Annotated in this window: 54 protein-coding genes and 2 pseudogenes (2 of these 56 running past the window's edge); 28 read left to right on the top strand and 28 right to left on the bottom strand. The window is 63.5% G+C overall.

What is annotated here, in order from left to right; all coding sequences use genetic code 11:
* From D7006_RS02855 to D7006_RS02885, 7 genes and pseudogenes are all read right to left on the bottom strand, one after another.
* A pseudogene (locus tag D7006_RS02855) lies at positions 1 to 121 on the bottom strand (ring-opening amidohydrolase) (its annotated part extends 938 nt beyond the left edge of the window); the annotation flags it as partial.
* An 8-nt stretch (positions 122 to 129) separates the two neighbouring features.
* Positions 130 to 903 (bottom strand): ABC transporter permease, encoded by a 774-nt coding sequence (locus D7006_RS02860; protein WP_237355467.1) that lies wholly within the window; start codon positions 901 to 903, stop codon positions 130 to 132.
* Positions 900 to 1727 carry an ABC transporter ATP-binding protein gene (locus D7006_RS02865; protein WP_237355468.1) on the bottom strand — a complete coding sequence of 276 codons (828 nt, stop codon included), beginning with the start codon at positions 1725 to 1727 and terminating at the stop codon, positions 900 to 902. The genes D7006_RS02860 and D7006_RS02865 overlap by 4 nt, the downstream gene beginning before the upstream one ends.
* Entirely contained in the window at positions 1724 to 3160 is a 1437-nt protein-coding gene (gene allB, locus D7006_RS02870; RefSeq protein ID WP_237355469.1) for an allantoinase AllB, read from the bottom strand. The genes D7006_RS02865 and allB overlap by 4 nt, the downstream gene beginning before the upstream one ends.
* A gap of 10 nt (positions 3161 to 3170) precedes the next feature.
* Positions 3171 to 3962: an SDR family NAD(P)-dependent oxidoreductase gene (locus D7006_RS02875; RefSeq protein ID WP_237355470.1), complete on the bottom strand. Its 792-nt coding sequence runs from the start codon at positions 3960 to 3962 to the stop codon at positions 3171 to 3173.
* 120 nt (positions 3963 to 4082) lie between these two features.
* Complete coding sequence (locus tag D7006_RS02880) at positions 4083 to 5123, bottom strand: ABC transporter substrate-binding protein (protein ID WP_237355471.1); 1041 nt, start codon at positions 5121 to 5123, stop codon at positions 4083 to 4085.
* A gap of 24 nt (positions 5124 to 5147) precedes the next feature.
* Positions 5148 to 5891 (bottom strand): cysteine hydrolase family protein, encoded by a 744-nt coding sequence (locus D7006_RS02885; protein ID WP_237355472.1) that lies wholly within the window; start codon positions 5889 to 5891, stop codon positions 5148 to 5150.
* 127 nt (positions 5892 to 6018) lie between these two features.
* Here D7006_RS02885 and D7006_RS02890 point away from each other — a divergent pair, with 127 nt between their 5' ends.
* Positions 6019 to 6933: a LysR family transcriptional regulator gene (locus D7006_RS02890; RefSeq protein WP_237355473.1), complete on the top strand. Its 915-nt coding sequence runs from the start codon at positions 6019 to 6021 to the stop codon at positions 6931 to 6933.
* A 29-nt stretch (positions 6934 to 6962) separates the two neighbouring features.
* Here D7006_RS02890 and D7006_RS02895 read toward each other — a convergent pair whose 3' ends face one another.
* Entirely contained in the window at positions 6963 to 7361 is a 399-nt protein-coding gene (locus tag D7006_RS02895) for an ester cyclase (protein ID WP_237355474.1), read from the bottom strand.
* Between the two features lie 85 nt (positions 7362 to 7446).
* Between D7006_RS02895 and D7006_RS02900 the strand changes: the two genes are divergently transcribed.
* On the top strand, positions 7447 to 7890 hold the full coding sequence (locus D7006_RS02900; RefSeq protein WP_237355475.1) for a MarR family winged helix-turn-helix transcriptional regulator: 444 nt from the start codon (positions 7447 to 7449) through the stop codon (positions 7888 to 7890).
* A 55-nt stretch (positions 7891 to 7945) separates the two neighbouring features.
* Here D7006_RS02900 and D7006_RS02905 read toward each other — a convergent pair whose 3' ends face one another.
* The gene (locus tag D7006_RS02905; RefSeq protein WP_237355476.1) at positions 7946 to 8740 is read right to left on the bottom strand and encodes a DNA-binding transcriptional regulator; all 795 of its coding nucleotides are present in this window, start codon (positions 8738 to 8740) and stop codon (positions 7946 to 7948) included.
* 67 nt (positions 8741 to 8807) lie between these two features.
* Between D7006_RS02905 and D7006_RS02910 the strand changes: the two genes are divergently transcribed.
* A complete protein-coding gene (locus tag D7006_RS02910; RefSeq protein ID WP_237355477.1) occupies positions 8808 to 9056 on the top strand; it encodes a hypothetical protein in 249 nt (82 codons plus the stop codon).
* Between the two features lie 8 nt (positions 9057 to 9064).
* Complete coding sequence (locus D7006_RS02915; protein WP_237355478.1) at positions 9065 to 10003, top strand: hypothetical protein; 939 nt, start codon at positions 9065 to 9067, stop codon at positions 10001 to 10003.
* 102 nt (positions 10004 to 10105) lie between these two features.
* Here D7006_RS02915 and D7006_RS02920 read toward each other — a convergent pair.
* The 6 genes and pseudogenes from D7006_RS02920 to D7006_RS02945 all read right to left on the bottom strand — a co-directional run bounded on the left by D7006_RS02920 (position 10106) and on the right by D7006_RS02945 (position 19295).
* A protein-coding gene (locus tag D7006_RS02920) for an IS3 family transposase (RefSeq protein WP_237355479.1) occupies positions 10106 to 11205 on the bottom strand; the annotation gives its coding sequence in 2 pieces (ribosomal slippage) (positions 10106 to 10953 and positions 10953 to 11205; 1101 coding nt in all).
* A gap of 81 nt (positions 11206 to 11286) precedes the next feature.
* Positions 11287 to 11595 (bottom strand): annotated as a pseudogene (locus D7006_RS02925) (tyrosine-type recombinase/integrase); the annotation flags it as partial.
* Positions 11596 to 12160: 565 nt separating this feature from the next.
* Positions 12161 to 15238: a type I restriction endonuclease subunit R gene (locus D7006_RS02930; RefSeq protein WP_237355480.1), complete on the bottom strand. Its 3078-nt coding sequence runs from the start codon at positions 15236 to 15238 to the stop codon at positions 12161 to 12163.
* A 3-nt stretch (positions 15239 to 15241) separates the two neighbouring features.
* Positions 15242 to 15853, bottom strand: coding sequence for a hypothetical protein (locus D7006_RS02935; RefSeq protein WP_237355481.1), 612 nt, complete (start codon positions 15851 to 15853; stop codon positions 15242 to 15244).
* Positions 15850 to 17127 carry a hypothetical protein gene (locus D7006_RS02940; protein WP_237355482.1) on the bottom strand — a complete coding sequence of 426 codons (1278 nt, stop codon included), beginning with the start codon at positions 17125 to 17127 and terminating at the stop codon, positions 15850 to 15852. The genes D7006_RS02935 and D7006_RS02940 overlap by 4 nt, the downstream gene beginning before the upstream one ends.
* Complete coding sequence (locus D7006_RS02945; protein WP_237355483.1) at positions 17124 to 19295, bottom strand: class I SAM-dependent DNA methyltransferase; 2172 nt, start codon at positions 19293 to 19295, stop codon at positions 17124 to 17126. Before D7006_RS02945 ends, D7006_RS02940 begins: the two co-directional genes overlap by 4 nt.
* A 324-nt stretch (positions 19296 to 19619) precedes the next feature.
* On the opposite strand from D7006_RS02945, the gene D7006_RS02950 reads away from it, so the two are divergent.
* Together D7006_RS02950 and D7006_RS02955 are read left to right on the top strand one after the other, a co-directional pair.
* Entirely contained in the window at positions 19620 to 20408 is a 789-nt protein-coding gene (locus D7006_RS02950; protein ID WP_237355484.1) for a type IV toxin-antitoxin system AbiEi family antitoxin, read from the top strand.
* 5 nt (positions 20409 to 20413) lie between these two features.
* Entirely contained in the window at positions 20414 to 21331 is a 918-nt protein-coding gene (locus tag D7006_RS02955) for a nucleotidyl transferase AbiEii/AbiGii toxin family protein (protein WP_237355485.1), read from the top strand.
* Between the two features lie 42 nt (positions 21332 to 21373).
* Here D7006_RS02955 and D7006_RS02960 read toward each other — a convergent pair whose 3' ends face one another.
* Entirely contained in the window at positions 21374 to 21592 is a 219-nt protein-coding gene (locus D7006_RS02960) for a conjugal transfer protein TraD (protein WP_237355486.1), read from the bottom strand.
* Between the two features lies 1 nt (position 21593).
* The gene (locus D7006_RS02965; protein WP_237356838.1) at positions 21594 to 21920 is read right to left on the bottom strand and encodes a conjugal transfer protein TraD; all 327 of its coding nucleotides are present in this window, start codon (positions 21918 to 21920) and stop codon (positions 21594 to 21596) included.
* Between the two features lie 171 nt (positions 21921 to 22091).
* Between D7006_RS02965 and traA the strand changes: the two genes are divergently transcribed.
* Positions 22092 to 25058: a Ti-type conjugative transfer relaxase TraA gene (gene traA, locus D7006_RS02970; RefSeq protein ID WP_237355487.1), complete on the top strand. Its 2967-nt coding sequence runs from the start codon at positions 22092 to 22094 to the stop codon at positions 25056 to 25058.
* A 128-nt stretch (positions 25059 to 25186) separates the two neighbouring features.
* Positions 25187 to 25387, top strand: coding sequence for an AlpA family transcriptional regulator (locus tag D7006_RS02975; RefSeq protein ID WP_237355488.1), 201 nt, complete (start codon positions 25187 to 25189; stop codon positions 25385 to 25387).
* A 23-nt stretch (positions 25388 to 25410) separates the two neighbouring features.
* On the opposite strand, the gene D7006_RS02980 is transcribed toward D7006_RS02975, so the two are convergent.
* From D7006_RS02980 to D7006_RS03025, 10 genes are all read right to left on the bottom strand, one after another.
* Entirely contained in the window at positions 25411 to 26760 is a 1350-nt protein-coding gene (locus tag D7006_RS02980) for a site-specific integrase (protein WP_237355489.1), read from the bottom strand.
* Between the two features lie 443 nt (positions 26761 to 27203).
* Positions 27204 to 28988: a hypothetical protein gene (locus D7006_RS02985; protein WP_237355490.1), complete on the bottom strand. Its 1785-nt coding sequence runs from the start codon at positions 28986 to 28988 to the stop codon at positions 27204 to 27206.
* Positions 28989 to 29086: 98 nt separating this feature from the next.
* Positions 29087 to 30223, bottom strand: a complete 1137-nt coding sequence (locus tag D7006_RS02990) for a PIN-like domain-containing protein (RefSeq protein WP_237355491.1) — start codon at positions 30221 to 30223, stop codon at positions 29087 to 29089.
* 2 nt (positions 30224 to 30225) lie between these two features.
* On the bottom strand, positions 30226 to 30756 hold the full coding sequence (locus D7006_RS02995) for a hypothetical protein (RefSeq protein WP_237355492.1): 531 nt from the start codon (positions 30754 to 30756) through the stop codon (positions 30226 to 30228).
* A complete protein-coding gene (locus tag D7006_RS03000; protein WP_237355493.1) occupies positions 30753 to 32429 on the bottom strand; it encodes a DEAD/DEAH box helicase family protein in 1677 nt (558 codons plus the stop codon). Before D7006_RS03000 ends, D7006_RS02995 begins: the two co-directional genes overlap by 4 nt.
* Complete coding sequence (locus D7006_RS03005; protein ID WP_237355494.1) at positions 32426 to 34777, bottom strand: ATP-binding protein; 2352 nt, start codon at positions 34775 to 34777, stop codon at positions 32426 to 32428. The genes D7006_RS03000 and D7006_RS03005 overlap by 4 nt, the downstream gene beginning before the upstream one ends.
* The gene (locus tag D7006_RS03010) at positions 34774 to 35331 is read right to left on the bottom strand and encodes a very short patch repair endonuclease (protein ID WP_371745029.1); all 558 of its coding nucleotides are present in this window, start codon (positions 35329 to 35331) and stop codon (positions 34774 to 34776) included. The genes D7006_RS03005 and D7006_RS03010 overlap by 4 nt, the downstream gene beginning before the upstream one ends.
* Entirely contained in the window at positions 35240 to 36187 is a 948-nt protein-coding gene (locus tag D7006_RS03015) for an Eco29kI family restriction endonuclease (RefSeq protein WP_237355495.1), read from the bottom strand. The genes D7006_RS03010 and D7006_RS03015 overlap by 92 nt, the downstream gene beginning before the upstream one ends.
* 73 nt (positions 36188 to 36260) lie before the next feature.
* A complete protein-coding gene (locus D7006_RS03020) occupies positions 36261 to 37430 on the bottom strand; it encodes a DNA cytosine methyltransferase (RefSeq protein ID WP_237355496.1) in 1170 nt (389 codons plus the stop codon).
* Positions 37417 to 37620, bottom strand: coding sequence for a ribbon-helix-helix domain-containing protein (locus D7006_RS03025; RefSeq protein ID WP_237355497.1), 204 nt, complete (start codon positions 37618 to 37620; stop codon positions 37417 to 37419). Before D7006_RS03025 ends, D7006_RS03020 begins: the two co-directional genes overlap by 14 nt.
* Before the next feature lie 384 nt (positions 37621 to 38004).
* Between D7006_RS03025 and D7006_RS03030 the strand changes: the two genes are divergently transcribed.
* From D7006_RS03030 to D7006_RS03050, 5 genes are all read left to right on the top strand, one after another.
* Entirely contained in the window at positions 38005 to 39198 is a 1194-nt protein-coding gene (locus D7006_RS03030) for a DUF932 domain-containing protein (protein ID WP_237355498.1), read from the top strand.
* Positions 39199 to 39373: 175 nt separating this feature from the next.
* On the top strand, positions 39374 to 41503 hold the full coding sequence (locus tag D7006_RS03035) for a ParB/RepB/Spo0J family partition protein (RefSeq protein WP_237355499.1): 2130 nt from the start codon (positions 39374 to 39376) through the stop codon (positions 41501 to 41503).
* 143 nt (positions 41504 to 41646) lie between these two features.
* Complete coding sequence (locus D7006_RS03040) at positions 41647 to 45999, top strand: strawberry notch family protein (RefSeq protein WP_237355500.1); 4353 nt, start codon at positions 41647 to 41649, stop codon at positions 45997 to 45999.
* Complete coding sequence (locus tag D7006_RS03045) at positions 45999 to 47045, top strand: toprim domain-containing protein (RefSeq protein ID WP_237355501.1); 1047 nt, start codon at positions 45999 to 46001, stop codon at positions 47043 to 47045. Before D7006_RS03040 ends, D7006_RS03045 begins: the two co-directional genes overlap by 1 nt.
* 316 nt (positions 47046 to 47361) lie before the next feature.
* Complete coding sequence (locus D7006_RS03050) at positions 47362 to 48297, top strand: DUF2493 domain-containing protein (RefSeq protein WP_237355502.1); 936 nt, start codon at positions 47362 to 47364, stop codon at positions 48295 to 48297.
* 6 nt (positions 48298 to 48303) lie between these two features.
* Here the strand turns inward: D7006_RS03050 and D7006_RS03055 are convergent, their stop codons facing one another.
* Positions 48304 to 48996, bottom strand: coding sequence for a hypothetical protein (locus D7006_RS03055; protein ID WP_237355503.1), 693 nt, complete (start codon positions 48994 to 48996; stop codon positions 48304 to 48306).
* 365 nt (positions 48997 to 49361) lie between these two features.
* Between D7006_RS03055 and D7006_RS03060 the strand changes: the two genes are divergently transcribed.
* From D7006_RS03060 to D7006_RS03130, 15 genes are all read left to right on the top strand, one after another.
* Entirely contained in the window at positions 49362 to 49529 is a 168-nt protein-coding gene (locus D7006_RS03060; protein WP_237355504.1) for a hypothetical protein, read from the top strand.
* 142 nt (positions 49530 to 49671) lie between these two features.
* Positions 49672 to 50115, top strand: coding sequence for a hypothetical protein (locus D7006_RS03065; protein ID WP_237355505.1), 444 nt, complete (start codon positions 49672 to 49674; stop codon positions 50113 to 50115).
* Positions 50116 to 50681: 566 nt separating this feature from the next.
* On the top strand, positions 50682 to 51005 hold the full coding sequence (locus D7006_RS03070; RefSeq protein ID WP_091740156.1) for a DUF736 domain-containing protein: 324 nt from the start codon (positions 50682 to 50684) through the stop codon (positions 51003 to 51005).
* Positions 51006 to 51189: 184 nt separating this feature from the next.
* Positions 51190 to 51432, top strand: coding sequence for a helix-turn-helix transcriptional regulator (locus tag D7006_RS03075; protein WP_151040953.1), 243 nt, complete (start codon positions 51190 to 51192; stop codon positions 51430 to 51432).
* Positions 51433 to 51552: 120 nt separating this feature from the next.
* Entirely contained in the window at positions 51553 to 51816 is a 264-nt protein-coding gene (locus tag D7006_RS03080; RefSeq protein WP_237355506.1) for a DNA -binding domain-containing protein, read from the top strand.
* A gap of 119 nt (positions 51817 to 51935) precedes the next feature.
* Entirely contained in the window at positions 51936 to 52250 is a 315-nt protein-coding gene (locus D7006_RS03085; protein WP_237355507.1) for a transcriptional regulator domain-containing protein, read from the top strand.
* Between the two features lie 10 nt (positions 52251 to 52260).
* A complete protein-coding gene (locus D7006_RS03090) occupies positions 52261 to 52701 on the top strand; it encodes a DUF2285 domain-containing protein (protein ID WP_237356840.1) in 441 nt (146 codons plus the stop codon).
* 125 nt (positions 52702 to 52826) lie between these two features.
* Positions 52827 to 53108 carry an AlpA family transcriptional regulator gene (locus tag D7006_RS03095; protein ID WP_237355508.1) on the top strand — a complete coding sequence of 94 codons (282 nt, stop codon included), beginning with the start codon at positions 52827 to 52829 and terminating at the stop codon, positions 53106 to 53108.
* An 11-nt stretch (positions 53109 to 53119) separates the two neighbouring features.
* Positions 53120 to 54007 carry a replication initiator protein A gene (locus D7006_RS03100; RefSeq protein ID WP_237355509.1) on the top strand — a complete coding sequence of 296 codons (888 nt, stop codon included), beginning with the start codon at positions 53120 to 53122 and terminating at the stop codon, positions 54005 to 54007.
* A 208-nt stretch (positions 54008 to 54215) separates the two neighbouring features.
* Complete coding sequence (gene parA / locus D7006_RS03105) at positions 54216 to 54854, top strand: ParA family partition ATPase (protein WP_237355510.1); 639 nt, start codon at positions 54216 to 54218, stop codon at positions 54852 to 54854.
* Entirely contained in the window at positions 54851 to 55105 is a 255-nt protein-coding gene (locus D7006_RS03110) for a hypothetical protein (protein ID WP_237355511.1), read from the top strand. Before parA ends, D7006_RS03110 begins: the two co-directional genes overlap by 4 nt.
* Positions 55102 to 55620 (top strand): DUF2840 domain-containing protein, encoded by a 519-nt coding sequence (locus D7006_RS03115; protein WP_237355512.1) that lies wholly within the window; start codon positions 55102 to 55104, stop codon positions 55618 to 55620. Before D7006_RS03110 ends, D7006_RS03115 begins: the two co-directional genes overlap by 4 nt.
* Positions 55617 to 56162, top strand: coding sequence for a S26 family signal peptidase (locus D7006_RS03120; RefSeq protein ID WP_237355513.1), 546 nt, complete (start codon positions 55617 to 55619; stop codon positions 56160 to 56162). The genes D7006_RS03115 and D7006_RS03120 overlap by 4 nt, the downstream gene beginning before the upstream one ends.
* 45 nt (positions 56163 to 56207) lie before the next feature.
* Positions 56208 to 56555: a DUF736 domain-containing protein gene (locus D7006_RS03125; protein ID WP_237355514.1), complete on the top strand. Its 348-nt coding sequence runs from the start codon at positions 56208 to 56210 to the stop codon at positions 56553 to 56555.
* Between the two features lie 3 nt (positions 56556 to 56558).
* Positions 56559 to 56955, top strand: partial view of a lytic transglycosylase domain-containing protein gene (locus D7006_RS03130; RefSeq protein WP_237355515.1) — the 5' portion only. It continues 368 nt past the right edge of the window; only the first 397 of its 765 coding nucleotides appear in the window; the start codon lies at positions 56559 to 56561; its stop codon lies beyond the right edge, outside the window.

The raw sequence follows: 56955 nt of genomic DNA on the forward strand, positions 1-56955 counted from the left end.
TCTTGCCGAAGATGGCGAGGATGCCCTCGGGCGCGATGGCGCCGGAGGCGATTGCGGCGGCAAGACCCGACACGTCGTCGGGGCTTGCCGTGGGGATGCGATGGACCTTGGCTGTGGGCATGGCGTGTCTCAGGCGAAGCCCGCATCGTCCTTGCGCCGCGCCCAGCCGATCACCCGCCCTTCGATGAGGGAGAAGATGGCGTAGAGGCCGACGCCCAGCAGCGCCAGCACGAGCAGCCCGGCGAAGACGAGGGGCACATCGAAGGAGGAAGAGGCGATCATCATGAGGTTGCCGATGCCCTGGTTCGAGGCCACCGTCTCGGCGATCACGGTGCCCACGAAGGCGAGCGTCACGGACACCTTCAGGGAGGCGAAGAAATAGGGCATGGCGCGGGGCAGGCCGACATTGAACAGAATGTCGAGCTTGGTGGCCCTGAGCGCCTTCATCACGTCCTCCAGCTCCGGCTCCGTGGTGGCAAGGCCGGTGGCGACGTTCACGACGATTGGGAAGAGGCTCATGATCATGGCGGTGAGCACCGCCGGCACCGTGCCCGCCCCGAACCACAGGACGAAGATCGGCACGACCGCCACCTTCGGGATGGAGGAGAAGCCGATCAGCAGCGGATAGCCGGTGTCATAGGCGAGGCGCGAGGAGCCGATGAGCACGCCCAGCAGCACACCGGAGATGATGCCGAGGGCGAAGCCCACCAGCGTGGTGTAGAGCGTCTGCACCGTGTGCGGCCAAATGGCGGGAGCCTGCAGCCAGAGTGTTTCGAACACCTGGCTCGGCCGCGGCAGGACGATCTCTTTGATGTGGAAGATCACGCAGGCGAGTTCCCAGACGACGAAGAAGCCGATGATGACGGCAGCTGAATTCAGGCGGCGGCGCAGGGCGTAGGTCATGCGGCGCTCTCCACTGCGGCGTCGGGCGCGCGGGCTGAAACGATGAGTTCGCGCAAACGCTGGGTGAGGGAGACGAAGCCCGGTTCGTAGGTCATCTCGATGGTGCGGGGGCGGACGAAATCCACCGCGCAATCCTCGACGATCCGGCCCGGCCGGGCGCGCATGACGCAGACGCGATTGGCGAGGTAGCCGGCTTCCTTGAGATCATGGGTGACGAGCAGCACGGTCGGCCGGCGCGTCAGCCAAAGGTCCTGAAGGATCGCCCACAATTCCTCGCGGGTGAACTGGTCGAGGGCGCCGAACGGCTCGTCCAGCATCAGGAGCTGGGGGTCGTGGATCAGCGCGCGGCAGAGCGAGGCGCGCTGGAGCATGCCGCCGGAGAGCTGCCAGGGAAACTTGTCGCCGAAGCCTGCGAGGCCGACCTGTTCCAGCAGGGCGTCGGCGCGGTCGCGGAACTCGGTCTTCTTCTTGGCGCGATATTGCTGCCGGAAGGGCGGCACGATCTTCAGCGGCAGCATCACGTTCTGGCGGATGGTGAGCCAGGGCAGCAGGGTCGGGTTCTGGAAGGCCATGCCCACCCGCACCGGCTCGGCGCCGACCTCGCGCTGGGCCACGAACACCCAGCCGGCCGAGGCGGGGATCAGCCCTGTCACCAGCTTGAGGATCGTGGACTTGCCGCAGCCGGAGGGGCCGACGAGGGCGACGAAATCGCCCTTGCCGACCTTGAGATTGGTGGTGCCGAGCGCCTCCACTGTACGATCGCCGTGGCCATAGGTGAGGCGCACGTCCTGGAGATGGACGAAGGGAGGGGCATCCTCATTCATGCCGCCGCCTCCGGCCGGTGGGCGATGACGGCCGCCATGGTCTCGTCCGTGTGCAGCGGCTTCGCCTCTGGCATCTGCTGGATGGCGTGGACCGAGCGACCGTGGCCCTTCGTCTCCGCCACCAGCGCGCGATCCTTCATCACGAAGCGACCGCGCACCATGGTATGGCGCGGCAGGCCCACCACGCCCCGTCCGTCCCAGGGGGAGATCTTGGAGCGGGACTGGAGATCGGCATCGCGCAGCGTCCAGGCGTGGTTCAGGTCCACGAAGGCGAGGTCCGCGTCGGCGCCGGGCAGGATCGCGCCCTTCTTCGGGTAGAGCCCCCACACCTCGGCCGGGTTCACCGCGCTCCAGCGCACATAGTCGCGGATGTCGTAGCGGCCGGCCGCCACCTCGGTGAGCATGAGCGGCATCTGCGTCTCGACGCCGGGGAAGCCGCAATCCACGCTCCAGATGTCGGCGCGGGTCTTCTCCTCCGGCGTGTGTGGGGCGTGATCGGTGGCGATCATGTCGATGGTGCCGTCGAGGAGGCCGGCCCAGAGCGGTTCGTTGTTCACGCTTTCGCGCACCGGCGGGTTGACGCGGATGATGCCGCGGCAGCGGGCGTAATCGTCCTCGCCCAGCATCAGGTAATGCGGGCAGGTCTCGCCGGTGATGTCGACGCCGCGCGCCTTGGCATCGCGCAGCGGGCCGAGTTCTGCGGCGGAGGAAATGTGCAGGATGTGGATGCGCGCGCCGGTCCATTCGGCGAGGATGGCGGCGCGGGCCACGGCTTCCACCGCCACAACGGCGGGGCGGGAGGCGAGATGGGCGAGCGGATCGTTGCGGCCACTCTCGGTCAGGCGCTTCTGGCGCCGTTCCATCACCGAATTGGTCTCGGCATGCAGCGAGATGCGCTTGCCGGTGGGCGCCACCATCTCGAACGCCTCCAGCATGGCCCCCGTGGAGGGCGTCGGGATGCGGCCGAAGGTGTTCCCCATGTAGCACTTGAAGCCGATGATCCCGGCCTCGATCAGCTCAGGCACCTTGTCGATGGTGTCCTCGCCGAGCACCGCATAGAGGCCGTAGTCCACATGCGCCTTGGAGGCGGCGATGGCGTGCTTCTCCTTGAGCGTCTCCCCATCCGCCACGGTGGGGATGGTGTTGGGCATGTCGAACACGGTGGTCACGCCACCGAACGCCGCGGCGGCGGTGCCGCTCTCGAAGTCTTCCTTGTGGGTGTAGCCGGGATCGCGGAAGTGCACATGCACGTCGATGGCGCCGGGCAGGATGTGGAGGCCCGTGGCGTCGAAGGTCTCCTTCGCCTCCGGCATGGCATCGGGCGCGCCCACGGCGACGATCGTCTCGCCGCGGATGGCGATGGAGGCCTCGATGACCGTCTCGGGGGAGACGATGCGCCCGCCATGGATGACGAGATCGACCGGTTCGTTCATGTCATCCTCCTCAGAGCATCGCCCAGCCGCCGTCGACCGGCATGTCGATGCCGGTGAGCTGGCGGGATACGTCGCTGGCGAGGAACAGGCAGGCATTGGCCACGTCCTCGTCGGTGGTCACGCGGCGCAGCGCATAGTCCGCCGCGTGGCGGGCCATGGCTTCCTCCAGCGTGATGGAGAGCTTCTTCGCCATGTCGGCGCAGACCTTCTCGCGGAAGCGCGGGCCGTCCACCATGCCGGGCTCCACGCAGTTCACGTTGATGTTGTGCTGGCCCACCTCCAGCGCGAAGCTCTTGGTGACGCCACGCAGTCCCCATTTGGAGGCCGAATAGGCCATGCGCCCGGCCCGCCCGCGCATGCCGAAGGTGCCGCCCACATTGACGATCTTGCCATAGCGGCGCTCGATCATGGTGGGCAGCACGGCGCGCATGGTGTGGAAGCAGCCGTTCATGTTGAGGGTGACGATCTCGTCGAACTCCGCGGGCGTCGTCTCCACGCCGGTCTTGCCGATGGGGCCGGAGCCGCCGGCCACGTTGACGAGGATGTCCACCGTGCCGAAGGCTTCGACCGTCCGTGCGGCGGCGGCATCGCAGGCATCGGCGTCGGTCAGGTCGCAGGCGATGACGATGGCCTCGGCGCCGGCAGCGCGCAGCTCGTCGGCGATCGGCGCGATGGCCGCCGTGTCACGGCCGATGAGGGCGAGGCGGCAGCCTTCGGCCGCGAAGGCGCGGGTGATGGCGGCGCCCATGCCCTTGGCGGGGCCGGTGATCAGCGCGACGCGATCCTTGAGCTTGAGATCCATGGGAGGTCCGTTGGGTAGGGGGCGGGCGCCGCTCCGCTCGCGGGAGCGGCGCCGGGTCGGGACGTCGGAACGTCTGGTTCAGGACTGCTCGTTCAGAACAGCTCGTTCAGAACAGCTCGTTCAGAACAGCTTCTTGGGCAGGTCCGCCACCGGCGGCAGGAAGGCGGGATCGAAGATCTGTGAGGCCTTCGGCGTGGTGGGCAGCTTGTTGGCGTCCACCAGGATGTCGATGGAGTCCTGGAGGCGCTTCATGTCCACGTTGCCGAGGCCGATCTTGGCGATCTCCGGGTGGTTCATCTCCGCCTTCAGGGTGGCGTCGAGGCGCTCCTTCTCCACCGGGATCTTGATGAGCGGCTCACGCTTGGCGACGGCGGCCACGGCGGCGTCCGGGTCCTTCAGGGTGTCGATGACGCCCTTGTTGAGGGCGCGCAGGAAGCCCTTGATGGCCTCGGGATTGTTCTTGATGAGATCAGCGGAGACGATGATGCCGTTGGAATAAAGATCCATGCCGTAATCGCCGAAGTTGATGTAGCGCAGCTTGTCATCGCCGGCGCCGATCAGCTTGGCGGAGAAGCGGATGGTGTTCACATAGCCGAACACGCCGTCCACCTGGCCCTGCATCAGCATCTGCTCGCGCAGGTTGGGCTGCATGTTGGTGATCTTGATACCGGAGCAGTCGATCTTCGCCATCTTGCAGAAGGCCGGGAAGAGCTTCAGCGCGCCGTCATTGGCCGCGCCGCCGAGCGTCTTGCCTTCCAGATCCTTGGGCGTCTTGATCGGGCTGTCCGCCTTCACCGCGATGGTGAAGGGCGGCTGGTTGAACATGATGTAGACGGCGACCGGGGCGCCCTCCGGCTTCTTGGCGGCGAGCTCGATGAGCGCGTTCACGTCGCCGAAGCCCATGTCATAGGTGCCGTTCGCCACCAGCGGCACCGCGGCGCCGGAGCCGTTGCCCTGGTCGAAGGTGACGTCCAGGCCCTCCGCCTTGAAGTATCCGCGGTCCTGAGCCAGGAAGAACATGCCCTGCGGGCCCTGATACTTCCAGTTGAGCACCATCTTCAGCTTGGTGTCGGCGAGGGCCGGCAGGCCGGCGGCGGCCGTCGAGGCGACGCCGAGGGCAAGGGCAAGCGCAAGGCGTCGCGAGAGTGTCCGGAGTGTCATTCTGAAGGTCCCGTCTGGCTCTGGTTATTGTTGAGGCTGGTCTTCAAGGGCGGCGAGGAGGTCGCCGCTCGAAAGCGTCACGCCATAGAGCTGGCGCACGAGGAAGAGGATGGCGTCCGACACATAGGCCGGTGAGACGGTGGCGCAGGCGTCTTCGACCAGCAGGCAGCCATAGCCGCGAAAGCTCGCGTCACAGAGCGTGGAGAACACGCAGCGGTCGATGTTGACGCCCGAGAACAGCAGCGTGTCGATGCCGCGGTTGCGCAGGATGGAGTCCAGCTCGTTGTCGTGGAAGCCGGACAGGCGATGCTTGTGCACCACGAGGTCGCCCGGCTCCGGCGCCAGCGCGTCGATGGTCGCGGCGCCCCAGTCGCCTTCCACGAGAATGCGCCCGCGCCCTTCCACCGAGGGATCGGCATAGACGGGCCGCGTGCCCGCGCCCGACGCCTTGGCGAGGAGCGGGGCCGAAAGCTCCGCACGGTCCGCCCGCACCCCCCAGTTCACGAAGATCACCGGCAGGCCCGCCGCCCGCGCGGCCGTCATCAGCGCCTGAAGGCGCGGCACGATGGCGAGGAGCGGTGAGGGATCGACGCCGAGGCGGGGAAACCAGCCATCGGGTTCGAGAAAATCGTTCTGCATGTCCACGATGACCAGCGCGGAGCGGGCGAGGTCGATCTCGGCCGGCTGCGGCGCGCCGGGGATCGTGACCGGCCGGGGCGTGGGCACGGGACGGGCGAAGCGCAGCGGGGGAGGGCTGGACAGGGACATGGGGCGCTCGCGGCAGGCTGGAGAGGGGCTCTCCAAACGGATGGAGACTGGCATGGGTCACTGATGCGATCCATTGCCGATTATTCCACATGCTGTAGCCTAAAAGGCTACGATGGGTGGAGACGGCATGCGGCACCTCAGATTCCTGCGCTACATGGACGAGGTGGCGCGCACCGGCTCCATCCGCGGTGCGGCCGACCGGCTCAACGTGACGCCCTCCGCCCTCAACCGGCGCATCATGGATCTGGAGGAGGAACTGGGGCTGAAGCTGCTGGAGCGGCGCCCCCGCGGCGTTCGCCTCACCTCGGCCGGCGAGGTCTTCCTCACCTATGTGCGCGAGCAGCTGAATGACGCCGACCGGATGCGCTCGCAGCTCGAGGATCTGCGCGGCCTGCGCCGGGGCACGGTGCGGATTGCCTGCAGCCAGGCGCTGGCCCACGATTTCCTGCCCCGGCAGATCGGCGCCTTCCGCAAGCGCTATCCGCTGATGACGTTCGAGGTGATGGTGGTGGACCATGAGCGGGCCATGGGCCTGCTGGTGGACTATGTGGTGGACCTCATCCTCGTCTTCCGCCCGCCCTTCCTCGGGCGCCTCAGGCCGATCATGACCCTGCCGCAGCGGCTCGTGGCGCTGATGAATGCGGACCACCCGCTCGCCCGCAAGGCGAAGCTGCGCCTCGCCGACTGCACTGGTCATCCCCTCGCCTTACCGGAATTCTCCACCGGCGGGCGGCAGATGATCGAGGAGCGCCTCTCCCGCGCGGGGCTCAAGCTGTCGGTGGCGGCCGAGACCAATTCCTTCGAGCTGCTGCGCGGCCTCGTCGCCCATACCGGCATGATCTCGTTCCAGATCGAGATCGGTGCCGAGCCGGACGCCATGCCGCCCGGCATAGTCGTGCGCCCGGTGGACGAGCGCGACCTGCCGAGCGCCGACCTCGTGCTGGGCCAGCTGCGCGACCGCAACCTGCCTCTGCCCAGCGCCCAGTTCGCCGAGCACCTGGCGGGCGCGTTGCGCGGGCGCATGGAGGTGCCGGCGGGGTAGCGCAGGGCCTCCGCTTCTCCGCTGCATCCTCAGCCGAGCTTCACCGCCCCGATCTGCATGAGGACGCCCAGCCGATCCACTTGCAGCCATGCCCGCGTGAGCTTGCCCCGGTCGGCCTCATAGATGGCAATGCCCTGCTGAACCGCGACCTTTCCGGTGGGGGCGAAGCCGGACAGCGGGCCAAGCTGCGCCGCCTCGAAGCGCCAGCGGACGCATGCCTTTTCACCGACACCGAACAGATCCTCGATTTCGAAGCGAAGGTCGGGAAAGGCCCCAACCATGCGCTCGATGGTCTGCCGGAATCCGGCCGGACCCTGTTCACCATTGGATCCGATGAAGCCGTCTGACAAATAGTCCGGAAGCCGATCGAGCCGGCGCGGATTGAGGCAATCCTCATAGAGGGATCTCACGAGTTCGGTGGGAGTCATGGCCGCGTCCTCATTGACAGTATGTTGTCAAATTGTATAAATGACAGCTTGTTGTCAATTTGCATCGAAGCCGGGGAAGGCCGTCGTGGATCGCAGGAAGAATGAAGAGCTGAGCCGCCTGGTCTGGGACATCCTTCAGGTGTCCAACCGGCTGGTCGAGGCCGGCAACAGGCTCAGCGCGCGCTTTGGCCTGACGGCTGCGCGATGGCAGGTGATGGGCGTCATCGTCCATGACCCTTCGACCGTCGCCGATGTGGCGCGGCGTCTCTCCCAAACCCGGCAGAACGTCCAGCGGCTCGCCGATGAAATGGTGCGCCTCGGGCTCGCGGCCTACCATCCCAATCCGCGGCATGCCCGCGCCAAGCTGCTCGAGCCCACTCCCCAGGGCGCCGATGCCTATCGCATGCTGATGAAGGTGCAGGCCAAATGGATCGAGGCGCTTTCGACCACCATCCCGGCCGAAGCCATCGCGCCCGCGCACACTCTGCTAGAGGCGCTTGGTTCGGCCTTGGAACGGGGCGAAGGCTGAAGCCGGACGTCAGTTCGGATCGCGGGTGGTGGCCGTATTCCCGGCCAAAATTCGCCTAGACGGCATCCGCCTTCACGGTCTCGACTTCCAGAGATCTGACGACCTTGCGCAGCGATTCCAGATATCGAGAGGCCGCGACTGCAGTCGTCATCGCCGACGCAATGTAGACGACGCTCAGGCAGCCCAGAAGACCTTGCGCGCTGCGGATCGGAACCGCGATCCCGGCCATCTTCGGCTCTTCCGTCCAGTTCATGTGGTTGAAGCCATATCCCTGCTGCGCCACGCGGGCGAGCAGATCGTTCAGGGCTGGGCGGTCGCGGGCCAGCCGGCATTCCATCCGCGGTTGTCTGGCGAGAAAATCGATGATGCGTTCGCGTTCATCCTCGGGACAGAAGGCGAGATAGGCTGTGCCGCTCGCTGTCTGGAGCATGGGCAGGCGCCGGCCGATCATGGAGCGGTGGAAGGAGAGTTTGCTGAAGCGGTGGGTGGTCTCGCGCACCACCATGGCGTCCACGTCGAAGGTGCACAGGGCCGTCGGCCAGCCCACCTCCCGCAGCAACTCGCCGAGCAGTGGCGATGCCAGCGCGGAAATCCAGTGTTCGTCGCGAAAGCCCTCGCTGAGTTCGCGCACCCGAAGGTTCAGGCCGTAGCGATCATCGGCCCCTCTGCGCCGGACATAGCCTTCGCTCTGCAACGTCTCCAGAAGCCGCTGCACGGCGGTGCGGTGCAGCTTGGTCTGCTCCGCGAGTCGCGCGACGTTTGCGCCTCCATCAATGCGGTTGAGGACATTGAGGAGCGCGAGCCCGCGGCTCAGCCCCCGAACAGTCTTGTAGCGGCTTGCCTCCGCCATGTGGTTTCGCTCCCGCGCTTTTCGCCAGCATAGACCAGGCGCGATGTGTTCCGCACGGCTGTGGGCGATGTGCCGGGAGCGCGGTCTGACCGTTGTCGCCGACGTGCATGTCCATCCCGGCGATTCCGGGCAGAGTAACTCCGATCGCGCCTATCCCATGGTATCGCAGGCCGGGCATATCGCGCTGATCCTCCCGCGCTTCGCGCGCAAGCCGATCCAGCACGACGACATCGGCATCTACCGTTACCTCGGCGGCGGCGCTTGGCACACCGTGCCGCGTGTTCAACGTCGCCAATTCTTCAACATTGGAGTTTGAGGATTGCGATGATCACTTTTACCCCTGCCGACGAGATGCATCGGCTCGCCAAGCGAGCCATGGACAATGGCACGGTCGCAAGCCGCCAAGAGGCCGAGGCTCTGCTACGCTGCTATCGGATCGCTTTGTCCATAGGACCGGACGAGGCGATCGATCGTCATCATCAGGCCGCGCTGCTGACCGCAGTGGAGCTCGGCCGGCGCGTTTTTCTCGGCGGCGTAACCGTCGAGAAAGACCTTGATGTGCCGCTGAACGTTCCGGTGTCCCCCGGCCAGACGCTCCGACACGCCGTCGCGGCCGCAGGCGGCACGCTAGAGGCAGCGACCGCGGGCATCCCGCACATCTCGATCGGCGGTCTGGCCAAGCAAAAGTCAGATGGCTTCTCGATCAGGGCGGTATTCGATGGCTGGCGCGGCGGGATCGTGCCCGGTCACGCTGAAGGTCCTGACCGCGGCGAGATCGGCCCGATGGCTTTGGCGCCGATGCTCGCCGCCGCATTTGCGATCAACGAAGCATTCCTCCATCTTTTGGGCGACAGACCCTTCGCCGGAAAGCGAACCGCCGGACTCAATCTCTGGAACCTGTCGCGGTCGACCGACTGGATGTCGTGTGACGCGAGCACGCCGGAGCTCTCCTATCTTCCATCCCGCCTCTGGCTCATCGGCCTCGGACATCTCGGCAAGGCCTATCTCTGGGGACTCGGGCTTTTGCCATACTCGGCCGACGCGAAAGTGGAATTGCTCCTCCAGGACGTAGATGTGATCACCCCCTCGACCGAAAGCACCTCAATCCTCTCGGACCGCACGATGCTTGGCGAAAAGAAGACGCGCGTTACCGCCAATGGGCGGAACGGCGAGGATTCGCCACCGCCATCACCGAGCGACTGTTCGATGAAACCTGCCCCCGTCACCGCAATGAGCAGTCGATCTCGTTGTGTGGCCTCGTGAAGCGCTCCCCGTTTCTAGGCCACCCAGAGCTGGAAAATTCCGGGGTTTGAAGCGCTCCCTAAATCTAGGCCAGCCGGAGCTGGAAAATTCCGGGGTTAGGGCTCATTCCGGCGGGGATGCCGGAGAGCCATTCATGAGCGCGATCGGCGGCTTGTTGCCGATCGCGCTGTGCGGCCGGACCTCGTTATAGTCTCTACGCCAAGCCTCCATTTTCGCCCGCGCGTCGTCAAGGCTCATGAACCAGTGCGTGTTCAGGCATTCTGCCCGGAGCTTGCCGTTGAACGACTCGATGAAGCCGTTGTCCGTCGGCTTGCCAGGCCGCGAGAAGTCGAGCACCACGCCCTTCTGATAGGCCCACAGGTCGAGATCCCGACTGACGAACTCCGAGCCCTGATCCACCCGGATGCTTTGCGGATAGCCCACGCTGCGACAGATCCGTTCCAGGGTCAGCACGATATCCTCGCCCCGATAGCTGAACCGCGGATCCACCGCCGGCGAGAACCGCGTGAAGGTGTCGACGATGGTCAGAACCCGGATCTTGCGGCCCGTGGCGAGCTGGTCGTGGACGAAGTCCATCGCCCAAGTCTCATTGCGCCGCGTCGCCGGACGGCGGTCGTCCCGCAGCTTCGCCTTCACCCGGCGCTTGGGCACCTTGTTCCGCAACTGAAGACCCAAGTCTTTGTAAAGGCGATAGATCCGCTTCGGATTGACCGCCCAGCCCTCCCGACGCAACAGGATGTGCACCCGGCGATAGCCATATCGCACGCGCGTCTCGCAGATATCCTTGATCCGCTGGTTCAGCTCGGCCTGCGTGCCGCGCTTCGACTTGTAGGCATAGAGCGCGCGATCAACCGCCAGGGTGGCACAGGCACGCCTGGCCGACACCTTCCAGTCTTCCCGCAGCCCGTCCACAAGCGCGCGCTTGCGCGCAGGCCTCAGAGCTTTTTTGACAGCACGTCCTGCAACATCGCGTTGTCGAGCGACAGGTCGGCCACGATCCGCTTCAGCTTGGCGTTCTCATCCTCGAGCTGGCGCAGACGCCGCATCTCCGAAGGCATCAGACCCGCATACTTCTTGCGCCAGTTGTAGAACGTCGCGTCCGATATCCCGGCCTTCCGGCACACCTCAGCCACGGGTGTTCCGTCTTCCGCCTGCTTCAGCACGAACGCGATCTGCGCTTCCGTGAACTTCGACGCCTTCATGGAACTCTCCTCGTCCCCGGACAGGGGATCATAAGTGGAAAATTCCAGCTCAAACTGGCCTAAAAAACGGGGAGCACGTCAGAAGGTCGCGCGCGACATGGGGGCATCGGCATCATAGCGGGACGGCAGGAGATAGCGTGAGTTGCCGGCGCAGGTCTTGAGCGCAATCAGGATGTCGAGCGACTGTTGCGACAGATAAACGTTGTGCGCCTTCGATCGCTTCATGCGCTCCTTCGGGATGGTCCAAACGGCGCTCTCGAAATCCACCTCGTCCCAGATGGCGTCCTGCAGTTCGCTCTTGCGCACCATGGAGAGCAGGATCAGACGCAGGCCGAGGCGGATCGTTGGCAGGGTCGGCACATGCTCGATCTGCTGGAGCATGATCTTGATAATTTATCTTTTGGTTTTAGCCATCTTGATGGCCATGTCTGTAAGCATGGGGACGGCCTCGTTGACGATCGAAAGCGTCTTTTCGAGCCCCAATTTTACCGTCAAATCCGATACCGTCAATCAACACGAATAATCGTTATATAACAGTGCGCTAGGCTGATTCTCCATGGACCGCTTGTGTTTTCGGCCTGACGGTATGGCAAAAATCCTGCGGATGGCGAAAAACGCATACCGTCGCGCGCACCGTCAGAGTCCATCGCTTCAAGGCGATAAGCTCCGATACTGATAGATTGACTTCTTGTTTGATTTCAGCAGGTTATGAGGACGTGGCGATAGTTCGCGAAACGCTGCGAACCACATCATTTCATTCCCACTCGATGGTCAATAGGCTTGGGCGCGCGTTGTAATTAATAGGCTTTCTGCCTGCGCCTCAACTCCATACCAACTGCGATACCACCAAGCCGAGGGGGCTGGATTCGCGGATTCTCTACAGCGATTGTCCGGCCATTAGCACGTTCGCATCATAAACGAGCGTCGCGAAGGTTCGGCCTCTCGTGCACTACACTTATTGCTCCCCCTGTCGACCGCCGCGGATGCGCTCGTAGACCTCTCGCGCCAGGTGTTCCTGGGCGGCAGTGCGGAACTGCTCATCTTTCATCACACGGTTGAAAATCTCGTCATTGCCCTCCATTCGCTGGATGAATAGGTCGTCGAGGATGCGGCCGAAGAAGGTGGTAAAATTGGCTTCCGTATTGGCCTTTGCCGCTTCCACGACCTTTTCGTTAAGCTCGGCTGTGGCGCGGACCTGATCGAAAAAGAACTGGTCCGCCTCTGTGAAATCCGTACCGAAGCGTTCATTGAGCTGATCGACAAGGGTGGAGAGCGCTACCTCGATGTCCTTCTCCCGCCCTGTGCCGACATCGGTCGGCCCTTTGAGAGGATCGGCTTCGCCCTCAGACAGATCGATAGCGCCTTCGTTTACTTGCTGGAGGCGGAAGAACTTGAGCGCGACGTCATCATCGAGCGTGAACTTGGCGCCGTCACCCGGCAGCGGCAGCTTCGGCCCCAGGTTGCGCACGAAGGCGTAGAGCCGCTCCAGCTCCTCATCGAAGTAAGGAAGGATCTGAGAGAAGAAGCCGTAAAGGTTGCGAAAGGTCCTTAGAAGCCCCCGAAACTCCTCCTGCTCCGCCTCCTCGCGCTCCGTAAAACGGGCGACGCAGCGATCCAGGATCGCGTTCATCTGCTTGTGGTCCTGGCCGCTTGGATCGCGCCGTGCTTTGAACCAGACGGCGGCAAAGTCCGTCACGTCCTTGGGGGTGAAGATAGCCGGTTGCAGCAGTTTGTGATGCAGCTCGTTCAGCCGCTGCGGATCAGCGTTGTCACCGACTGGCGTTGCCTCATAGTACGGCTTGAATGCCAGGAAGATGTCGTCTTCCTCATTGCGAAAATCGAGGACGAAGGTTCGTGTCTTGCCGGGAGCAATGCGGTTCAGGCGGGATAGCGTCTGAACCGCCTGCACACCCGCTAGCTTCTTAACCACATACATGGTCTGCAACAGCGGCTGGTCGAAACCGGTCTGATACTTCTCCGCAACGATGAGTACCCGATATTCCTCGCCGGCGAAGCGTTCGGGCAGCTCGCGTTCGGGCAAGCCATCGTTCATGCCGACCTCGGTGAAGGCCGATCTTGGCTGGTCCGGATCCTCGACCTTGCCGGAGAAGGCGACCAGCGCTCGGATGCCGGTGTAGCCCTTGTCCTTGATGTAACGGTCGAACGCCTGCTTGTACTTGACAGCGGAGAGGCGCGAGGCGGTGACGACCATGGCTTTCGCCCGCCCGCCCAGCTCATGCATCACCTTCAGGCGGAAATGCTCGATGATTACCTGAACCACCTGCTCAATGTTGACGGGGTGCAGCTCCAAGAACTGGCCCAGCGCCTTGGCTGCTGCCTTCTTCGGCACCTCGGGGTCGTGCTCGACCTGCTTCACCAGACCGAAGAAGCGCTTGTAGGTGGTGTAGTTCTGAAGCACATCCAGGATGAAGCCTTCCTCGATCGCTTGCCTCATCGAATATTCGTGAAACGGCGCGGCGCCCGACGGCCCTGGCTCGTCGAATACGGCCTTGGTCTTGAACTTGGGCGTGGCCGTGAAGGCGAAAAAGCTGAGATTGGGTTGACGCGCCCGGCTCATCACCTCTTTGAGGATCGCCGCCTTGGCCTCCTCGGATAGCTCGCCGTCCTCCTCCTCACCGAGCTGCGCGGCAATGGCGTCGGCGATGCCGTCCTTGTTCAGGATGCCCTTGAGCGCCGCCACCGTCTCGCCCGATTGCGAGCTGTGCGCCTCGTCCACGATCACGGCGAAGCGCTTGCCGGTGGTGTTTAGCGTCACCCCTTCGCCCTTGTTCTCCAGGGTGCGGATCGCCTGGCTGATGAAGGGAAACTTCTGGATGGTCGAGATGATGATCGGCACACCACCGGCCAGCGCCTTGGCGAGTTGCTGTGTATTCTCCTCTATCTTCTCGACCACGCCGGTCTTGTGCTCGAACTGATAGACGGTGTTCTGCAATTGCTGATCGAGTACGCGCCGGTCGGTGATGACGATGACCGAGTCGAAGACCTTGGCATCGGCGGTGTCGTGCAGGCTGGCCAGCCGGTGCGCGAGCCACGCGATGCTGTTCGACTTGCCAGAGCCTGCGGAGTGCTGGATCAGGTAGTTGCACCCCGGCCCGTTGTCCCGCGCATGGCCGACGAGCTTCCGCACCGCGTCCAACTGATGATAGCGCGGGAAGATCATCGCTTCCCGTCGCACCTTGCGCTTGCCGGTAGGCGTATCCACCGTGCGCTCGCTCACGTCGAGGTGCATGAAGCGCTGAAGGATGTCGAGGAGGCTGTCGGCCCGCAGCACCTCGTCCCAGAGATAATGCGTCTTCCAATTGCCTTCGACCGGCGGGTTGCCCGCCCCGAAGTCGTGTCCCCGGTTGAACGGCAGGAAAACGGTTTCCGCGCCCTTCAGCTCTGTCGTCATCCAAGCTTCGTCGGGATCGACGGCGAAATGGACCAGCGCGCGTTCCTTGAATCGGAACAGTGGATCGCGACCGTCCCGGTCGGTCATGTACTGCTTGCAGGCACCCTCGGCGCGCTGGCCAGTGAGCGGATTTTTCAGCTCCACGGTGACGACCGGCAGCCCGTTCACGCTCAGCACTACGTCGATCACGCACGTGCGCGGGCCGCCATCGGGTCGCTTGAGCGCCTGTGAGGAAAAGGAGAGCTGGCGCGTGATGGTCAGCCGGTTGGCTGCGTAGCGCGCGGCGCTTTCCATATTCATGCCCGAATTAGGCTGGAACCAAGCAAGGCGCAGTTCCTTGCCATAGCACTTGAAGCCATGGCGCAGCACGCCCAGCGCCCCCTTGCTCCCCAGTTCCTTGGTCAGGCTATCGATCACAGTGGCGGCGGTGCGATCCTTCAGCATCGCTTCGAGCTGTCCCCAGCGCGCGGGCTGGCTGTCTCGGATAAAGCCGATCACGTCATCCGGGAACAGGGCTGTAGCGGGATCGAAGGCATCCGGTGCCCGCTTCCTGTAGCGGTCGCCGGTGATGAGACCGTGCTCGATGGCGGACTCGAAGGCGTGTTCAGTATGGCCGGCCATCCCCTAAATCTCCTGGATCGACGCGTTCTGGAGGCCAGGCAGAGGCTGCCCTTGAACTTCATCGAAGTGGTAATACCGGACCGAGGGGTCGGCGATTAGCTGACGGTTGCCATCGAGATATGCCTCAGGGTTCGTGTTGTCCGCGAAGACAAATTTTCGCAAACGAATAAGTCGTCTGTCACCCGTGTAATTTTCAATTGTTCGTTTCAGGCTGCTGACCCAACACACACCGGCCTTGAGCTGCGGGACGACCTTTTCTGCTGTCAGGCTTTTCGATTTGAACTCTATGCAGTCAGCATGAAAAGTACGACCGTTAACGTGGAAGACAACGAAGTCACATCGCTTAGACCAGGGTTTAGCCACGTCATTTAGAAAATGAAATAAGGCGGGCTTCGTCTTTTTCTGGGAATGTTCGAAATCGTCATTGTCGAGTTTGAATGCCATACCCAGTCCCGAAAGCAAAAGCTCAACTTTTCGCACTTTGGGCTTGACATCTTCCGGGCGGAAATATGTTTCCTTCAATATGATTTTGCCATCGGACCCATCGTGCATGATGTAATCACCATTCACGTAAGCCTTCAGGTGCTGAAAATAGGTTGCCGCATCAAGGCTCATTGAAGCCCCTCGATTTGGCCGGTGACGGCTGCGGTGATGAGGGCGGAGCGGTATTCCGTAAGCTTTTCGATACTTAGTTGCACTTTGTCTGCCTGAACATCGTGGGCGGCGATGCTGTCGTCGATGTACTTGGCGATCTCGACCTGATCAGACGGTGGCGGCAAGGTAACTAGGACCTCTTTCGAGGTCTCGACGTTGAAATGCTGCTGGAGCGCACCCTCTGATCCGATTGCGTATTGAGTGTGAGCGATATTGCTGTTCAAAAACCAACCCACATATCGCCCGGACGCACAATGCGGGCGCCGTATTATGACCAAGTCGATGCAGTTTGAGCCCGCTAATTCTTCCGGTACTATGGCTGTAGTTCCTGGCGCGCCTGTGCGGACGGCGACAAGGTCGCCCGCGCGGAGCATAGACTTTATATTAAGATGGTGTCCTTCCTGAGTGATGTTCCGGGTATCGGAAAAATCAAATCCCATCGTTCGGATGTTGAGGCCGCGGAGCGCAAGGATACCTTCGTCGGCATAATAGGCGGCTGGCGTTACAACGATGCCGACCGTTACGCGCGGAGAGATGTATTTCAACCGCTTCACCTCCCAATGCGCCGGGATCTGGCCCAGCCAGTCGATGTCGCTGTCTTTCATGGGGGCCGCGGGGTCGAGGCCTTTGGTGACGGCCTGGGTGATGATCGCCTGCCGCTTCTCCGCCAGCCGATCCAGCAGCGCCCGCTTCTTTTCGATCAGCCCATCGATCTGCGCCGTCTTTTCATCCAGAAAGGCTGCGATACGCTTCTGAGTTTCGAGGGGTGGCCACTTCCAAGGCAACTTCAAAATGTCGGCAGGAAGAACGCGCTGATGGCTGCGCGTGGCCGATTGCACGATGGCTGACAGTCGATCCGTTACCTTCTCGCTGCCCCACAGATAGTAGGCATAGTGCTGGTCAAATTCGTCAGAACGGATCGGTATGAACTCGCTGGATGCTAAGGTCGGCAACTCGCCTTGCGGCTCGGCGATGCAGATCGTTTTCTTTCGCGGGTTCAGCTTTGAAACCAGCAAGGTCGGCGCTCGAATCAGCAACTTGGTGCTGTCAATGTCATCGGCCGGCTCTACCAGCGGACCGCCGGTCTCCTGCACCTGCGGAATGGAATAGTGGGCGACCAGTTCGCCCCTAAAGCGTTCTGGAGAGACGGTTTCCCGATATGGATAGCAAAGGAAATCAGCACGAAGCTCCTGCCAATCACTCGGAAAGTCGGCGAACCAATCAGCGTCACTCACGACACTAGCCCCTTAAGCAGCCCGGCAATCTCACTCTCCAGAGCCGCGATGTCCGTCTCGATTTCGGCCAGCGGGCGCGGCGGCTTATAGACGTAGAAATGCCGATTGATCGGGATTTCGTAGCCGACCTTGGTCTTGCCATAATCAACCCAGGCATCAGGCACATGGGGCAGCACCTCCGCCGCGATATAGGCGTCGATAGCCTCCCGCATGGCGTCAACCAGATCGTCATTGGGCATGTCCGGTCCGAAGCTCATCGGCAGAGGCAGTGCCGTGCCGGTCGGCAACGGGATGTTCTCGGTGTCGCGAACTTCGCTATCGGGCTCAGGCTGGCCCTTGCCGTTACGGCAGATTTCAGCTTTCGGGTCGCGCTCGCCCAGGGCAGCGAAGATCGCCTTCTTGATCGGCACCGGCAGCTTCAGCCCCGCGTGCTTAGCAGCGGCGTCCAAATCTGCCTCGAAACGATCGCGGTTCATGTAGCGCCCTTTGGGCGCCAGCTTCGCCAGCATGGCGCGGATCGCCGCCTGATGGGCGCGGCCCTCTTCCTCCTCCGCTTCCACGGCTTTGGCGTCTTTGCGCTTCTTCGACACCGCCAGCCCGGCGAAGACGGATTGGTCATCCAGCCGAGCGATGCGCTCCTCCGTCGCTTCGAAGTTGAGGCGCAAGGGCCGCTCGACCGTCACTTTGAGGAATCCGAACTCGCGGTTCTCGAAGATGCGGCTAACGACGCGCTCCTCAAGGTTACCGTTGATCGGCACGGTCTCACGCTCCCCGTCCCGGAAGTTTCCGTAAATCTCTGTCAGTCGGCGAATGTGTGCGTCTGACAGCTCGTTGCGCTTGTTGTTGAGGCTCTTCTTCATCTTGTCAAAGAAGCGCGTTCCGTCGATCAATTGCACCTTGCCGCGCCGCTCCGCGACCTTGCGGTTGGTGACGAGCCAGACATAGGTGAAGATGCCGGTGTTGTAGAAAAGCTGGTCAGGCAGGGCGACGATGGCGTCGAGCCAGTCATTTTCGATGATCCAGCGCCGGATATTGGATGGGCCGGACCCGGCATCGCCGCTGAACAGGGGCGAGCCGTTGAAGATGATAGCGATCTTCGATCCTTCGCCGCCCTTCTCCGGCGGATCCTTCATTTTCGAGATCATGTGCTGGAGGAAAAGGAGCGAGCCGTCATTGATCGCGGGCAGGCCCGCGCCGAAACGGCCGGAGAAGCCCAACTCCCCAGCCTCTCTTTCGACGACCTTCTGCTGGTCCTTCCACTCGACACCGAACGGCGGATTGGCGAGCATGTAATGGAACTGCCGGCCGGGGAAGCCGTCGGAAGTTTTTCCGTCTCCCAATGTGTCTCCGAGGATGATGTGATCTGTTTCCTCGTCTTTGATGAGCATGTCCGAGCAGCAGATTGCCCAGCTTTCGTCGTTGTATTCCTGCCCATATAGGCCGACATTGGCCTTCGTGTTGCCGGCTCGGATCGTCTCTTCGGAGACGGACAGCATACCGCCGGTTCCGCAGGCGGGGTCATAGATTTCCCGATAGACGCCGGGTTTGTAGACATCCTCCTCGCCGGTGTAGACGAGATGGGTCATCAGCCGGATCACCTCACGCGGGGTGAAATGATCGCCCGCCTCCTCGTTTGCCTGTTCATTGAAACGCATGACGAGGTGCTCGAACAGGTAGCCCATATCGATGTTGTCGATTCGATTTGGGTGCAGGTCGATACTCGCCATCGCTTGGACGATGGCGTAGAGCCGGTTACTCGAATCGAGTTTCTCAATCTGGTCGCCGAACTTGAACTTCTCGAAGATGCGCCGCGCCGTATCGGAGAAGCCGTTGATGTAGGCGACGAGATTGGGCGCGATGTTCTCGCTATCACCCAACAGCTTTTGGAAGGTGTAGGGGCTGGTGTTGTAGAGAGGCTGCTTGCGGTCTTGTCCGACGACGCGGGTCAACAGACGGGGAATGGCCTTCTCGGCCGTGCCGGCGGCGACAAGGCGGGCGTGTTCAGCCAGCACCGCATCTTTAGTCGGCTCCAGCACGCAATCCAGGCGCCGCAGCACCACTATCGGCAGCATGACCAGCCGGTATTGCGGCGGGCGATATGGCCCACGCAGCCGGTTGGCGATCTCCAAAATCTTTCCGGCAACTTCCTTGTGACGTTCAGTTAGCACGATTCCCCCTAGTCAAATCAGCGCAGTACAGTCAGGTGCCGTGTCTCGTGATTTGGGGAAGTGTATAAAAGATCCGAGGAAATCAGGGAAGATAGCGGTAGCTCCCTGTCTTGGGGCGAGCAGCGGCGGTTGAGCCGCGGCCGCAGTCCGATATTGAAAATTTCCGCCCTCGAAGCGGATTTTTCGGGACCACTCGGGGTAGCCGGCCCTCTCTTTGGCGGTGGTGGGGAGGTTTATAAAATTTGCGAAATACATAGCAAAGTTTAGCATATTTGAAAAAATGTAAACTCGACATGGGTTTGAAAATCGGCCAAAATACCAAGCATGGATATGCGTTCTGGCGGTAAGCTAAACCGACTCCAGCAGGAGCTCCCGGAAGGGCTTCTGGCCGATGCCGCCTGGATGGAGGCTCACGGCTATTCGTCGGCACTGCGCAGCCAGTATGTTCGCGCGGGCTGGCTCGATAGCCCGGCCCGGCGCGTCTATCGCCGGTCACGCACGCCACTCACCTGGCAGCAGGTGGCCGTCTCGCTCCAGACGGTGCTGGACCTTCCGCTGACCGTTGGCGGGCGCACCGCGCTCGAACAGCAGGGTTACGCCCACTACCTTTCGACAGCCGTGCGCGAGGTTCACCTCTACGGGCCGAAGCGCCCGCCGACCTGGCTGGCGGACCTACCGCTCGACGTGACCTTTCATTGGCACAACAGCCTGCGGCTGTTTCCCGGCGGCGCCGACGCACCGCCCGAGTCAGGCCCGGTCATGGTCAGCGCCGGCGGCCTGACCTTACCTGTCCGCTATTCCAGCAAGGAGCGCGCCGTTCTCGAATTGCTCGACGAACTGCCCGAGCATGAAAGCTTTTATCAGGCCGACGCCTTGATGGAGGGGCTGAGCGATCTGAGCCCACGCCGTTTGCAAGCCCTACTGGAGGCTTGCGCCAGCGTGAAGGTGAAGCGGCTTTTTCTCTACTTCGCCGACCGCCACCGCCATGCGTGGCGATCCCGGCTCGATGTATCCCGCGTCGATCTGGGTTCGGGCAAGCGCGTCCTCGCTAAAGGCGGGAAGCTCGATCCGCGCTACAACATCACCGTGCCGTCCGATCTTGGAGGTCCGTGAAGTTCATGGCCTTCCTGGACACATATCGGCAGCAGGTCGCCCTGCTCATTCGCGTCCTTCCTTTCGTGGCGGAGGAGCGGACTTTCGCGCTCAAGGGCGGCACCGCGATCAACCTGTTTGTGCGCGACATGCCGCGCCTCTCGGTGGACATCGACCTGACCTATCTGCCGGTCGAAGATCGGGCCGCATCGCTCGCGGCAATCAACGCCGCCATGCTGAGGATCAAGGGACGGATCGAGCGGGCGATCCCTGTCGCGCGCGTCAATGCTTCGCGTTCCGCCGCCGAGAATATCGTCACCAAGCTGATCGTTCGGACGAACGGCGTGCAGATCAAGATCGAGGTGACGCTAGTGCTCCGTGGTGCGGTCTATGATCCCATTGTAATGAGCGTGGTGCCCGTTGTCGAAGACGCCTTCGGCTTCGCCGAAATGCAGGTCGTGTCATTCGCCGACCTCTACGCGGGCAAGATCGTGGCGGCCTTCGACCGCCAGCATCCGCGCGATCTCTTCGACGTGCGCAGCCTCTTGGCAAACGAGGGCGTCGGCGAAGAGTTGCGCCGCGCCTTTCTGGTCTACGTCATCAGTCACAACCGTCCGATGGCCGAAGTTCTCGCCCCGACCCGCAAGGTGCTGGAGGAGGAGTTTGCGCGGGGCTTCGCCGGCATGACTCTGGAGCCTGTCGCGCTCGCGGACCTTGAGGCCGCGCGGGAAGCGATCATCGCCGCGATGGTGGCCGAAATGCCGGAAGACCACCGGCGCTTCCTTTCCGGTTTCAAACGCGGCGAACCGGCTTGGGCACTTCTCGGGATACCGGAAGCCCAGCATCTGCCCGCCGTCATATGGAAGCAGCACAACCTCGCCCAGTTGCCCGATGCCAAACGGCGCGAGTTGGTCGATGCATTGGAGCGCGTTCTCCTTCCCTGACCGCAACGCGATCGATGGGCGTGTCATTTGATGGGCTGATGCTCAGTTATTCTCGAACGCCTGCTTTCCCTTCGCAACCCACAGCGCCAGCGCCTTGTCGCGCTCTTCGCTTCGGAGCTTGTCGGCCATCCAGAGCAGTGCGCCGTAGATCATGGCGCGATCATCGCCGGTCAGGTCCACGATCCCGGCCTTAACCACGAGGCCGCCGAGTTCGATCAGATGCCGCGTCCGCCTGCGACGCTCGACCTGCCAGGTGCGCATATCATTCCGCGCCCGCGCTCCCTGATGCCGGTTGCGCGCCGCCCGGTTGCGGTTGAGCGCCACCAACGTCGCGGTCAGACGCTGATGCAGTTCGGCGTGTCCGCCCCTGAAAGAACGCGGCGCCACGCTTCGCCCATGCCTCCCTCTTTCCGGCGTCCTTGGTTTCGGCCAGCACAATCAGCGCGCCCGCCAGTTCGTCGGCGGTCAGCGCGTCGGCCCCTGTGGAGATGACCAACTCGCCGAGTTGCTGCACTTTGCGGGCCTTCAAGTCCCGTGCCTTGTCTTCCAGCGATTTCAGTTCTGCATCGAAGTCCCGTGGTTTGCGCATCATCGTCTCCATAAGCTGTCGATTGAGCGATGATAGTTGAGCGCCTGCCGAAATGCTTTAAGGGTGACGGGACGGCCTGGAACGGCGCGATCAGTCCCGAGAAATTAGTTTCGAGGGCGCGCTTATACGTCGTTCCGACGCGCGCTTCGCCATGGTGATGTTCGGATCGCGATGGCGATCTATCATCTTCACGTCAAGGTCATTGGCCGCAAGGCCGGCTCCAGCGCGGTGGCGTCCGCAGCTTACCGCTCGGCCTCGCGGCTGCGCGACGCGCGGATTGATCGCGTTCAGGACTTCTCGTCGAAGCGCGGTGTCGTGCACTCAGAGGTGTTGCTGCCCGACGGGGCGCCCGAGATGTGGCGCGACCGCGAGCGGCTGTGGAACGATGTCGAAGCCTTCGAGGTGAGGAAGGACGCCCAGCTCGCCCGCGAGGTCGAGTTTGCCCTGCCGCGCGAGATGAGTCAGGCGCAGGGGATCGCGCTCGCCCGTGACTTCGTCGAGGCGGAGTTCGTCGATCTCGGCATGATCGCCGATCTCAATGTGCATTGGGATAAGGGCGAGGACGGCATGGCCAAACCCCATGCCCATGTGATGCTCACGATGCGCTCGGTTGACGAGGACGGCTTCGGTCCGAAGGTGCGGGAGTGGAACGCGACCGAGATGGTGGAACGCTGGCGCGAGCGGTGGGCCGAACTCGCCAATGAGCGGCTGGCCGAGCTCGATATCGACGCGCGCATCGATCATCGCAGCCTGGAAGCCCAAGGCATCGCGCTGGAGCCGCAGAGCCAGATCGGCGCGCCCGCCCAGCGGATCGAAGCGGAGGGGGCGGAGGGGATAGAAGCCGCCGATCGGGCGGAACTGCATCGGGAGATCGCGCGCGGCAATGGCGCGCGCATCATCGCCGATCCGTCACTGGCACTGGAGGCCATCACCCATCAGCAATCGACCTTCACCCGGCGCGATATGGCGCGCTTCGCGCACCGTCACAGCGACGGCATCGAGCAGTTCAACGAGGTGATGGGTGCGATGGGCCGTGAGCCCGATCTCGTCGAGCTCCGCAAGGACGGACGCGGCGAGGACCGCTTCACGACGCGTCAGATGATCGAGGCCGAGCAGCGTCTGCACAGGGCTGCCGGGCTCATGGCGGACCGCGAACGCCATGCCGTAAAGGATACAGAGAGGAAGGCGGCTCTTCAGCGTGCTGAGCAGCGTGGCCTTGTTCTCTCCGGTGAGCAGTCTGACGCGCTGGCGCACATCACAGGCACGCGCGATCTCGGCATTGTCGTCGGCTATGCCGGGACGGGGAAGAGCGCCATGCTGGGTGTCGCGCGCGAGGCCTGGGAGGCGGCCGGTATGGAGGTTCGCGGCGTCGCGCTGTCCGGCATCGCGGCGGAAAATCTGGAGAGCGGATCGGGCATCACCTCCCGAACGATCACCAGCCTCGAACATGGCTGGGGGCAAGGCCGGGATCTGCTCACCTCGCGCGATGTTCTGGTGATCGACGAGGCCGGCATGGTTGGCACGCGCCAGCTGGAGCGCGTGCTGTCCCATGCTGCGGATGTTGGCGCCAAGGTGGTGCTGGTTGGCGATCCGCAGCAGTTGCAATCCATCGAGGCGGGAGCGGCCTTCCGGTCCCTCGTGGAGCGTCACGGTGGCGCGGAGATCAGCGAGGTACGCCGCCAGCGCGAGGACTGGCAGCGCGACGCCACGCGCGATCTGGCGACTGGCAGGATCGACGATGCTATCCAGGCCTATGAGAGGAATGGCATGGTCCATGCCGCTCAAGCGCGGGAGCAGGCGCGGGGCGAGCTGATCGAGCGTTGGGACCGCGACCGGCAGGCCGCACCAGACCGTAGCCGCATCATCCTCACCCACACCAATGACGAGGTGCGCGCCCTCAACCAGGCCGCCCGCGCGCGGATGCGGGAGGCCGGCGATCTCGGCGAGGAGGTGCGCGTCACCGTCGAGCGCGGCGCGCGTTCCTTCGCCAGTGGCGACCGTGTGATGTTCCTGCAGAACGAGCGCGGGCTCGGAGTGAAGAACGGCACGCTCGGCACCATCGTAGAGGTCAGCGCGCAGTCCATGTCCGTGCGTATTGATCATGGCCGGTCCGTCGCCTTCGACTTGAAGGACTACGACCGCATCGACCATGGCTATGCCGCCACCATTCACAAGGCGCAGGGCATGACGGTGGACCGCACCCATGTGCTGGCCACGCCCGGCCTGGATGCCCATTCCAGCTATGTCGCCCTCTCGCGCCACCGCGACGGCATGGAGCTGCACTTTGGCCGCGACGACTTCGCGGATGGGAACCGGCTGGTGCGCACCCTGTCGCGCGACCGGGCCAAGGACATGGCGTCCGACTACGAGCGGTCCGACCCGGCGCGGGACTATGCCGAGCGGCGCGGCATCACCTTCCGCCAGCGCGTCGTGGAGATGGCGCGCAGGGTCCCGGAGAAGCTGCGCGACCTAGTCGACACGCTCAGGCCGTCCGTGGATATGGCACGAGAAGCGCCAGCTGTGCGCGATGAGCTAGGAAACAAAGTCAGGCCAATCACCCAGGAGCGTCCCGAGGATCCAGAGGCGGTGCTGCGGCAGGCGCGAACCCGCGCGCTTGTTCGGCATGCCCGTGCGTGGGACGCGATCCTCTCTACGGCCGACGCGACCGGCCAGGGAACGCCCGAGCAGATTCGCGAACTCTCCGACGCCCGCAAGGAGTTCGAGCAAGTGCGTCCCCATGGCTGGCGGGATGCGGAGGCGGCCTATGAGAAGAACCCGGAGCTGGTGCACGAGGCGGCCGGCGGCAAGCTCAATCGCACCATTCGCGCCCTCCAGCTCGAAACGGAAATCCGGACCGATCCGGAGCGCCGCGCCGGTCAATTTGTCGAGCGCTGGAAGAAGCTCGACCAGCAGCGTCAACGCCAGTACAGCGACGGCGATTACTCCGGCTACAAGGCTACCCGCGTCCAGATGGGCAACATGGCGCGGAGCCTGGAGCGCGACCCGCAGCTCGAATCCCTGCTCGCTACGCGTAAGAAGGAACTGGGCATCAGCACCGAGACCGGTCGCAGTCTGGGTCGCGAACTCGCCCGGAGCCACGGCATCGACTTCGACCGCAGCCTTGGCCTTGGGCTCTAACCCGTCCGATGTACCGCCGCCGGTTCGCCACGCCCCACCAGCACCGTTCATCCACTTGCCGGTCGGCGGTCCCATGCCTTGTCTTGCGCAAGCGCCCTCAGGCGCATCCAGCAGGAGGCAGCACCGCCATGCAGACACCAGAGCGTATCATACGCCTGAAGACCGTCCTCGCCCGCACCGGCCTGTCCCGTTCCACCATCTATCGCAAGATTGCCGAGGGGACCTTCCCCGCACAACTAAAGATTAGCACCAACGGCGCCGGCTGGCGGGAATCCGACATCGACCGATGGGTTGCCGATCCGCCGCGATGGCGGGCCACCCACGACTGACAGAATGGACGGGGAAGCATCACTCAGAGATCATCATCCAATTCGTCATCGTGAACCTCGGCGGCGCGCTGTTTTGCGTCGGCGATCAGATCTTTCGCGGATCGCCCGTCTACCCAGGCGTCGAGCATGTCAGCCCAGCACTGAAGCATGATCCTCCGCTCGGCGAGATAGCGGTTCACGTTGTAGACGGCGGCGATCCGGTTCCGGGGCGCGTGGGCCAAGCTCATCTCGATCCAGCGATCATCGAACTTGGCGCGGTTCAGGCCGGTTGAGAATGTGCGACGGAGATCGTGAACCCCGAAGCTCTGAAAATCAGGATCAGTCTCCCGAATGCGCTCCACCACCGTGTCGATCACGCGGTTGAGGGTGGCATTGCTGATCGGCGTATCGCTGTCGTATCGGCCGGGGTGCAGAAATCGGCTGGTGCCGAACATGGTGCGGAACACCGTGAGAATGTCGAGAGCCTGATCGCTCAGTGGGACCACATGCGCCTTGCCGGCCTTCATGCGCTCGGCCGGGATCGTCCAGCGGGCGGCGGCGAAGTCGATTTCCTTCCAGGTGGCGTCGATGAACTCCGACTTGCGGACGCCGGTCAGCAAGACAAACTTCACCGCCAAGCGTAGCGTGGGCGCGGCCGACACATGATCCAAGGCTGCCAGGACCGCGCGGACCTCGGAGGGCGAAAGGGCGCGCTCGCGCGGCTCAAAGGTGGCGATGGCGCTGGTGCGGATCGACTCGGCCGGATTGCTCACGTCCAGCCCGCTTCCCTGAGCATGACGGAACACCAGCAACACGACCTCGCGGACATGCACGGCGACGGCCGGCCCGCGCTTCTCCTTGACCTCGTCGCACAGATGTTTGAGGCGCTGCGGCGTCACTTCCCCGAGCTTGAGCTTCGACAACTCTCCCGCGATGGCGCGATCATAGACGGACCGGCGCATGGCCAGGGTGCTGTCGGCCAGTCTCTCAGCTCCCGACTTGGGATCGGCCTTGTGCTTGAAATAGGCTTCCGCCCACCCGCCGAACGTCAATGCCTCGGCTGACGCGGTGCGCTTCTCCACTTTGGCTTTCGACGGCGACTCGCCCCTCTCGACCTGACGACGAGCGCGCCCCAGCAGCGACCTTGCCTCGGCAAGGGACACCTCCATCCCGTATTCCAGCGCGTCGGGTGCCCGTGTCAGCTTGCGCGCCGCCTCGGCGCTATATCGGCCGATGGTCAACACCTCCTGCCGCCCGTTCACCCGGTACTGATACCGGAACGAGACAACCCCGGTCGGGGTGACAGCCGCATACATCCCGTCGCGGTCCGTCACCTTGTAGAGCTTGGCCCTCGGCTTGAGATTTTTCAGTTCTTTATCAGTGAGTTCGCTCATAAATCCGCATCCGGTCGAGGGGCGAACGGATACCATCAACAGGCGCTGTTGGTACCGGAAGCCCGTTTCTCGACCATCCTGCGCTATACCAACATCGGTACCAACAAAGTGGTCCGGCTCGGGTGAAACGCAGTGATACGGGGTAGGAATAAAACTCTTTGTTAGTCAGAGGGTTGGTGCGATTTTCGGCGCGGCGCGGGATGGTCTGAAACCACCCTAGTTCACTCCCACTCGATTATTTCCTAGCATCATAAGTCACTGTTTTAAAACACGAAAATATTTTCCGCGAAGAGCTATACCGTCCGACACACCGTCAAAAATACCGGCTACTGAAAACATTGGCTTTTTCGGCTGCTTTCGCAAAACGCACCTTCCACCATCTATCGCCATGCACGGTCGCTCCGGGCGTCCTGGCCATGCGCGGCAAACTACGCCGATCGACGTCACCCTGACTGCCCGGCCGCAGCGCCAGGATCGTCATCACCGTTTTCAAAGCCGCACCAGATGTCTCGAAAGGTCACTCGTAATCCGTGGCGTTCAAGGACATAGGGCAACGGCTTGCACTCGACGGGTACGGCATTTTCGCTGATGACCGCCTGTGTCAGGAGCTTGAAGAAATCCTGACCCGGACCGATGGCGAGACGAAGGCGCGCGAATTGCGGCCATGGCAGGACCAGCATGTTTCCTGCTGTGTCATAACCGTAGCTGCGAAAGCGAGCGTTGGAACGGCCGATCGCAATCAGCCGCACAATGCGGGGCTCTGTACCATCCGGAGGCTTGATTTTGAGCGCTCGACAAAGCGCCGCCACCCCAAACTGGTTGATCCAGAACATGACCTTCTCAGCCCAGTCCTGCACCTGATCGCTAAAGTTCTTGGCCTTGCTTCGTTGAGTTCGGACGCTGCTGCTGGTGAAGTCCTGCCACTTCAGCTGGAAGAGCACTAGCTCGCCCGTCGCGTTATCGAAAATTGCCGCGTCGATGTCTGTGACAATCTGGCCGTCTCGCCGCAGCTTCGTTTGACCAGACACACGTTGAAACCGTGGACCTTCGAAGAGCGCGTAAAGGTCCTCGGCCATCCACTCTTCACGATGTTCGCGAAGCGCGTTCCGGATCGCTACAGATGTCGACTCGCGGAGCATTCGGATCGCGTTAAACGGATTGCGGAAGACGCCGCTCACTGGTGTCAGGAGATATCCGTTGCAGAGCTCGATTACCAAGGGAATGCCAGGTGCCTGCTCCGTGAGGAAGTAGGCGGCATCATCAGCACGCACCGTGATCAGGTCGAGCGCCGCGCTGACCTCCTCCTCAGAAGCCTCAGTGGCGGTCAAGAGGGACTTTATGAGGTCGGCTCGCGTCTTCCAGATAGTCAGGCTCATATGCTGGTTGACGCCTGGATGAAGCTTGATCGCCTCTTCAACAAACATGATGTGCTTCGTGTAAAAGCTCATCAGCACATGGACAACGGTCGTCAGCAATCCCCCAGAGCAACCGCCTAGCTTTGCGCTAGGATGGATCCCGGCGTCGTCCCGCCACTGCAGGGTATTCTGCGTAACGGCATCGAGGAAGTAGGCGTCAATCTCTGGATCAGCGCTGTAGCCGACCATCACACCCTGCGGCGTTTTCCAGGGAAACGTCAGCCTGCCCATCACATCACTGAGATGTTGCGCGGTATCGGCGTCGGTAGCTACGGCTTTGTACCCCCTCAGCACCTTCGCATTCAGTTCAGCGAATTTCCCATGGTCAACCTGGTCATGGAAATGGTCCGAGAGGGTTCGGTCGCTTAGCTTCAATTCGATCTTGTCCCCGTCCGCCATCGCGGAGACCATCCCGTGGCGGACCATCTCCGCCGTGCGGTTGAGCAGTACATATCGGCCAGCGAAATGCAGCATGCCCATGAGCGCCTGGCGGAGTTCCGGAACGCTCTCTCTAAGCGGGACGCCATTGAACTCTCCCTTCCGCTGCATGAGGAGACCAAACAGAACATTCCAACCACGGACGACGATGTCGAAATCATGTACGGAGAGCTTCCCCTCCTCCTTGGCCGATAGCTTCTGAACGACATGCATATGGTCGAGACAGCGGCAGGCCTCGATGAGCAGGACCGCGCACTCGAGCGGGGGAACAGTCCCAATGAACCGTTCGACTTCATCGAGCTCCTGTCGCGCCAACCAGTCGAGCCGGTCCGCAATCTCCAGGGACGCGGGCGCGGTCCGCGCTGGCTCATCCATCAGGTGACATTACTCCGCTCGAATCCTACGCGGCGCATGGCGAACGGTGGCATTAGGGCTCCTCATGGGGCAACTCATGCAAACGAGCATGGCGCCGATCACGGCGCCTCCTCCTTGGTTCCGGCGGCGTCGCTGCCGCCCAAAATCGCGGAGCTCGTCTCTGGCCCTGGTTGGTGGGTTTCCAATTCCGCGGTGAGCTCGCTGAGGCGCGCTCTGAGCGCAGCTCTATCAACGGTCGCTACCGGCATCGCCGCACCCGGCGCGCCCGACAGGGCGGCAACAATTTTATCACGTTCGTCTTCGAGTTCCCGAACCCTTGCCCGCGTCTCGATCGCTTCCGCCACCTCATGCTGCTTCTTGCGAGCGCGCACATCGTCCTGCAGACTTTTCTCGACCTGATCGACTCCCGCCTTGATCTCGGGAAAGCGCTCCGCCGCAAACCGCAGGAATTGGCTGAACTCATAGATGTGGAAGTCCTGATCCGAACCGGCTTGAAATTCCTCGATCAGTTCAGGGCGAGGACCTAGCTTCCGACCTTTATGAATCCACCACCAATCTTCCTTGGCATCATCTGAAATGAAAATGATCGGCCGCTTGTCCGCCTTTGCCTTGCCGATCATGTCCTTCCAAATAATCAGATCACCGTACTTATCGAACTCGCCAACATCTTTTTTTGCGTCCTTGTATCCAGGCGGGATCTTCTTCGCATAGCGATCGTCCCCTTCTTTCTTAAGTGCGGCGAGCTGCTCGGGCTTCCACTTATCACCAATTCGGCCATCCAAGAGTTGCGTCAGGCGCGTGACGGCGGCCGCGATGTCCTCGGCCGGATGTGAAGCTTGCGAGGCTGCCATTCGCGCCCGAAAATCCGCCGAGAACATATCCAAGGCGGCCAATTCCTTAGGCACGCTTATCGTGGGATGAGCGCGAAGTTGCCTCAGCCGCTCGCGCGCCTTCTCGATTGTTGCTTCCTGATCTTTGATCAAGACGTCGTAAGCATCCTGCGCGCCAAGCTCAACATCCAAGCGATTACGATGAAACTCCAACCCAACCTGATATGGAATCCACAGGGATCCTTTTAGCGCGTCGAACAGCCGCAAAAGTTCTTCGCGAACCGCAGCGGGGTGACGGAGGCAGTGCAGCAAAACATTCGCGTCAGGGACAAAAATGGCGTTGTCCCACAACGCCGAGGCCTCGACCGCAGACTTTGGATACCAGCCTGGATATTTATCTCTCATGATCACTCCAACCAGGCCAGTTTTTCAATGCCAAGCCTCTGCGCGGCCTCTCTAACAAGGTTGCGGGATCGTTCGTCCTCGGTCTTCCCGCTCTCGAGCAGGACGACACCGAATGACGAAAACGAACTTTGCGCGCGACCGCGCTCGAAGACCGCCATTAGGACGGATTTCCAATCGCGACTTCGACCCCAGCCGATGACCCGACCGTCCTCGGTCCTCCGTCCATGTGGTTTGATATAGACGTGAACAACGCGATCGATGGCCGTAAGTCCAAGTAAGCGCCAGACTTCGCCTTCATTTAAGGACAGCCGCGCCCTGACATAGGGCTTTACCAGGGAATCCTTGATATAGACGCGCACCTTCCGGGCATCCATCACATGCGCAAGTTGTCCGCCGATTGAGGCATCCCGCGTCCAAAGCTCATAGTAGCGGGCCCGCTCGACGTCCTGGAGCGACATCCAGCCAAGGTCATCACACTGCTGCCAGAGTTTGTCCCTCAGGTTGTCACGTAGGGCCGTCGAGATGGCAGTCATTGAATACCGCCCCTGGTATGAGGCGCCGGGAAATCGAAAGCGGGCAGTTCAAGTGTCGGATCACCCTCACGGGTGAACAGATCGGCTTGGTCTTTCATCCAGTCGAGCATGAATGTACCCGCGCCCTCGTCGCGGAACTGTATAACGCCTGGCAGACGCAGCCGCTCGACGTCCCCTCGGACAGCTTTCTCAAGCTCGACAACTTCCGCGAGGCGACGCAGGTCGCTAACAAAATCGAGAACGACGACTTTCTTCTTCCTCGGGCTGATGCGCAGGCCCCGACCCAATTGCTGAACGAAGATCCGACGGCTGTGCGTGACTCGCATGAAGACGATCATGTCAACGTCCGGTACGTCGACGCCCTCATTGAACAGGTCGCGAGTTGTGACAATGTCGAGCGAACCCTTTCGAAAGGCCGCCATTGTCCGATCACGTTCCCGAGGCGTCATGTCGCCGGTGATCGGCTCAGCGCGAAAGCCAAACAGTCTCAGCATGGCCGCGAAGCTTTTGGCGTGGGTCACGGAGGAACAGAATATTATCGCCGAACGTCGGACCTCCTTGTCGAAGGTGTCCCGGATCGCGCGCGCCGCCTCCTCATCACGCGTTGGCAGTAGCAAGAGCTTGTTGAGCTGCGTGATCGAATAGCTGTTGCGCGAGTGCGATCGCACAAACGACCAATCGATGTTGTCGGCGAGCAGCCGGTAATCCGCTTCGCAGAGAAATCCCCGTCTCAGGCCCTCAGCGATACCGATTCTAACGACGGGTGGGCCCAGCAAGTGGTCGATATCATAGCCGTCCCCCCGCCACGGAGTTGCCGTGACACCGCCGATCATCGCCTCCGCCATTTTATCCGTCACCCGGCGGAAGGTGTCGGAGCCGACATGGTGCGCCTCGTCGATCATCACGACCCCGAAGTCGGGTAAGTCATCGAGCCGAGATACAGCGCTTTGAACGGTCGCGAACGTGATCCCATTCCATTCGCTCGGATACTCGCCACCGATCAGGCGATGCGTCGGAACCCATTTTGGAAGCTGGTCCCAAAAAGCCCTCTGAAGCTGATCGACCAGCTCCCTCGTGCCGGCGAGCACCAATGCCCGCCCCCCTGGGATCGCCTCATCGCGAAAGAGCTGAGCGATGCTCTCCGCCAAGACGACTGTCTTTCCAAGTCCGGTCGCGAGAACGACCTGTCCGCGGCCCGTTTCGCGCAGAGAGCCGACAAATCGATCGACGGCCTCTAGCTGATAATCGCGAAGATCGCGTCTGCTGGGCGGATATTCCGGGCTGCGCCTCGCCATCTCCAGCAAGGTCGCCGGTTCAAGAATACCAATCTCGATGCCTAACGCGGCCCAACGGCGAACTGACGCCTGCATCGCCGGTCCAGCACGACGACTTGTGGCAACGTAGAGCCGGTCAGCCTGATAGTAGCGAGCCGCTTCGCCGACCTGATCCACAGCCGCCGGCGACGGATAGCCGCCGGTTGTGAATTTGCACTGGATCACCCACAACTCGGAGTTCTTGACCCCAAGGACGTCGGCGCCAGCATCACCAGAACCACCAATGAGCCTGACATCCTCAAAGCCGTTGCATACTAACAGCCGAGCAACATCCCGCTCGAAGGCTTGCCATGGCCCCTTTAACAGTCGTTGAGTGTGGAGGAAGGGCTCCGCTGTCACACCGCGACATCCGGTCTGAGGAGCCGGAGCGAACAAGTCGCTCGGATCACGGTGTCGCGTGAGGCGCGCGCCAAGTCCGCTGGCGTTTGATCAGCGAGCCAAATGGCGTCACCGAGATACGCGTCATAACGCGCGACGGTTGCCGCCTTGGCATCGTTCGTCACCTCATGGGCTCCGAAATCAAGGACAGCGTATGCGTCCTCCCAGTATTTTCCATCAAGAAAGAGCTCGGGATGCCGCATGAATAACCGACGTACCGTACCGCCGTCCGCATAGTCCCAAAATCGGCCGTCCAACATGAGGGCTCGTGGATCAGCGACGCCGCGGCCGGCCATCCTGCGAGCGATGCCCTCCTTTTCACGATCGGTCAGTTCGTCATACATGGCCTCGGCGGATTGACCGTCTATAAGACCAGCCACAGAACGGCAGATATCGCTCAGAATGTTGCCTGCTAGGGCGATAATTTCCTGTTCGTCTAGGCGGGTGTCGCCACAATACTCAGCGCGAAAATCCGCGAGAACACTCGCCGGCGTCGCATCCTGACTATGCCCGCGAAGAAACTCGATCGTCCGATAAGTCAGATCGACGAGCAGAGCGTCGAGGGGTGTCATCGTCGACGATCGAAAAACGTCGTGTGCCGTATCGACGAGATACGAATAGGTGCGCGTAGCGACGTTATCTAAGCGGACGGCCCACGGCTGGCCCGCCGGCAATTGCGGGTCAGTTGGATCGACGGAGAAAGCCTCGACATCGAACTCGGCGCGATAGGTCGGATGAATGTACTTGCGGGTAAGTTCGAATATCGGCCGCCGCACAGGGGCCGGCTCTGGCGCCGCTGGGGGTGCTGCAGGCGGCTGTTCACCGCTGGATGGGACACCGCCGCCGTCGCCATCGCCCGGACCTTCGGGATTAACATCGTCCCCAAGAAAACCCGGAGGAATCGCCGCTCCGTCGCCAGCGCCAGGCGTGTCGCCGAGAATCTTCGAATCCTGCTCCTCGACGAGCTGCCACCAACGCTCATCGGTCAGATAGTCGGCATCCGCGCTGGCAAATAAGCCAGCCATCTGTAGGGCGCGATCGTTGTCCTGAACGACCATAATCCGGGACCACAGACCATTCTTGCCTTGAGGGCTGGTGCGGCGGAAAGCTTGGAATAGCTTATAAAGTGGGCTCTGATTGCCATCGAAACCCTTCTGGCGCGCGGTGTTGGGCCGCAACGGGCCTTCGCCGCGCACGACCCGAACCATTTCATTCCACGCCGGATCGTCACGCTCAAAGCGGTTCTTGGTGTAACTCACCTGGCAATGGTCGAGGTGAATCTCTCCTATGAAGCGACCTCGGCTTCGCGGATCATCGATCGGATACTCGACCTCCTGGGTCTCTCCATCGTTCCAGATGAAAAGATCCTTGCTTCCAATCTCGATTTTTCGCCCGTTTCTGATGAAGTCGATACCGAAGTCGGTCTTGTCCAGATACCTTTGGATGCCGACCCAGCCCTTTACTCTTCGCGGGGTCTCCACGATGGCGCAGTGTGCGCTTCCGGTAGGGCACTGCTCCTGGTCGCTCGTCAACGTGCGCATGCAGTGCTCGCAATATCGCCGAGGGGCGAGAGCGACATCGAACTGCTCCACCGCGCCAACGGCGGTGCCATCAGGCAGCTCGATCGACCGACTCGCATCCCAGACGCAGGGTCGGAGCGGCGTAACCCTCGCGCCGCCCAACATCAGTCGGATCGCGCCAGCTTCCGAATTGGACAGGAGCGACGAATACGTTTTCGCCAAATGTTTCTTGATGGTCGTGCGGTTGTTCGCACGCGCCAGATAGGCGCGTTGCTCAGGCTTAAGCCGCGTAACAACGATCTCAGTACCATGATCCTCATGGTTTGACTTCGCCCTCGTCTGGCGAGGCACCTTGTAATTCCCCGAGGCCCGAAGCTCCTCCAGGTCAATACGAACGCCAACCTGCTCTGGATCGCCCCGACGGCTTGTCCAGACCTCCGTCACGATACCCAGACGGGCGGTAGCGATGTTGAAGCCCATGCCAAAAAGGCCGAGCTTTGACAGCGGATCGTTGCCCGACCAGCCCGCCCGAAGGGCGTTCTCCAAAGTCTCCAGGGACATCCCCGGCCCATTGTCCTTAACGGACACGCGCGCGTTCTCGGTATCGGCGGTCGGAATGCTGACTGCGATCTCCGGCTGAGCGATAGGCGAGCCGGCCCTGGCGGCGTCGATGAAACCGTCTATGGAATTATCGATGAGCTCAGCCAGGCATCGCCATTGCTCGAGATTAATCTCGCCGAGCATCTGCAACACGCGCGGCGCGGGCGTGAGGTCCAGTTCCTGAGTCATTTCCCCGCCTTTGGCTTTGCCCCGACTCTCGATCGGGATCTATTCTCCGCTGCGCGCAGCGGGTTTGATGTCTGAAGGCTCGCAATTAGTCGCTGTAGATGGTCCGGTTTGCTCTCGCATTCCCAAACCTCGACAACCGTCCAACCTTCCGCTTCCAGGGCGGATCGGGTTTTTTCGTCCCGCAACCTGTTGCCCTCAAGTTTCGGGCGCCAGAAATCGAGCTTCGACTTCGGCATTCGTGCAAGCTTACAGTTCGGATCCGGATGCTGATGCCAAAAGCACCCGTGGACAAACAGGGCTATCCGCCGGCCCCGAAAGACAAGATCGGGTTTCCCGGTCAAATCCTTCGCATGAAGACGGTATCGCAATCCCGCCGCGTGAAGCGCCCGACGCACACGCATTTCCGGCTTGGTGTCACGCCCCCGTATGCGAGACATCTGCGCGCTTCTGGCGGTATCCGTCTCATTCGTCGTCGACACCGCCAGCCTCGTCCGGTTCGGGACCCGCGACGTTCTCACCCACCGGCGGAATGTCGGGCTCCACTGACACGGCATCGTCCTGACGAAAGCCGGCCAACATTTCCTCCAGTAGCGCGGCATGATCTTGTCGCGCCGGCACCCGCTCCAGCGTCGCGGCGATCCGCTTGGCGATCTCATCCGGCGTCAGAGAGTCCGCCAGCCGCTCGTCCAATGCCCAGAGTCGCCCAGGATGCACGACGTCCCATGGCGAGCGCTTATTGGCTCGCGTGGTCGCGGCGTCACCATGCTTGCTCATTCCCCAGCAAGCCTTGGTCTCTGAGTTCCAAATCGGCCAAAACGTCCGGATGAGATGCTTCTCAGCGACGAGTTGGGCATTTGTCGCACATACGAGACGACGGCAGACAAAGTCCGCCAGTCTTATGGGTGACAGATGGGACGGTAGCTTGTCGCCATATGCTTCCGCCGTGCCAATTGTTCCCGCGTGCTCCAGCAAACGCGCCGTGAGCTTCGCACCCTGCTCCCGCGTCGTACTGGCATCATCTTTGGCGGGGTCGGCCTTGCCGACATAGATCGGTGTCTCGGATCCAGAGATACCGCCATAAAGCGGGTGATCGCCACGATAGTAGATCGCGTAGACACCAGAACCGTATGCTGGCCGGACATCGGTCAACGCGACCAGAGGCTGCGCGATCAGCGCGATCGAGACCATTCGGCCAATCGCCTTTGGATCGGCTGGATCGAAGGTCGCGCGAGGCATCCGAACTGGGTCGGTGGAAGAGCGCGCGGCTTCAACCGCGTCGGCGTGCGTGGCCAGACCTTCCCGAATCCGTCGGACAACCGCTTGAGGAGGATTAGTACCGGCCGCCGCGAGCACCGCCGCCAGCGCGTCCTCAAGTGCTTTAATCGCGGCTCGATCCGGTGCCAATGCCATTCACTAAACCCCCTCGGTAGCCGAACGAGGTCTAACGGCCGCGACTCGCCCTCCGGCTGAAATTAAAGACAAACTACGCCGCGCGACGCACGGGGACCAGACGCCCGCTGACCTTTCCACTGTCGAGCTGTGCCGCCAGCCATCCACCAGCTGCGGTTCCCAGAGGAGCCGGGACAGCGTTGCCTAGCTGGCGCATACTTTCGGTCCACGACCGTGGAAACTCGTAATCATCCGGCAAGCCTACCAGGCGCGCGGCCTCCCGGGTGGTGAAGTAGCGAACCGATCCGTCGTCGCGAACCATCATATTTTCGCCGCCAGGAACACCGTGATCGCCGGCCTTCAACGCCTTCGCGGGAAGATCTAGGGGACTACCAGTATGGCCCGGATACACCCGCGCGCCGACTTGAAGGACGTGGTTGCGTTTCCCGTTCGGTTCGCCGAGGCCCTTCAACGCGTCACGAAGAGTTACCCAAGCAGCGCCAGCCGGTGCGATACCAGCCAGCTTCAAGCGCTCAACCCGCGCGCGATCTTGCTGAAGAATGGGCGTGCGCCCTTTCTTCAGCCCGTGTCGGGTCCAATACTCACCCGTGACGTACTGCTCCCAGAGAAGCCGGTCGCGGCTATGCGTCGGTGTCATGTGTGTCGGAAGAACATCGAGATCGCTTCTGATGCCAAAAATCAATACGCGATGCCTAATCTGAGCCGCGCCGTAGTCGGCGGCGTTCACAAGTTGCCAGACAACTTGGAATTCCTTTCGCGTCTTCGACGCCACGAGCCGCGCGCGATGCGCCGCGTGCGACTCGCCCGGCTTCCGGATCAGCCCAGGCCGCTCCAGATGCGAGACAATCCATTCAAGGTAAGGGCGGAAACGGGGACCCGCGAGATTCCTGACATTCTCGAAGAGAAACGATCGAGGCATTGCCTCACGCACCGCTCGGATGGCTTCCGGCCACATGTCGCGGTCGTCGTCCTGACCCTGCTTCTTACCGCCAATTCCGAACGGCTGGCATGGGGGGCCACCTGAGACCAAATCGAGCGAGGTCAGCTTCTTCCAGTCAATTTCCCGGACGTCCTGAAGACCCATCGGCCAATCGCGAACGTGCTCGACGCCCTTGGTCTTGTTATGCAGGACCGTCGCAACGGCATCCCGATCGAACTCCGCCATGTGCTGGTGGCGAAAGCCCGCTCGCGACATTCCGAGCGCCAGGCCCCCACAGCCGGCGAAGAGTTCAGCGCTTTGCATCTTCGCCCCCTTTTTGATCCAGCGGCAGCATCGGCCCGCCTGCGGATTCTTCCAAAAATCTCTCGACTGCGCGACGGACCAGCCAAGCAACTTTCACGCCCTGCGCTTTCGCAAGGCGATCAAGCTCCGCCTTCTGCGTCCGCGTCAGCGTTGTAGTTACACGCTCGGCATCCCGACCGTCTTTGCCCAAACCGGCCTCCGCGGCAATCCGCGGCATTCCGCGGCGCGGGCACTTTGAAGCCGAATCACTAATTTTTCAACCACAAACCAATCTTACCCACTGCGGGTACGCCGCCTGAGGTTGTCGTACCCCGACCCGCGACGCGGTCAGAAGCCCAAGCTATACCAAAAATACGAGAACAAATAAAGAACAAAACGCCGAGAGCTTCGCTTCGTGGCCAGAATGGCGGGCCTAAGAGGGGAACGTCTTCCCCTACGCCCGAGCCGAGGTCTCGGGCGACCCCTTCTGCGGGGGACCCCCGCAACGCCCCGGAGAGTGAGAGTGCGGACCGGTTTTCCGTGACGGGTGAATAGGTGGGAGAGAGGCTCCCGCGCCCGTCGTGGAGATTGGTCCATGAACATGCAAGTTCTCGATGCCCGCCGTGACACGACCGGCGGTTACAAGGTGGATGTCAGTCGCGGCGAGCGGGTCGGCCGCGTCTCGTCGGAGTGGTTCTCGCGTCCCGCCGACGAACGCTACCTCTCACTCTCCGAACTGGCGCGCTCGGTCCGCGATCGCGCCGATCGCAGCCGGACCCGCGTGGTGGAGAGCGCCCTCATCCATGTGGAGGCGAACCGGAGCGACCCGGAGCGGCTGGCGTTAATCCTGCCAGGCACCGACACGGCCATTGCGCCGACACACTGGTCCTTCGGCCAGCTCGCCAGTCTTGTCGGCGCACCCGCCGCCTATCTACGCCAACTCCCCGCCGCGCTCGCAGCCATCAATCTGCAATATGGCCTGACCTCCAACCGGGCCGAGCAGATCAAGACGCTGGAAACCGACGATGGCCGCACGGAACTGCGCGCCGTCACCGGGCCGGACTATGGGAGGATATTCGACGTAGAACTCGTGGAAGCCGTGCAGCGCATCGCCGGCAACGGCACGGGCGACACCCGCTGGAAGGTGCCGGGCGTGCTCGACTGGTCGACCGGCATTTACAATCCTCGCGTCGACATCACCAAGGACACGACGACGCTCTATGCCTCCGATCGCGACGTCTTCCTGTTCCTCGTCGACGACCTGAATCCGATCGAGGCCGGCCGCTTGCCGGACGGCTCGCCGGATCTCTACTTTCGGGGCTTCTACTGCTGGAACTCCGAGGTCGGCGCCAAGACCCTTGGCATGGCGAGCTTCTATCTGCGCGCGGTTTGCCAGAATCGAAATCTCTGGGGCGTGGAGGAATTCGAGGAGATCACCATCCGCCACAGCAAATACGCCGCCAATCGGTTTGCGCATGAGGCGGCCCCGGCACTGTTGAACTTCGCGAACTCCTCGCCCCTGCCCTTCGTCAACGGTATCAAGGCGGCCCGCGAGCGGATCGTGGCGCGCAGCGACGAGGACCGCACCGACTTCCTGCGTCGTCGTGGTTTCTCCAAGGCCGAGACCGGAAAGATCATCGACAGGGTACTGGCCGAGGAAGGTCGCCCGCCGGAGTCCATCTTCGATTTCGTACAGGGCATCACCGCCGTCGCGCGCGACAAGCCGCATCAGGACGCCCGCCTCGACATGGAAGCCAAGGCGAAGAAGCTGCTCGACCGGGCGGCCTGATTTCCGTGAAGCCGGGGATACAGTTTTCCGTGTCTCCGGCTTTGCGCATCCGTGTCTTTCCGGTTTGCCGGTCCGTGGCGCTGCCCCCTTTAGAGGAAGAGGGCGGCGCTTCGCTTCGTGACGGGTTGGAGGTTGAGAGAGAGTCTTTCGGCCGCCCGTCATGGAGTATCCCGACATGGCAACCGCCGTTCAGAAGATCGCGTCCCTTGGCGAGCGTCGCGACATCCCCTTCAACAAGCTCATCCTCAGCCAGGCCAACGTCCGCAAGACCAAGGCCGGCGTCTCGATCCCGGAACTGGCCGAGGATATCGGCCACCGTGGTCTTCTTCAGAACCTCAACGTCCGCCCTGTGCTGGATGGCGAGGGCGTGGAAACCGGCATCTTCGAGGTTCCGGCCGGCGGTCGCCGGTTCCGGGCGCTCGAACTGCTGGTCAAGGCCAAGCGTCTCGCGAAGACCGCACCAGTCCCCTGCAACGTCCGCGATGCGGCCTCCGCGATCCCGGCTGAGGAGGACAGCTTGGCGGAGAACGTCCACCGCGAGGCGCTCCATCCGCTCGACCAATTCAAGGCCTTCCAGGCGCTGATCGGGCGCGGCATCGGCGAGGAGGATATCGCCGCCCGCTTCTACGTCACCCCGGCCGTGGTCCGTCAGCGCCTGCGGCTCGCCTCGGTCGCCCCGGCGCTGCTCGAGGTTTATGCCGAGGACGGCATCGCGCTCGACCAGCTCATGGCCTTCACGGTGTCGCATGACCATGCACGGCAGATGGAGGTCTGGGAGACCATCCAGCGCTCCTACAGCCGTCAGCCCTATGAGATTCGCCGCATGTTGACCGAGGGCGCTGTCCGCGCTTCCGATCGGCGTGCGCAGTTCGTCGGCATCGAAGCCTATGAGGCGGCCGGCGGCGCAACGCTGCGCGACCTGTTCCAGGCCGACGACGGCGGGTGGCTGCAGGATCCGGCGCTGCTCGACAGCCTCGCCACCGCGAAGCTCGGCGCAGCGGCCGAGGAGATCGCGGCCGAAGGCTGGCGCTGGATCGAAGCCGCGCTGGACTTTCCCTACGGCCACACCACCGGCCTGCGCCGGATCACGGGCGAACGCCCCGAACTCTCCGCCGACGAGCAGGCCGCCTACGAGGCCCTGACCGAGGAGCTGGATCGGCTCTACGCCGAGCATGACGATGGCGAGGACCTGCCGGAGGCGGTCGATCTGCGGCTCGAGGAAATCGAGACGGCGATCGCCGCCTTCCAGAACCGGCCGACCCTCTACGATCCGGCCGAGATCGCGCGCGCAGGCGCCTTCGTCAGCATCGACAGCTCCGGTCGACTGACCATCGAGCGCGGCTATGTCCGTCCCGAGGACGAAGCGTCGATCGAGCCCCAGACCGACGACGACGGCGACGGCGAGACCGAGGGCGACGCGCCGAACGCGCAGCCGATGCGAGCGGTCATCACCATCGGCGGCAAGCCCGAAGCGGAGGATGAGGAGGACGATGTCGTCAAGCCGCTGCCCGAACGCCTGGTCAGCGAGCTGACGGCCCACCGCACACTTGCGCTGCGGGATGCGCTGGCCGGCAACCCGCACGTCGCCATTACGGCGCTGCTGCACAAGCTGGTGCTCGACACCTTCCACCGCACCTGGTCGTCCGGCGGGTGCCTGGAGGTGTCGGTCCGCCACGTCTTCTTCTCCGCCCAGGCCGCCGACCTGAAGGACAGCACGTCCGCCAAGTCGGTGGCGGAACGGCAGGAAGGCTGGGAGGCCGACATCCCGCAGGACGAGGATGCCCTGTGGGACTGGCTGGTCGATCTCGACGACGCCAGTCGGACCGCCCTGTTGGCGCATTGCGTCTCCTACGGCGTCAATGCGCTCTCCGAGAAGGTCGACCGTTATGGCGGCTCTGGCATCTCTCAGCACGGGCTCGAACGTCGCCTGAAGCAGGCCGACCGGATCGCGCACGCCGTCGGTCTCGACATGGCGGACGCGGGATGGCGCCCGACCGTCGACAACTATCTCAGCCGGGTGACCAAGCCCCGCATCCTCGAAGCGGTACGGGAAGCTAAGGGCGAGGCGTCGGCGCAGCTCATCGACCACCTGAAGAAGGGTGACATGGCCAAGGAAGCCGAGCGTCTGCTGGCCGACACCGGCTGGCTTCCCGAGCCGCTGCGTCTCGCCGACATCGAACGCGCGGCGGGCACCGACGGCGAGGAGGACGGCGCGACGCTGCCGGAATTCCTCAGCACCGATGACGAAGAGGAAGTCCCGGCCGTCGCCGAGGACGACGAAGGTCACCTGATCGCCGCCGAATGATGGGCTTGCGGGGCGGTTTCGGCCGCCCCGCACCTTCCTGCATGCCCGCGTCAGAGTGAGAGGTTGGCCGGGACGTGTCGAGCCGGTCTGGTCGAGAGAGAGCGCCGCCGGTTCGTCCCGATCCGCTCTCCGAGGTTCTTCCCATGACGATGATCCCCGCATCCGCGGCAGCTCCGCTGGCCGCGCCGCTTCCCCTCGGCCATGTTTCCGATCCTTCTGCCGCGATTTTCCATGCCGCGCAGCGACTGCTTCCCCATCTCGAACACGGCCAGCGCATCGACGCGCCGATCCTGCGCGCCGCCATGGAAGCTGCGTTTGGCGCCTCCGACACGACCGGCGCCTGGGACTGGAAGTCGGCCTACGAGGCATGCGAAGTCGCAACGGTTCTGTTCCTGCGCAAATACGGAAACGCGCTTTTCCGAAAAGCCGGGTCCCCGGCCGCAGCCCTGCCGATGCTGGCAAAGGTCGCCAACCTTCTTCCCACCCACACACGGCGATCGGAGGAAAGCCAGTCCTTCCAGCAGTTCTCGACGCCGCTTCCGCTCGGCGTCGCCGCGCTGACCGCTGCGGCTATCGAGCCTGCCGATCGTGTGTTGGAGCCGTCCGCCGGCACCGGCCTTCTCGCTGTTCTGGCCGAGATCGCCGGGGGCACGCTCGTCCTGAACGAGCTGGCCGACAACCGGGCCGACCTTCTGTCGTCCCTCTTTCCGGCCATCCCCGTCACCCGCTTCGACGCGGCCCAGATCGACGATCATCTCGACGCGCGCATCGTGCCCAGCGTCATCCTGATGAACCCGCCGTTCTCGGTCATGGCGAACGTCACGGGCCGGATGGCCGACGCCGCCTATCGCCATGTCGCCTCGGCGCTCGCGCGCCTGGCCGACGGCGGTCGCTTGGTGGCGATCACCGGGGCCAGCTTCGCGCCGGACGCGCCGGCATGGCGGGCCGCGTTCACGCGCCTGCAGGAACAGGGCCGCGTCGTCTTCACCGCCGCGATCGACGGCGCGGTCTACGCCAAGCACGGCACGACGATCGACACTCGCCTGACCGTCATCGACAAGGCGCCGGCCGATGATGCGGCGGCGTTTCCGGCGCCCCCTGGCGTCGCGCCCGATGTCGCAACACTCATCGCCTGGATCGGTGAATACGTTCCCGCGCGGCTGCCTGTCGATCCAGCCGTGGGCGTCGCCATGGTTTCGCCCGCGCAGGCTCCGCGGACCGTTCGCGGTTATGTCGCCCGCGCCGCCGCGTCCTCACCGGCCCGCACCGTCACCGAGCCCGAAGGCGTCGAACTCGCCTATGACACCGTGGACTGGACGCCTGCCGAAGATGGCCGGATCACCGACGCCCTCTATGAAGAATACGGATTGCAGGCGATCCGTATTCCCGGCGCTCAGGCTCACCCGACCAAGCTGGTTCAATCCGTGGCGATGGCCTCGGTCGCGCCGCCCAAACCGAGCTATCGGCCGCGCCTGCCCGCCAACATCGTCACCGACGGGCTTCTCTCCGACGCACAGCTCGAAACCGTCATCTACGCCGGCGAGGCGCATTCCGATTTCCTCGCCGGTTCTTGGACGCTCGACGAGACCTTCGACATCGTCTCGGCCGCGCCCGATGACGCCCCCAACGCCGTGCGCTTCCGCCGAGGCTTCATGCTCGGTGACGGCACCGGCGCCGGCAAGGGCCGCCAGTCGGCCGGCATCATCCTCGACAACTGGATGCAGGGCCGTCGCAAGGCGGTGTGGATCTCCAAATCCGACAAGCTGCTGGAAGACGCCCAGCGCGACTGGTCAGCGCTCGGCATGGAACGCCTGCTGGTCACGCCGCTGTCCCGCTTCCCGCAGGGCAAGGACATCCGCCTGTCGCAAGGCGTCCTATTCACCACCTATGCCACGCTAAGGTCCGACGATCGGGCCGAGAAGCTTTCGCGCGTCAAGCAGATCGTCGAATGGTTGGGCTCCGATTTCGATGGAGTGATCATCTTCGACGAAAGCCATGCCATGCAGAACGCCGCAGGCGGCAAGGGCGAACGCGGCGACGTCGCCGCCTCGCAGCAGGGCCGTGCGGGCCTGCGTCTCCAGCACGCCCTGCCGAATGCGCGCATCGTCTATGTCTCGGCGACCGGCGCGACCACGGTTCACAATCTCGCCTATGCCCAGCGCCTCGGTCTCTGGGGCGGTGAGGATTTCCCGTTCTCGACCCGCGCCGAATTCGTCGAGGCGATCGAGGACGGCGGCGTCGCGGCGATGGAAGTGCTGGCCCGCGACCTGCGTTCGCTCGGCCTCTACACTGCGCGGTCGCTCTCCTATGATGGTGTTGAATACGAGCTGCTCGAGCATCAGCTTACCCCCGAGCAGACGCGCATCTACGACGCCTATGCTGGCGCCTTCGCCGTCATCCATAACAATCTTGACGCGGCGATGCAGGCCGCCAACATCACCGGCGACAGCGGGACGCTGAACCGGCAGACCAAGTCCGCCGCCCGCTCAGCCTTCGAATCCGCCAAACAGCGCTTCTTCGGGCATCTGCTGACGTCGATGAAGACGCCGACCTTGATCCGGTCGATCGAACAGGACCTGACCGACGGTCATGCCGCCGTGATCCAGATCGTGTCGACCGGCGAAGCCCCGATGGAGCGTCGTCTCGCCGAGATCCCGACCGAGGAATGGAACGACGTCCGGGTCGACATCACCCCTCGTGAATACGTTCTGGATTATCTCGCCCATTCCTTCCCGGTGCAGCTCTACGAGCCCTTCACCGACAGCGAGGGCAATCTGTCGTCGCGGCCGGTGTTCCGAGACGGCCAGCCTGTCGAGAGCCGCGACGCCGTCGCCCGCCGCGACCGTCTGATCGAGAGACTCGCCTCGCTGCCCCCGGTCCCCGGGGCGCTCGACCAGATCGTCCAGCACTTCGGCACCGATGTCGTGGCGGAGGTGACCGGACGCTCGCGCCGCATCGTCCGCAGGACCAGCCCCGGCGGCATCGATCGCCTCGCCGTCGAGAACCGTGCAGGGTCGGCCAATCTCGCCGAGACTCAAGGCTTCATGGACGATCAGAAGCGCATCCTGATCTTCTCCGACGCCGGCGGCACGGGGCGCAGCTATCACGCCGATCTGTCGGCGCGGAACCAGCGGCTGCGCGTCCACTATCTGCTGGAGCCGGGCTGGAAGGCCGACGCCGCCATTCAAGGCCTGGGTCGCACCAACCGGACCAACCAGGCCCAGCCGCCGCTGTTCCGGCCGATCTCGACGAACGTGAAGGCGGAAAAGCGGTTCCTGTCGACCATCGCCCGCCGCCTCGACACGCTGGGCGCCATCACGCGCGGCCAGCGCCAGACGGGCGGCCAAGGCCTGTTCCGGCCCGAGGACAACCTCGAAAGCCATTACGCTCGCGACGCGCTGCGGCAGCTCTACCTGCTGCTGGTGCGGGGCAAGGTCGACGGCTGCTCGCTCCAGATGTTCGAGGACGCCACCGGCCTGTCGCTGACCGATTCCACCGGCATCAAGGACGAGCTGCCGCCGATCACCACCTTCCTCAACCGGCTGCTGGCGCTGACCATCGAACTCCAGGGCGTCCTGTTCACGGCGTTCGAGCAACTGCTGAACGCCAAGATCGAAGGCGCCATCGCATCAGGCAGCTATGACGTCGGGCTGGAGACGCTGCAGGCCGAAAGCTTCATCGTCACCGATCGCCGGACCATCCATATCCATCCCAGCACGGGGGCCGAAGCCCGGCTGCTGACCATCACCCAGCGCCAGCGCAACCGGCCGGTGATGCTGGCCGAGGCGCTCGACCATCTCGACGATCCACGCGCCAGACTGCTGATCAACGAGCGCTCAGGCCGCGCCGCCGTGCAGATCCCGACCACCAGCATCATGCTGGACGATGGCGAGATCGAACGGCGTGTCCGCCTGATCCGGCCGATGGAGGCGCACAACTTTCCCATCAGGATGATGGACGAGACCCACTGGATCGACGCGGACCGAACCGGCTTCACCGCGGCATGGAACGCCGAGCTGACCGAGGTGCAAGAGTTTGCCGAGAGCACCATCCATGTCGTCAGCGGGCTGTTGCTACCGATCTGGAAGCGGCTGCCGAACGAGTCGACGCGGGTCTATCGGCTCCAGACCGACGACGGCGAGCGCATCGTCGGTCGCCGCGTCTCCCCGGCCTGGGTCGCCGGCGCGCTCGCCAACGGCACATCGACCCTGACGCCGGACGACGCCTTCATGGCGCTGATGGACGGCAAGACCATCCTCGACCTCACTGAGGGTCTTCAGCTTCGCCGTGTCCGGGTCATGGGCGCCAACCGCATCGAGCTATCGGGCTTCACCGACGCCATGCGCGATCGCCTGCGCGCCTATGGGCTGTTTCACGAGATCATCTCGTGGAAGCTGCGGATGTTCGTGCCGACCGATGCGACCGGCCCCGCGATCCTGACCAAGGTGCTCGAGCGCTTTCCCGTCGAGCGCGTCAGTGAGCGGGAGGCGGCGTGATGGCACGGCACGACGCCTCAGAACTGGCGATCCGTCTCGGCCGGCAGGCCGAGGCGGTGTGCCGTCATTATCTTTCCGCCGGGCATCGCGAGGGCCGCTACTGGCTGGTCGGCGATGTGCGCAACACGCCGGGTCGCTCGATGTTCGTGCGGCTGAAGGGTGGCGAGACCGGCAAGGGCGCCGCCGGCAAATGGACGGACGCCGCCACCGGCGAGCATGGCGATCTCCTCGATGTTATCCGCGAAAGCTGCGGCCTGGTGGACTTCAAGGACGTCGCCGACGAGGCGCGCACATTCCTGTCGATGCCGCATCCCGAACCGGATCGTCCGCATGGTGGTGAGCGCAAGTCACCGGCGCCATCAGGATCACCGGAAGCGGCACGGCGGCTCTTTGCCATGGCGCAGCCGATTACAGGCACACTCGTAAAGACGTATCTGCGCACACGCGGCATTACGGATTTGCACGGAACCGGCAGCCTGCGCTTCCATGCCCGCTGCTATTACCGGCCTGACGAGCACTCTCCGACCGAGACCTGGCCAGCGATGATCGCATCGGTCACCGATCTCGACGGGCGTCAGACCGGCGCGCATCGCACCTGGCTCGCCCCTGACGGATCGGACAAGGCCCCGATCGACACGCCGAGACGGGCAATGGGCGACCTCCTGGGGCACGCCGTTCGCTTTGGCGTGGCGGGCGAGGTGATGGCGGCCGGCGAAGGTATCGAGACGATGCTGTCGCTCAGGATGGCGCTGCCCACTATGCCGATGGCGGCGGCGCTCTCGGCGGCACATCTCTCGGCCATCCTGTTCCCCGACACGCTGCGCCGGCTCTACATCGCCCGCGACAACGATCCGGCAGGCGACGGTGCAATGGCGACGTTGATCGAACGGGCGAACGCAGCCGGGATCGAGGCGGTCGTGATGTCTCCGAGATTGGGCGACTTCAACGAGGATCTCCGCCTAGCGGGGCTGGATAGCCTCCGGGCAGCGGCCCGGGTGCAGATCGCGCCACAGGATGTCGCACGCTTTATGCAGCTTGCGGCATAGGCCGACAGGAGAATGCAGACGGCGGGAGCGCCGCCGTCGGCATCGCTCGGATGATCTTGATGTCGGAGAGTACCGCGCCCCCGGCCTTCGAGAGGGCGATCGGCCAGCAAACGGCCCGGACCCGCAATGTCTGCGGCGGACTATTTTCCGGCGCGGCCGAGGGCCGCTTTCCATCGCGAAACAAAATAGCCCGCCTTCGCCATCCTCCGCTGTGCTCCGGCCCTCCGCTTCGCTGCGGGTGCAGGTCCGAACCGCCCGCCGGCTTTCGTCGCCATGAAGGCCGCGAGGGTCGCGGTCGAACCGACGGAGCATCCCGATGAGCGAGCACGACGATCACGAACCGCACCACGCCTCTTCACCCACCGACCATGTCCTGAGCGAACTCCAGCTTTACGGCTACCGTCCCTTCGCGGATGAGCCCGATCCCCGACCGCTTCCAGAGGGCGACCATGTCGCCGGCGCCATCGCCGACATCTTCGACGCCCTGATCGCCACCCTGGAAGACACCCGCCTCGAGCCCGACCTCGACGATCTCCTCTGGTCGACCGTCAACGTCTTCCACCGGGCCAACGAACGGATCGAGCGCGAGCTGGACGACAACGAACAGGCGCAGCGTCGCGGCCAGCGCGAACAGGATGGCAGCGAAGTGAAGGCCGTCGAGCTGGAACGCCTGACGGCGGAAGGCCAGACCATGATCGAACGCCGCAACGCTTTCGAGCTGATGCGCGACCAGGCCGCCGAACACTTTGAGCGCCACACCGGCTCGAACTGGCGACCGCGCTCCGGATCGATGGTCAACCATCGCAACCTGACCTCGGCGATGATCGACAGCCGGGACTTCCTCGCCGCCAAGAAGCGCGCCGACAATCAGGTGCTGCTCCCCGCAGGTCCGAAGATCGCCTTCACCGGCGGGCTCGACTTCAACGATCACCACCTGATCTGGGCCAAGCTCGATCAGGTCCACGCCAAGCACCCCGACATGGTCCTGCTGCACGGCAAGTCGCCCAAGGGCGCCGAGAAGATCGCGGCCAAATGGGCCGACGCCCGCAAGGTGCCGCAGGTCGGCTTCGCACCCGACTGGTCGAAACACGCCAAGGCCGCACCGTTCAAGCGCAACGATCAGATGCTGGACGTCCTGCCGATCGGGGTCATCATCTTCCCCGGCACCGGCATCCAGGACAATCTCGCCGACAAGGCGAGGAAGCTCGGCATCCCACTGTTCGATTTCCGCCCGAAGGGAGGCGGCGCGTGAGCGCCGTCACTCCAGGTCGATGCCCCAAAACCTCAGGACGGAAAGCACCTCCTCTTTGGGATAGTGCAAGAACGCAGCATTCGCGAGGTCGGCCTTCATCTTGTTCTTGCGCTTCGCAATTTCGCGCTCGATTTGTTCGCTGAACGGTGCTGTCCCAGGCGGCAGAATCTCTCGCTGCTCCGGACGTGGCCACGTCTTTGGATAGCCTACGGGGATCCAGCCTTTCTTGACCTTCTCGGATTGCTCGGCAACCGATGGGTGCTCGCAAGCCCAGCCATAGAGATGGAAAGCGCAGACCCGCAACATGGCCTTGATCTCCGGCAGCGTGTCCGTGAAGCCTTTCAGCGGCGTCGGCAGCCACACCATATTCGCGACGCAGGAGAAGTAGCGCGGGTCTTGTACCACGCTGCTTTGCTGCGCGAACGACGGATCGTCGTATCCCCATATGTGGCAGACGGTCCAATTCTTCGGTTTTGGAGCCGCGACGCCGAGCGCGGCCACTAGCGCGTTGAGCGCGGCGACATTGCCCTCGAATTTCTCAGCGGTGATCTTCGTTGCCTTTTTGGTATTCGTGTACCGGCGCGCCCAGACAGAGTCATAGAGCGGACGACCGCGAGCCGTATGCGGCGCCCATACCGGCAGGCGGCGGAACGTCTCCGGATGGACCCAGCGGGCTGTTCGTTCGATCAGTTCGACCACGGCAGGGATATCGTCCCGGAGCGCCTCGTTACCGTCGGGTATGTAAAATCCGGCTGCTGCCATCGCTCGCTCGCGTCCTCCTGCCTTCCGACGCGGACGACCAGCACGAGGCTCGAATCCAACGCAGTGCAACTGTTGAGGGACAGTCCTAGCACCCGGTCAAAACGAGACACCATCCCCCGCTTCCAATGCGCTGATCCTTGATCCAGCCGAGGGCCTGACGCCATCAACCCGTGAAGGGTCGGCTATGCGAGCATGCCGCCGCTGCGGCTTCGCCTTCGCGGTGATTGCGGCCATCGGCCGGACACATCGGGCGCCTGTCGCGCGGGAGATGGTCTCCCGCCTCCAAGACAGGAGCCGGTCAGATGTCCCTCAAGCAAGCTCACGCCTTCGCCTTCAGCCTCGCCGCCACCCTCATGGTCTCGATCGTCATCTTCCAGGCCGGCGACGGCACCATGGGCGTCATGCCCGCCGGCGAATATGACGGCGAATCCGCCGCCATCGTTCACGAGGTCGATCCCTTCGCCCGCTGATCGAGGGCAAGGCGTCACGGCCGCAAGCGGAAATCCCTCGGGATTTCCGCTCCCGTCCCGCCTCCTCTTCGGCTATACTAGCAACGCGCCGTGGTGGTGGTGGAGGCGCAACCGTCAGACCTTTCTCACGGAGACCACCGTCATGATGTTCCTTGGCATCATCGTCAGCATCGCCGCTATTGGCGGACTATGCTGGCTCTTGTTCACTCTAGCTGTCTTCGCGCTGCCGTTCTTTGCAGGCGTCAGCGCCGGGACATGGGCCTACCAGACCGGCGCCGGCTGGCTCGGCGCGATCATCGTCGGCCTCGTCGTCGCCGCAGTGACGCTGGGGCTCGGGCAGTTCCTGCTCGCCTTCATCCGTCCGCTCTGGATACGCCTCGCGATCGCACTCGCCTTCGTCGCGCCCGCGGCGCTTGCCGGCTATCACGCGACGCATGGCATCGTGAAACACGCCATGCCGTCCGACACCTGGCAGATCATCTTCTCCGTCATCGGCGCGGTCGCGGTCGGCATCACCGCCCTCGTGCGGATCGCGGGAATGGCGGCGGCCACGGGCCCGTCCGGCCGGGACCTGGCGCGGACCTAACCTGTGTCATCGCCGTTGCGAAGGCCAGATCAGGGGTGGGCGACGGCCGCCCACATCGTCTGAGACCGTTGGGATTGAAGCGTGGGGTGCGGATTGACGCTGAGGCCCGGGAAGCGGCCCTCGTTAGAGCGCTGCCGTGGCAGGACCATATCTCGGCGGCACAACCAAGATCCGGTGCGGCGATCTCCCAGTTGGTGGTGGAGGGTCAGGATGCCGAACGATGCCCTGCCGGGAGGGGACGAAGCCGGTGAGCATTGCCGTGACGCCGGTCTGCCGGTGCGGGACGGCCGCCATCTTCTCCGTTTTCTGACCGTGCCTAGACCGCTCCAACCGGCCTCTTCAATGGCCTGATCTGGCCGAAGGTCGGCTGCGCCTCGATCGCCTATGACGCAACAGCGGCGTCGAACTTTCTTCCCCTGCCGGCTGCGCCGCCATTCCTCGCGAGACAAGAAAGTCCTCCTTGGCTGTCAGGCCCCTGCGGGGTGCGCCGTCGATCGCCTCCGGCCAACCGATCGCCATCGAGGCCGCAATGGTGCGGGCTCGGGAACGGAAAACGGAGATTTACAATGGCGACCATCGGCACCTTCAAGAAGACCGGCTCGAACGAATTCACCGGCGAAATCGTCACCCTCAGCGTCCAGGCCAAGGGCGTGCGCATCGTCCCCGACCAGCGTGCCACTGGCGAGAACGCCCCCAGCCACCGGGTTCTGGTCGGCCGCGCGGAGATCGGCGCCGCCTGGTCCAAGCGCTCCAACGAAGGCCGCGACTATCTGGGCCTCAAGCTGGACGATCCGAGCTTCAACGCCCCGATCTACGCCAACCTCTTCGACGACGAGGACGAGAGCTTCTCGCTGATCTGGTCCCGCCCCAACGGGCGGCGCGGCGACTGAGGCCCGCGCAAGGTCCCGGCCGAACAGGCCGGGGCCTTCGGCACCGAGGCGACCGAATCAGTTCTCGCCGAAGACGCCCCGGCAATGCCCCAGCAGTAGCTTTTGGGTAGTCAGACGACACCAGGACGACTATAATAGTCGTAGTTCTGGCGTGCGCGTAGGTCTGAGTGGGAGGTGATCATGCATGATCACCGCCCGACAATCGCGGGCCGCACGCGCGTTGCTGGGTTGGACGCAGGAGACGCTCGCTGACAAGGCCCGAGTATCACTGACCGCGCTCAAGCGCCTCGAATCCGCAAGCGGCCTCGAGGTGTACGAGTCGACGCGGGATGAGGTCAGGCGCGCCTTCGAACGTGGCGGGATTGTCTTCCTCAACTCCGACCAAGGCGTGGGGTTGATGCTGGTCGATGCAAAGAGAGAAGCCTGACATAGGGGCGCATGCCCACACCGACCGGCCTTCACGCGACGGCGCTGCCGGGACGCAATGCATTCAAAACATCGTTAACAATCCCCTTCAAAATGGATACATCTGTTGTCGGGGGATGCGGTGACCATAGAAGACTTTCTGGACCAGCCGCCTGGCGGCGCAGCACTCACGGCCTATGACCGTGCTCATCTGAAGCTATACCTGCGCCTTCTCGATGCAGACGCCGAAGGTGCGGACTGGAAAGCAGTCGTCGAAACGCTGTTCGGAATCTGTCCCGAAGCCGAACCAGAGCGGGCCGCGCGCATCCACACCGCCCATCTCGCCCGCGCAAAATGGATGACGACAAGCGGCTACGGCGAGCTTCTCGGCCCCCGTCTGCACTGAGGTGATGCAGAACCTGCATCACGTTGACCCCACTTCGTTCTTCCCCGCACCGACTCAACTTGGAATCGTGCCAGCCACAACACTCGCGTTGCTTAACAATTACGCGGAGGCGGCAGAGGATGTCCGAGGAAGAGAGTTGGCGGTCCGAGGCCGCCTATGAATATATCGATCAACTCACGACAAGCGATCTCGCCTGGGAATTCCTGCGGCGCAACCCGGATTACAGGATCGCCTTTCAGGAACTACTGTCCTCCAGGCGACTGAGCGATGAAACGGCGACGTCGTTCGCCGAGCAATGGGGGTTGTCTTTTCGCAGCCGACCCACGCATCACAGCTCTCGCCCAGCCGATCTTCTGGACACCGCAAACCGATCCGGCGGCGATCATCCTCAAAACCGGCCCGGCTCCGTCCGACGGATCGCATCTCACCGTTGACGATCTGCGGATTCATGCTGTCCTTCAACGGGAAGCCGCGCTGCTTCGGCTGGATATGCGGGGAGCGCGCTTCGACGTCACTCTTGCCGGTCCGATCGAGGACCGGGCGCTCGCCGCCGTCATCCCTCTCGATGAACTCACACCGGATCGCCTAACCGCGCTGGGGCGGTTCTGGGCGGCTGCAACAGGTCGGCCAGTACCGGCCGATCCACGCTTGACGCCGCAACGACACCAGCGGGCACAGCAGATGCTGCGCGCCATCGACGCGCGACACGCCGGCGCCATCTACCGCGTCGTCGCCGAGCATCTCTTCCCTCAGCACAGAATCGACGCAGCGTCCTGGGTCGGCGACCCCATCCGGGAAATCACCATCCGCCTCGCCCGCGACGGCATGAAGCTCGTTCGCGGCGGCTACCGCACATTGCTGCGCCGCCCACGCCGGGATCGCTGACACCGCTCGGGTGTCGATTATAGCGTCTATCTTCGACATCGTCCGACCCACCGCCTTCACGCCACCGTGCTCTCGAACCGCCGCCTGACGGCAGCGGCCCCCAACGAGACCACGGAGGCTCGACAATGGCCGATACGACCGCCGGCATCCCGCCACGCTACCTGCGCACGCAGGAAGCTGCCCGCTTCCTCGGACTGTCCGAGCGCACGCTTGAGAAGCACCGCACCTACGGCACCGGCCCGGCCTATCGGAAGCTCGGCGGCCGAGTCGTCTATGCTATCGACGATCTCCAGACCTGGGCCAATCGCGGCCTCGTCAGCTCCACCTCCGATCCGCGCGGCACGGTGCTTCCCGCCAAGCGGCAGGAGCCCTCGGATCGCCGCTTCGCCGGCCGCCAGCCGCGCTGAGACGACCGGCCATGTCGTTCCACCCCCACCATCGCGAGGAGCGCGCGCAGCTCGATCTGTTCCGGGCGCTGCCCGGCGATCTCGCGCCGCGCGACGCGCAGGACCTCATGGCCTATCCGTTCTTCTCGCTCGCCAAGTCGAAGCGCCTGACGCCGATCGACTTCAAGGCGGGCTCGGTGAAGATCCGTGTCGAAGCCGTCCCCGAGCACGGCATGGCGACCATCTGGGACGCCGATGTCCTCATCTGGGCCGCCTCCCAGATCGTTGAAGCACGCGATGTCGGCCTGCGTCCGTCGCGCCTGATGGCCACCACCCCCTATGAAATTCTGAACTTCATCGGCCGCGGCGTGTCGCTTCGCGACTACGACCGCCTGAAGGCCGCGCTCGACCGGCTACAATCGACCACGGTCGCGACCTCAATCCGTCAGCCGACCGAGCGGCGGATGCACCGCTTCTCCTGGATCAACGAATGGAAGGAGCGCGCCGATCACCGCGGCCGCCCGCTTGGCCTCGAGCTGATCCTCCCCGACTGGTTTTACGGCGCCGTCCTCGACGACGCGCTCGTACTGACGATCGACCGCAAATACTTCGATCTCACCGGTGGTCTTGAGCGCTGGCTTTACCGCCTGGTGCGCAAGCACGGCGGTCGCCAAGAGTTCGGCTGGAGCTTCGACTTCCCCCACCTCCATGCCAAGTCCGGCAGCCTCTCGCCGCTCAAACACTTCGCCTACGACCTACGCGACATTGTCCGCCGCCAGCCGTTGCCGGGCTATCGCCTGACCATCGAGCAATGCGTCGGCGGTCCCGAAATCCTGTCCTTCGTACCCACCGATCCCGACGCGCTCGGCATCCCGCGCCGCCGTCGCCGCTCGACAACTCGCCCTGGGGATAAGCTGTGAATCATCTCGTGCTATCAGGGACCGGCTCTATCGTGCCATCGGGGACCGGACTCTCGTGCTATCGGGGACCGAAATCGCCGATTCATCGCGCTGAATCAGCAGCTTGCGAGCCCCGTAACTTATCTAACCTAGATTCCTACGGAATCTTTCTAACGGAACCGGCTTTTTCGGCCGCTGTGGACGAGTCCCCGATCGCCGGGAGACCGTCATGATCGTCGCGTTCCTCAACCAGAAGGGCGGTGTCGGGAAGACGACGCTCGCCCTCCATCTCGCCGGCGAATGGGCTCGGCATGGGCAGCGCGTCACGCTGATCGATGCCGATCCCCAAGGCTCAGCGCTGGACTGGTCGCAGCAGCGCAGCCGGGAGGGATTGAAGCGGCTGTTCGGTGTCGTCGGCCTGGCGCGCGACACGCTCCACCGCGAAGCGCCGGAGCTGGCTCGCGACGTCGATCATGTCGTCATCGACGGACCGCCGCGTGTCGCTGGTCTGATGCGTTCGGCGCTGCTCGCCGCCGATCTTGTGCTGATCCCGGTGCAGCCGTCCCCACTCGACGGTTGGGCGTCGGCCGAGATGCTGACGCTGCTCGGCGAAGCGCGGATCTATCGACCGGAGCTCAAGGCGCGGTTCGTGCTGAACCGCTGTGCGGCCCGCACGATCCTCGCCCGCGAAACCGCTGAAACGCTGGCGGAGCACGATCCGCCGCCGCTCCTGACCACCATTGGTCAGCGCATCGCTTTCGCTGATGTCGTGCAGACCGGGCGGCTCGCGGCCGAGCAGGACGAGACATCGCCGGCCGCGCGGGAGATCGCCGCGCTCGCCGCCGAAGTGATGGAAATCGGGGCATGAGCGAGCGGTCCCCGAAACGCAGCTTCGCGGCCCGTCCGGCCGATCCGGAAAGCTGGGTCAAGGCGCCAGACCGTCCGTCGCCGCGCGCGGAGGCCGCCGCCGACTTCACTGCCAGGCTCACGATCGACGTCACCGCCGACATGCGCGGCCGGATCAAGATCGCCGCTTTCCAGCGCGGCCAGACTGTCGCCGACATGCTCCGCGCGCTGTTCGAGCGCGAATTCCCACCATCCCAAGGAGACGCCCCATGACCGGCCTTGCCGCCGCATCCGCGCGCGCCGGCCGCGCCCTACACGCACCGCCGGAGGATCTCACCCAGGTCGAACTCGTCTGGATCGAGAAGCAGATCGAGCACTGGATCCGTTTCGGCCGCGAGGTCCGCGAACAGGTCCTCGACCGCCGTCGCCGTATCCTCTTCTTCCCTCCCGGCACGACCTTCGCGCTGGTGCGCTGGGCTGCGAACGAGCACGGAACCGTGCTCTCCCGCCTCGACATTCTGCGCGCGGTGGGTGCCGGCGAAGCCTGCCAGACGATCCCGACCGTAACGCCCGGCGGCGACATCCTGCTGCGTGTCGATGGCTGGCCGAAGGTGGAGCGCATGCTCCAGCTCATCGACGCGATCGAGGCCATCGGCATCGATCCCATCGATGTCGCGCCCGATCATTGGCGACACGTTCACAACCGCCTGGCCGTCGGCGAGACGCCGCGCGCCTACACGATGCAGCGCCATCGGGCCTTCCTCCTGGCGCGGAGGATCGGCGCATGACCCGGCTCGGCTACGCCATCACCACGACGGCCGCAGTGTCGTTGCTCGGCATCCTGTCGCTCGTGTCCTTCGCGCCGAAGCTGATCTGGAATGCGTCGGCCAGCACGCCGATCGGCCTCTACGCCGTCGCGCCAGACCCGTCCCCGGAAGTCACCGATCTGGTCGCCGTGCGCGCGCCCGAGCCGCTCGCAAGCTTCCTCGCCGAGGGCGGTTATTTGCCGCGCGGCGTGCCGCTGATCAAGCACGTCGTCGCGCTTCCTGGCCAACGGGTTTGCAGGACCGGCCTCGCCATCACCGTTGACGCTGTGCCGATGGGCGATGCGCTCGATCGCGATCGTCGCGGCAATCCGCTGCCCGTCTGGCAGGGCTGCCGCGTCGTCGCGGAGGGCGAACTGTTCCTGATGAACTGGGAAGTCCGCGACAGCCTAGACGGCCGCTACTTCGGGCCGCTCCCCGCCTCCGCCGTCATCGGCCGGGCCATCCCTCTCTACACCGACGAGGACGGCGATGGCCGCTTCGTCTGGCGCGCGCCGACGCGGTGACGACGTGCCCATTCCCAATCTCACCGCACATCAATGGAGGCAATCATGTCCCTGATCGGTCAATTTACGCGCGACGAGTCCGGCTTCATCGGCCATTTGGCGACGCTCCTGCTGCACCAGGACATCATCATCATTCCGGCCGAGTCGTCCGACGCCGAGAATGCGCCGGATTTCCGCGTTCACGTCTTCAACGGCATGAACAACGAACCCGGCGCCGAGATCGGCGCTGGCTGGAAGCGCACCGGCGAGAAGGCCGGCGACTACGTCTCGCTGCAGCTCGACGATCCGACCTTCAGCCAGCCGATCCGCGCCAATCTGTTCCAGTCGGCCGACGACAAATCCGCCTGGGGCCTTCACTGGAACCGCCCGCCCAAGCGCAGCGAGCGGGATTGAGCGATGCCGGCCCGCCGCCATCGCGCTGTCGTCGGACGGTTTCCCACCGTCCGACGCACAGCCTTCCTTCTCCTTTCCGGCCTGCTGGTCGCCGCGCCGCTTTGCGCCAACGCGAATGCGCAGAGCGTGTCGGCCGAGCGTCCCCTTCGCGTCGATCGCTACGGCGCCTTCATCGCCGAGGCCGCGCATCGGTTCGGCGTTCCCGAGCACTGGATTCGTGCGGTCATGCGCGTCGAAAGCGCCGGGGACATGCGCGCGATCTCTTCGGCCGGCGCGATGGGCCTGATGCAGATCATGCCCGCGACCTGGGCCGAACTGCGCGCCCGATATGGTCTCGGCAATGATCCCTACGACCCTCGCGACAACATCACGGCGGGCGCGGCGTATCTGCGCGAGATGC

The sequence above is a fragment of the Xanthobacter sp. YC-JY1 genome, assembly GCF_021730305.1.
In the GTDB taxonomy this organism is placed as follows: domain Bacteria; phylum Pseudomonadota; class Alphaproteobacteria; order Rhizobiales; family Xanthobacteraceae; genus Xanthobacter; species Xanthobacter flavus.

Coding starts and splice junctions, on each gene's coding strand:
- D7006_RS03050 (WP_237355502.1), top strand. CDS start 47,362: ATGAGCGAGCACGACGATCACGAACCGCACCACGCCTCTTCACCCACC.
- D7006_RS02915 (WP_237355478.1), top strand. CDS start 9,065: ATGATCACTTTTACCCCTGCCGACGAGATGCATCGGCTCGCCAAGCGA.
- traA (WP_237355487.1), top strand. CDS start 22,092: ATGGCGATCTATCATCTTCACGTCAAGGTCATTGGCCGCAAGGCCGGC.
- D7006_RS03020 (WP_237355496.1), bottom strand. CDS start 37,430: ATGCAAAGCGCTGAACTCTTCGCCGGCTGTGGGGGCCTGGCGCTCGGA.
- D7006_RS02910 (WP_237355477.1), top strand. CDS start 8,808: ATGTGCCGGGAGCGCGGTCTGACCGTTGTCGCCGACGTGCATGTCCAT.
- D7006_RS02965 (WP_237356838.1), bottom strand. CDS start 21,920: ATGCGCAAACCACGGGACTTCGATGCAGAACTGAAATCGCTGGAAGAC.
- D7006_RS03015 (WP_237355495.1), bottom strand. CDS start 36,187: ATGGCATTGGCACCGGATCGAGCCGCGATTAAAGCACTTGAGGACGCG.
- D7006_RS02955 (WP_237355485.1), top strand. CDS start 20,414: ATGGCCTTCCTGGACACATATCGGCAGCAGGTCGCCCTGCTCATTCGC.
- parA (WP_237355510.1), top strand. CDS start 54,216: ATGATCGTCGCGTTCCTCAACCAGAAGGGCGGTGTCGGGAAGACGACG.
- allB (WP_237355469.1), bottom strand. CDS start 3,160: ATGAACGAACCGGTCGATCTCGTCATCCATGGCGGGCGCATCGTCTCC.
- D7006_RS02950 (WP_237355484.1), top strand. CDS start 19,620: ATGGATATGCGTTCTGGCGGTAAGCTAAACCGACTCCAGCAGGAGCTC.
- D7006_RS02895 (WP_237355474.1), bottom strand. CDS start 7,361: ATGACTCCCACCGAACTCGTGAGATCCCTCTATGAGGATTGCCTCAAT.
- D7006_RS02880 (WP_237355471.1), bottom strand. CDS start 5,123: ATGACACTCCGGACACTCTCGCGACGCCTTGCGCTTGCCCTTGCCCTC.
- D7006_RS03060 (WP_237355504.1), top strand. CDS start 49,362: ATGTCCCTCAAGCAAGCTCACGCCTTCGCCTTCAGCCTCGCCGCCACC.
- D7006_RS03005 (WP_237355494.1), bottom strand. CDS start 34,777: ATGACTCAGGAACTGGACCTCACGCCCGCGCCGCGCGTGTTGCAGATG.
- D7006_RS03075 (WP_151040953.1), top strand. CDS start 51,190: ATGATCACCGCCCGACAATCGCGGGCCGCACGCGCGTTGCTGGGTTGG.
- D7006_RS02980 (WP_237355489.1), bottom strand. CDS start 26,760: ATGAGCGAACTCACTGATAAAGAACTGAAAAATCTCAAGCCGAGGGCC.
- D7006_RS02960 (WP_237355486.1), bottom strand. CDS start 21,592: ATGCGCACCTGGCAGGTCGAGCGTCGCAGGCGGACGCGGCATCTGATC.
- D7006_RS03030 (WP_237355498.1), top strand. CDS start 38,005: ATGAACATGCAAGTTCTCGATGCCCGCCGTGACACGACCGGCGGTTAC.
- D7006_RS03040 (WP_237355500.1), top strand. CDS start 41,647: ATGACGATGATCCCCGCATCCGCGGCAGCTCCGCTGGCCGCGCCGCTT.
- D7006_RS02885 (WP_237355472.1), bottom strand. CDS start 5,891: ATGTCCCTGTCCAGCCCTCCCCCGCTGCGCTTCGCCCGTCCCGTGCCC.
- D7006_RS03070 (WP_091740156.1), top strand. CDS start 50,682: ATGGCGACCATCGGCACCTTCAAGAAGACCGGCTCGAACGAATTCACC.
- D7006_RS02975 (WP_237355488.1), top strand. CDS start 25,187: ATGCAGACACCAGAGCGTATCATACGCCTGAAGACCGTCCTCGCCCGC.
- D7006_RS03120 (WP_237355513.1), top strand. CDS start 55,617: ATGACCCGGCTCGGCTACGCCATCACCACGACGGCCGCAGTGTCGTTG.
- D7006_RS03095 (WP_237355508.1), top strand. CDS start 52,827: ATGGCCGATACGACCGCCGGCATCCCGCCACGCTACCTGCGCACGCAG.
- D7006_RS03125 (WP_237355514.1), top strand. CDS start 56,208: ATGTCCCTGATCGGTCAATTTACGCGCGACGAGTCCGGCTTCATCGGC.
- D7006_RS02995 (WP_237355492.1), bottom strand. CDS start 30,756: ATGACTGCCATCTCGACGGCCCTACGTGACAACCTGAGGGACAAACTC.
- D7006_RS03110 (WP_237355511.1), top strand. CDS start 54,851: ATGAGCGAGCGGTCCCCGAAACGCAGCTTCGCGGCCCGTCCGGCCGAT.
- D7006_RS03035 (WP_237355499.1), top strand. CDS start 39,374: ATGGCAACCGCCGTTCAGAAGATCGCGTCCCTTGGCGAGCGTCGCGAC.
- D7006_RS03010 (WP_371745029.1), bottom strand. CDS start 35,331: ATGCCGTGTCAGTGGAGCCCGACATTCCGCCGGTGGGTGAGAACGTCG.
- D7006_RS03100 (WP_237355509.1), top strand. CDS start 53,120: ATGTCGTTCCACCCCCACCATCGCGAGGAGCGCGCGCAGCTCGATCTG.
- D7006_RS02890 (WP_237355473.1), top strand. CDS start 6,019: ATGCGGCACCTCAGATTCCTGCGCTACATGGACGAGGTGGCGCGCACC.
- D7006_RS02985 (WP_237355490.1), bottom strand. CDS start 28,988: ATGGATGAGCCAGCGCGGACCGCGCCCGCGTCCCTGGAGATTGCGGAC.
- D7006_RS02930 (WP_237355480.1), bottom strand. CDS start 15,238: ATGGCCGGCCATACTGAACACGCCTTCGAGTCCGCCATCGAGCACGGT.
- D7006_RS02990 (WP_237355491.1), bottom strand. CDS start 30,223: ATGAGAGATAAATATCCAGGCTGGTATCCAAAGTCTGCGGTCGAGGCC.
- D7006_RS03045 (WP_237355501.1), top strand. CDS start 45,999: ATGGCACGGCACGACGCCTCAGAACTGGCGATCCGTCTCGGCCGGCAG.
- D7006_RS02905 (WP_237355476.1), bottom strand. CDS start 8,740: ATGGCGGAGGCAAGCCGCTACAAGACTGTTCGGGGGCTGAGCCGCGGG.
- D7006_RS03115 (WP_237355512.1), top strand. CDS start 55,102: ATGACCGGCCTTGCCGCCGCATCCGCGCGCGCCGGCCGCGCCCTACAC.
- D7006_RS02935 (WP_237355481.1), bottom strand. CDS start 15,853: ATGAGCCTTGATGCGGCAACCTATTTTCAGCACCTGAAGGCTTACGTG.
- D7006_RS02875 (WP_237355470.1), bottom strand. CDS start 3,962: ATGGATCTCAAGCTCAAGGATCGCGTCGCGCTGATCACCGGCCCCGCC.
- D7006_RS03085 (WP_237355507.1), top strand. CDS start 51,936: ATGTCCGAGGAAGAGAGTTGGCGGTCCGAGGCCGCCTATGAATATATC.
- D7006_RS03065 (WP_237355505.1), top strand. CDS start 49,672: ATGATGTTCCTTGGCATCATCGTCAGCATCGCCGCTATTGGCGGACTA.
- D7006_RS02860 (WP_237355467.1), bottom strand. CDS start 903: ATGACCTACGCCCTGCGCCGCCGCCTGAATTCAGCTGCCGTCATCATC.
- D7006_RS02865 (WP_237355468.1), bottom strand. CDS start 1,727: ATGAATGAGGATGCCCCTCCCTTCGTCCATCTCCAGGACGTGCGCCTC.